The organism is Nitratireductor arenosus, from assembly GCF_009742725.1.
Taxonomy (GTDB): Bacteria; Pseudomonadota; Alphaproteobacteria; order Rhizobiales; family Rhizobiaceae; genus Mangrovimarina; species Mangrovimarina arenosa.
The window spans coordinates 847828-902845 of the sequence record NZ_WPHG01000003.1; the positions used below are offsets into that span (position 1 = coordinate 847828).

General features: G+C 64.8%; 60 protein-coding genes and 1 pseudogene (2 of these 61 running past the window's edge). 43 read left to right on the top strand and 18 right to left on the bottom strand.

The features are described 5' to 3' along the window. Both GN330_RS16015 and GN330_RS16020 read right to left on the bottom strand, forming a co-directional pair. Nucleotides 1-228 carry the 5' portion of a hypothetical protein gene (locus GN330_RS16015; protein ID WP_156713653.1) on the bottom strand. The gene continues 78 nt to the left of window position 1, outside the view, so only the first 228 of its 306 coding nucleotides appear in the window; the start codon lies at nt 226-228; its stop codon lies off the left edge, out of view. Nucleotides 229-474: 246 nt separating this feature from the next. Next, the gene (locus GN330_RS16020) at nt 475-789 is read right to left on the bottom strand and encodes a hypothetical protein (RefSeq protein WP_156713654.1); all 315 of its coding nucleotides are present in this window, start codon (nt 787-789) and stop codon (nt 475-477) included. 204 nt (nt 790-993) lie between these two features. On the opposite strand from GN330_RS16020, the gene GN330_RS16025 reads away from it, so the two are divergent. Then, nucleotides 994-1908, top strand: a complete 915-nt coding sequence (locus GN330_RS16025) for a glycine--tRNA ligase subunit alpha (protein ID WP_156713801.1) — start codon at nt 994-996, stop codon at nt 1906-1908. A 104-nt stretch (nt 1909-2012) separates the two neighbouring features. Continuing rightward, nucleotides 2013-2285: a hypothetical protein gene (locus GN330_RS16030; RefSeq protein ID WP_156713655.1), complete on the top strand. Its 273-nt coding sequence runs from the start codon at nt 2013-2015 to the stop codon at nt 2283-2285. 40 nt (nt 2286-2325) lie between these two features. Here the strand turns inward: GN330_RS16030 and GN330_RS16035 are convergent, their stop codons facing one another. After that, nucleotides 2326-2508, bottom strand: a complete 183-nt coding sequence (locus GN330_RS16035; protein ID WP_156713656.1) for a hypothetical protein — start codon at nt 2506-2508, stop codon at nt 2326-2328. A gap of 220 nt (nt 2509-2728) precedes the next feature. Here GN330_RS16035 and glyS point away from each other — a divergent pair, with 220 nt between their 5' ends. Beyond that, nucleotides 2729-5035 (top strand): glycine--tRNA ligase subunit beta, encoded by a 2307-nt coding sequence (glyS, locus tag GN330_RS16040; protein WP_156713657.1) that lies wholly within the window; start codon nt 2729-2731, stop codon nt 5033-5035. Between the two features lie 27 nt (nt 5036-5062). On the opposite strand, the gene GN330_RS16045 is transcribed toward glyS, so the two are convergent. Continuing rightward, complete coding sequence (locus GN330_RS16045; RefSeq protein WP_156713658.1) at nt 5063-5701, bottom strand: hypothetical protein; 639 nt, start codon at nt 5699-5701, stop codon at nt 5063-5065. A 184-nt stretch (nt 5702-5885) separates the two neighbouring features. Here GN330_RS16045 and GN330_RS16050 point away from each other — a divergent pair, with 184 nt between their 5' ends. The 7 genes from GN330_RS16050 to GN330_RS16075 all read left to right on the top strand — a co-directional run bounded on the left by GN330_RS16050 (nt 5886) and on the right by GN330_RS16075 (nt 12540). After that, nucleotides 5886-6839, top strand: a complete 954-nt coding sequence (locus tag GN330_RS16050) for an L-threonylcarbamoyladenylate synthase (protein ID WP_156713659.1) — start codon at nt 5886-5888, stop codon at nt 6837-6839. 94 nt (nt 6840-6933) lie between these two features. Then, a complete protein-coding gene (locus GN330_RS16055) occupies nt 6934-8364 on the top strand; it encodes an FAD-binding oxidoreductase (protein WP_156713660.1) in 1431 nt (476 codons plus the stop codon). A 462-nt stretch (nt 8365-8826) separates the two neighbouring features. Next, nucleotides 8827-9582, top strand: coding sequence for a helix-turn-helix domain-containing protein (locus GN330_RS16060; RefSeq protein WP_156713661.1), 756 nt, complete (start codon nt 8827-8829; stop codon nt 9580-9582). Nucleotides 9583-9836: 254 nt separating this feature from the next. Further along, complete coding sequence (locus tag GN330_RS23595) at nt 9837-10064, top strand: hypothetical protein (RefSeq protein WP_210252325.1); 228 nt, start codon at nt 9837-9839, stop codon at nt 10062-10064. A gap of 50 nt (nt 10065-10114) precedes the next feature. Continuing rightward, complete coding sequence (locus GN330_RS16065; protein WP_343040754.1) at nt 10115-11086, top strand: SagB/ThcOx family dehydrogenase; 972 nt, start codon at nt 10115-10117, stop codon at nt 11084-11086. 156 nt (nt 11087-11242) lie between these two features. Next, entirely contained in the window at nt 11243-11470 is a 228-nt protein-coding gene (locus tag GN330_RS16070) for a hypothetical protein (RefSeq protein ID WP_156713663.1), read from the top strand. A gap of 506 nt (nt 11471-11976) precedes the next feature. Next, nucleotides 11977-12540, top strand: a complete 564-nt coding sequence (locus tag GN330_RS16075; protein WP_156713664.1) for a DUF6101 family protein — start codon at nt 11977-11979, stop codon at nt 12538-12540. 12 nt (nt 12541-12552) lie between these two features. Here GN330_RS16075 and ubiA read toward each other — a convergent pair whose 3' ends face one another. Further along, entirely contained in the window at nt 12553-13536 is a 984-nt protein-coding gene (gene ubiA, locus GN330_RS16080) for a 4-hydroxybenzoate octaprenyltransferase (protein WP_156713665.1), read from the bottom strand. A gap of 32 nt (nt 13537-13568) precedes the next feature. Further along, nucleotides 13569-13910, bottom strand: coding sequence for a winged helix-turn-helix transcriptional regulator (locus GN330_RS16085; protein WP_156713666.1), 342 nt, complete (start codon nt 13908-13910; stop codon nt 13569-13571). A gap of 59 nt (nt 13911-13969) precedes the next feature. Between GN330_RS16085 and GN330_RS16090 the strand changes: the two genes are divergently transcribed. Both GN330_RS16090 and purD read left to right on the top strand, forming a co-directional pair. Then, complete coding sequence (locus tag GN330_RS16090; protein WP_156713667.1) at nt 13970-14524, top strand: carboxymuconolactone decarboxylase family protein; 555 nt, start codon at nt 13970-13972, stop codon at nt 14522-14524. A gap of 83 nt (nt 14525-14607) precedes the next feature. Next, nucleotides 14608-15891 (top strand): phosphoribosylamine--glycine ligase, encoded by a 1284-nt coding sequence (gene purD / locus GN330_RS16095; protein ID WP_156713668.1) that lies wholly within the window; start codon nt 14608-14610, stop codon nt 15889-15891. 28 nt (nt 15892-15919) lie between these two features. Here purD and GN330_RS16100 read toward each other — a convergent pair whose 3' ends face one another. Then, a complete protein-coding gene (locus tag GN330_RS16100; protein ID WP_156713669.1) occupies nt 15920-16147 on the bottom strand; it encodes a hypothetical protein in 228 nt (75 codons plus the stop codon). Nucleotides 16148-16289: 142 nt separating this feature from the next. Here GN330_RS16100 and GN330_RS16105 point away from each other — a divergent pair, with 142 nt between their 5' ends. Both GN330_RS16105 and GN330_RS16110 read left to right on the top strand, forming a co-directional pair. Next, entirely contained in the window at nt 16290-18062 is a 1773-nt protein-coding gene (locus GN330_RS16105; RefSeq protein WP_156713670.1) for an acyl-CoA dehydrogenase family protein, read from the top strand. A 10-nt stretch (nt 18063-18072) separates the two neighbouring features. Next, entirely contained in the window at nt 18073-18828 is a 756-nt protein-coding gene (locus GN330_RS16110) for a crotonase/enoyl-CoA hydratase family protein (protein WP_156713671.1), read from the top strand. 22 nt (nt 18829-18850) lie between these two features. On the opposite strand, the gene pdxH is transcribed toward GN330_RS16110, so the two are convergent. Then, nucleotides 18851-19468 carry a pyridoxamine 5'-phosphate oxidase gene (pdxH, locus tag GN330_RS16115; protein ID WP_156713672.1) on the bottom strand — a complete coding sequence of 206 codons (618 nt, stop codon included), beginning with the start codon at nt 19466-19468 and terminating at the stop codon, nt 18851-18853. 84 nt (nt 19469-19552) lie between these two features. Here pdxH and GN330_RS16120 point away from each other — a divergent pair, with 84 nt between their 5' ends. From GN330_RS16120 to GN330_RS16135, 4 genes are all read left to right on the top strand, one after another. Next, nucleotides 19553-19987, top strand: coding sequence for an RT0821/Lpp0805 family surface protein (locus GN330_RS16120; protein ID WP_197435200.1), 435 nt, complete (start codon nt 19553-19555; stop codon nt 19985-19987). A 122-nt stretch (nt 19988-20109) separates the two neighbouring features. Beyond that, entirely contained in the window at nt 20110-21027 is a 918-nt protein-coding gene (locus GN330_RS16125; RefSeq protein WP_156713674.1) for a DnaJ C-terminal domain-containing protein, read from the top strand. A gap of 102 nt (nt 21028-21129) precedes the next feature. Beyond that, nucleotides 21130-21942 carry an enoyl-ACP reductase FabI gene (fabI, locus tag GN330_RS16130; RefSeq protein WP_156713675.1) on the top strand — a complete coding sequence of 271 codons (813 nt, stop codon included), beginning with the start codon at nt 21130-21132 and terminating at the stop codon, nt 21940-21942. A gap of 46 nt (nt 21943-21988) precedes the next feature. After that, nucleotides 21989-22576: a histidine phosphatase family protein gene (locus GN330_RS16135; RefSeq protein WP_156713676.1), complete on the top strand. Its 588-nt coding sequence runs from the start codon at nt 21989-21991 to the stop codon at nt 22574-22576. Between the two features lie 6 nt (nt 22577-22582). On the opposite strand, the gene GN330_RS16140 is transcribed toward GN330_RS16135, so the two are convergent. After that, nucleotides 22583-22840 carry a DUF1344 domain-containing protein gene (locus GN330_RS16140; protein WP_343040758.1) on the bottom strand — a complete coding sequence of 86 codons (258 nt, stop codon included), beginning with the start codon at nt 22838-22840 and terminating at the stop codon, nt 22583-22585. Nucleotides 22841-23015: 175 nt separating this feature from the next. Here GN330_RS16140 and aroC point away from each other — a divergent pair, with 175 nt between their 5' ends. The 10 genes from aroC (at nt 23016) to GN330_RS16190 (ending at nt 33037) form a co-directional block, all read left to right on the top strand. Beyond that, the gene (gene aroC / locus GN330_RS16145; protein WP_156713677.1) at nt 23016-24113 is read left to right on the top strand and encodes a chorismate synthase; all 1098 of its coding nucleotides are present in this window, start codon (nt 23016-23018) and stop codon (nt 24111-24113) included. A gap of 23 nt (nt 24114-24136) precedes the next feature. Further along, a complete protein-coding gene (gene ribB, locus GN330_RS16150; RefSeq protein WP_156713678.1) occupies nt 24137-25240 on the top strand; it encodes a 3,4-dihydroxy-2-butanone-4-phosphate synthase in 1104 nt (367 codons plus the stop codon). A 95-nt stretch (nt 25241-25335) separates the two neighbouring features. Beyond that, the gene (locus GN330_RS16155; RefSeq protein ID WP_156713679.1) at nt 25336-26316 is read left to right on the top strand and encodes a hypothetical protein; all 981 of its coding nucleotides are present in this window, start codon (nt 25336-25338) and stop codon (nt 26314-26316) included. A gap of 76 nt (nt 26317-26392) precedes the next feature. After that, complete coding sequence (locus GN330_RS16160; protein ID WP_156713680.1) at nt 26393-27319, top strand: histone deacetylase family protein; 927 nt, start codon at nt 26393-26395, stop codon at nt 27317-27319. Between the two features lie 2 nt (nt 27320-27321). After that, complete coding sequence (locus GN330_RS16165) at nt 27322-27573, top strand: exodeoxyribonuclease VII small subunit (RefSeq protein WP_156713803.1); 252 nt, start codon at nt 27322-27324, stop codon at nt 27571-27573. 92 nt (nt 27574-27665) lie between these two features. Further along, nucleotides 27666-28586 carry a pirin family protein gene (locus tag GN330_RS16170; protein ID WP_156713681.1) on the top strand — a complete coding sequence of 307 codons (921 nt, stop codon included), beginning with the start codon at nt 27666-27668 and terminating at the stop codon, nt 28584-28586. A 78-nt stretch (nt 28587-28664) separates the two neighbouring features. After that, a complete protein-coding gene (dxs, locus tag GN330_RS16175) occupies nt 28665-30584 on the top strand; it encodes a 1-deoxy-D-xylulose-5-phosphate synthase (RefSeq protein WP_156713682.1) in 1920 nt (639 codons plus the stop codon). Nucleotides 30585-30696: 112 nt separating this feature from the next. Next, complete coding sequence (locus GN330_RS16180; RefSeq protein WP_156713683.1) at nt 30697-30966, top strand: hypothetical protein; 270 nt, start codon at nt 30697-30699, stop codon at nt 30964-30966. Nucleotides 30967-31025: 59 nt separating this feature from the next. Beyond that, nucleotides 31026-31790: a TlyA family RNA methyltransferase gene (locus GN330_RS16185; RefSeq protein ID WP_156713684.1), complete on the top strand. Its 765-nt coding sequence runs from the start codon at nt 31026-31028 to the stop codon at nt 31788-31790. Further along, complete coding sequence (locus tag GN330_RS16190; protein ID WP_156713685.1) at nt 31787-33037, top strand: class I SAM-dependent RNA methyltransferase; 1251 nt, start codon at nt 31787-31789, stop codon at nt 33035-33037. Before GN330_RS16185 ends, GN330_RS16190 begins: the two co-directional genes overlap by 4 nt. Nucleotides 33038-33056: 19 nt before the next feature. Here GN330_RS16190 and GN330_RS16195 read toward each other — a convergent pair whose 3' ends face one another. Further along, entirely contained in the window at nt 33057-33776 is a 720-nt protein-coding gene (locus GN330_RS16195) for an NAD-dependent deacylase (protein ID WP_343040762.1), read from the bottom strand. A 167-nt stretch (nt 33777-33943) separates the two neighbouring features. Between GN330_RS16195 and GN330_RS16200 the strand changes: the two genes are divergently transcribed. Continuing rightward, a complete protein-coding gene (locus GN330_RS16200) occupies nt 33944-35083 on the top strand; it encodes a Fic family protein (RefSeq protein WP_156713686.1) in 1140 nt (379 codons plus the stop codon). Between the two features lie 25 nt (nt 35084-35108). Here GN330_RS16200 and tldD read toward each other — a convergent pair whose 3' ends face one another. Next, a complete protein-coding gene (gene tldD / locus GN330_RS16205; protein ID WP_156713804.1) occupies nt 35109-36512 on the bottom strand; it encodes a metalloprotease TldD in 1404 nt (467 codons plus the stop codon). A 109-nt stretch (nt 36513-36621) separates the two neighbouring features. Between tldD and GN330_RS16210 the strand changes: the two genes are divergently transcribed. Next, the gene (locus GN330_RS16210; protein WP_156713687.1) at nt 36622-36783 is read left to right on the top strand and encodes a hypothetical protein; all 162 of its coding nucleotides are present in this window, start codon (nt 36622-36624) and stop codon (nt 36781-36783) included. A 72-nt stretch (nt 36784-36855) separates the two neighbouring features. On the opposite strand, the gene GN330_RS16215 is transcribed toward GN330_RS16210, so the two are convergent. Then, complete coding sequence (locus GN330_RS16215; RefSeq protein WP_425487175.1) at nt 36856-37329, bottom strand: invasion associated locus B family protein; 474 nt, start codon at nt 37327-37329, stop codon at nt 36856-36858. A 419-nt stretch (nt 37330-37748) separates the two neighbouring features. Between GN330_RS16215 and coxB the strand changes: the two genes are divergently transcribed. The 12 genes and pseudogenes from coxB to rnhA all read left to right on the top strand — a co-directional run bounded on the left by coxB (nt 37749) and on the right by rnhA (nt 46965). Further along, nucleotides 37749-38618 (top strand): cytochrome c oxidase subunit II, encoded by an 870-nt coding sequence (gene coxB, locus GN330_RS16220; RefSeq protein WP_425487176.1) that lies wholly within the window; start codon nt 37749-37751, stop codon nt 38616-38618. A 38-nt stretch (nt 38619-38656) separates the two neighbouring features. After that, a complete protein-coding gene (ctaD, locus tag GN330_RS16225) occupies nt 38657-40309 on the top strand; it encodes a cytochrome c oxidase subunit I (protein WP_156713690.1) in 1653 nt (550 codons plus the stop codon). 72 nt (nt 40310-40381) lie between these two features. Further along, a complete protein-coding gene (locus GN330_RS16230) occupies nt 40382-41326 on the top strand; it encodes a heme o synthase (RefSeq protein WP_156713691.1) in 945 nt (314 codons plus the stop codon). A 1-nt stretch (nt 41327) separates the two neighbouring features. Continuing rightward, nucleotides 41328-41486 carry a hypothetical protein gene (locus GN330_RS23515; RefSeq protein WP_197435201.1) on the top strand — a complete coding sequence of 53 codons (159 nt, stop codon included), beginning with the start codon at nt 41328-41330 and terminating at the stop codon, nt 41484-41486. A gap of 5 nt (nt 41487-41491) precedes the next feature. Next, a complete protein-coding gene (locus GN330_RS16235) occupies nt 41492-42121 on the top strand; it encodes a cytochrome c oxidase assembly protein (RefSeq protein ID WP_156713692.1) in 630 nt (209 codons plus the stop codon). 1 nt (nt 42122) lies between these two features. After that, nucleotides 42123-43010 carry a cytochrome c oxidase subunit 3 gene (locus GN330_RS16240; protein WP_156713693.1) on the top strand — a complete coding sequence of 296 codons (888 nt, stop codon included), beginning with the start codon at nt 42123-42125 and terminating at the stop codon, nt 43008-43010. 137 nt (nt 43011-43147) lie between these two features. Continuing rightward, a pseudogene (locus tag GN330_RS23840) lies at nt 43148-43321 on the top strand (L,D-transpeptidase family protein); the annotation flags it as partial. Beyond that, nucleotides 43318-43707: a DUF983 domain-containing protein gene (locus tag GN330_RS16250; RefSeq protein WP_156713694.1), complete on the top strand. Its 390-nt coding sequence runs from the start codon at nt 43318-43320 to the stop codon at nt 43705-43707. The pseudogene GN330_RS23840 and the gene GN330_RS16250, both read left to right, overlap by 4 nt. After that, nucleotides 43700-44464 (top strand): SURF1 family protein, encoded by a 765-nt coding sequence (locus tag GN330_RS16255; protein WP_156713805.1) that lies wholly within the window; start codon nt 43700-43702, stop codon nt 44462-44464. Before GN330_RS16250 ends, GN330_RS16255 begins: the two co-directional genes overlap by 8 nt. Nucleotides 44465-44514: 50 nt before the next feature. Further along, nucleotides 44515-45516 carry a 4-hydroxy-3-methylbut-2-enyl diphosphate reductase gene (gene ispH / locus GN330_RS16260; RefSeq protein WP_156713695.1) on the top strand — a complete coding sequence of 334 codons (1002 nt, stop codon included), beginning with the start codon at nt 44515-44517 and terminating at the stop codon, nt 45514-45516. A gap of 10 nt (nt 45517-45526) precedes the next feature. After that, nucleotides 45527-46495, top strand: a complete 969-nt coding sequence (locus tag GN330_RS16265; protein WP_156713696.1) for a homoserine kinase — start codon at nt 45527-45529, stop codon at nt 46493-46495. Beyond that, nucleotides 46492-46965 carry a ribonuclease HI gene (rnhA, locus tag GN330_RS16270; RefSeq protein ID WP_156713697.1) on the top strand — a complete coding sequence of 158 codons (474 nt, stop codon included), beginning with the start codon at nt 46492-46494 and terminating at the stop codon, nt 46963-46965. Before GN330_RS16265 ends, rnhA begins: the two co-directional genes overlap by 4 nt. A 34-nt stretch (nt 46966-46999) precedes the next feature. Here rnhA and GN330_RS16275 read toward each other — a convergent pair whose 3' ends face one another. Together GN330_RS16275 and GN330_RS16280 are read right to left on the bottom strand one after the other, a co-directional pair. Beyond that, nucleotides 47000-47485 (bottom strand): peroxiredoxin, encoded by a 486-nt coding sequence (locus GN330_RS16275; RefSeq protein ID WP_156713698.1) that lies wholly within the window; start codon nt 47483-47485, stop codon nt 47000-47002. An 83-nt stretch (nt 47486-47568) separates the two neighbouring features. Continuing rightward, nucleotides 47569-48378: a protein-disulfide reductase DsbD domain-containing protein gene (locus tag GN330_RS16280; protein ID WP_156713699.1), complete on the bottom strand. Its 810-nt coding sequence runs from the start codon at nt 48376-48378 to the stop codon at nt 47569-47571. A gap of 154 nt (nt 48379-48532) precedes the next feature. Here GN330_RS16280 and GN330_RS16285 point away from each other — a divergent pair, with 154 nt between their 5' ends. Beyond that, nucleotides 48533-49168 (top strand): YqgE/AlgH family protein, encoded by a 636-nt coding sequence (locus GN330_RS16285; RefSeq protein WP_156713700.1) that lies wholly within the window; start codon nt 48533-48535, stop codon nt 49166-49168. On the opposite strand, the gene GN330_RS16290 is transcribed toward GN330_RS16285, so the two are convergent. The 4 genes in view from GN330_RS16290 to thrC are tightly spaced (at most 28 nt apart) and all read right to left on the bottom strand, a layout consistent with a single transcriptional unit that may run on beyond the window. Next, nucleotides 49159-52023 carry an EAL domain-containing protein gene (locus tag GN330_RS16290; protein WP_156713806.1) on the bottom strand — a complete coding sequence of 955 codons (2865 nt, stop codon included), beginning with the start codon at nt 52021-52023 and terminating at the stop codon, nt 49159-49161. The two genes, GN330_RS16285 and GN330_RS16290, sit on opposite strands and share 10 nt — an antisense overlap. A gap of 28 nt (nt 52024-52051) precedes the next feature. After that, complete coding sequence (locus GN330_RS16295; RefSeq protein ID WP_156713701.1) at nt 52052-52663, bottom strand: GNAT family N-acetyltransferase; 612 nt, start codon at nt 52661-52663, stop codon at nt 52052-52054. Nucleotides 52664-52669: 6 nt separating this feature from the next. Then, nucleotides 52670-53962: a M16 family metallopeptidase gene (locus tag GN330_RS16300; RefSeq protein ID WP_156713702.1), complete on the bottom strand. Its 1293-nt coding sequence runs from the start codon at nt 53960-53962 to the stop codon at nt 52670-52672. A gap of 24 nt (nt 53963-53986) precedes the next feature. Continuing rightward, nucleotides 53987-55018, bottom strand: the 3' portion of a protein-coding gene (gene thrC, locus GN330_RS16305) for a threonine synthase (RefSeq protein ID WP_156713703.1). The gene runs 366 nt beyond the window's last position; 1032 of the gene's 1398 nt are visible here — the last part of the coding sequence; its start codon lies beyond the right edge, outside the window — the gene reads right to left on this strand; the stop codon is at nt 53987-53989.

Genomic DNA, 55018 nt, shown 5'->3' on the forward strand with positions numbered 1-55018 from the left:
CGACAACGATTTTTCCGTCGGGTTGAGCTTCTGGCACATGCAATCGGTGCGCGGCATGCGGATTGTGTCGCAAAACGGCGTCACGCAATGCCAGCCGGTAACGGGATCGTTGACATCGCCGACAAAGCTCGACTGGGCCCAGACGGGCGTGGCGTTGAACATCACCGCGGCGAAGGCGGCTGCGGCGGTGCCGACGGCAATGCGCGAAAGCTGATGGAAGGCAGGCATGGTCGTCTCCCTAAGGCATGTACTTCGAAACCGGGAATCGGTTTCGGGATCAAGACATGCGCGAAAACAAGACTTGAAGCACATCGGGCGAAGCTGAAGCTCGCAGAGCACGGCGGCGGCCGCCGCGCGCATGAACGGCACCGCCCGCACAGTCTACGCACGCAGGAGCCGCAGGGATCCATATGAAGCGATCACAACGTCGCGAGCGCGCGACGCGGGCAGGAGTCGGCCTCTGACCGACCGGCCTCAATTGCCGAAAGGCGGGCTCGCCGGACAGGCTTTCCAGCGTCCGCCTTCCGAGATCGAGCAGGTCAGGCGCAGCTTTTGCAGCGTGCGCTCCGCCGGATTTTCCTTCTGGCACAGGCATTTCGTCTGCGGCAGCCGCACGACGCTGCAGTCGGGCGTCACGCACAGATAGCCCGTCACGTCGTCGCGCGTGTTGCTGTTGCGGTCGGGCCAGGCGCCATTGGCGCCGGCGGTCGCGGCGGTGGCCAAAAGGGCGGCAAGCGCCAGGCTGGCGATGGTCGGCAGGCGCGTGGGCCGTCGGTCGGGTCGAAACATCGGTGGTTCCTCGTTCTCACCTTACAGATATCGCATTTGGCGGCGAATCCAAGTCGCCGCATCTTGGTCCCGGCGGTTTGCCGGTCCCCGGGACCGTCGCTTCGTCATCGCCGTCGGCTGCTTGACCTTGCCAGGACGCGTCAATAGGAGGTGAAGCGCTTTTCCTGCCGACAGAGGTTCTCCGTGACCGCCAGCCAGCCGCCTATGCATCCCACGCGCTCCTTCCAGGGGCTGATCCTCGCCCTGCACGCGTTCTGGGCCGACAAGGGTTGCGTGGTCCTGCAGCCCTACGACATGGAAGTCGGCGCGGGAACCTTCCACCCGGCCACGACCCTGCGTTCGCTCGGCCCGAAGCCGTGGAACGCGGCCTATGTCCAGCCCTCGCGGCGACCCAAGGACGGCCGCTACGGCGAAAACCCAAACCGGCTGCAGCATTATTACCAATATCAGGTCATTCTGAAGCCCAATCCGCCAAATCTGCAGGAGCTCTATCTCGCTTCGCTGGAAGCGATCGGCATCGATCCGCTGCTGCACGATATCCGGTTTGTCGAAGACGATTGGGAAAGCCCGACGCTCGGTGCCTGGGGGCTGGGCTGGGAGTGTTGGTGCGACGGCATGGAGGTCTCGCAGTTCACCTATTTCCAGCAGGTCTGCGGCATCGAATGCGCACCGGTTTCGGGCGAACTGACCTACGGGCTGGAGCGGTTGGCGATGTATGTCCAGGGCGTCGACAATGTCTACAACCTCAATTTCAATGGCCGCGAGGGTGCCGAAAAGGTCACCTATGGCGATGTCTTCCTGCAGGCCGAGCAGGAATATTCGCGCTACAATTTCGAATATGCCGATACCGCCATGCTGTTGCGCCATTTCGACGACGCGGAGAAGGAATGCGTGGCGCTGCTGGCCGCCGGCGCGCCGCGGGGCGGGAGTGGTCTTCATAAATGCGTGCTGCCGGCCTATGACCAGTGCATCAAGGCCTCGCACGTCTTCAACCTTCTCGACGCGCGTGGCGTGATTTCCGTCACCGAGCGTCAGAGCTACATTTTGCGGGTGCGCGACCTGGCCAAGGCCTGCGGCGAGGCTTTCCTGCTCACCGAAGCCGGCGGCGCGGCGGCCTGAGTCGCGCTTCGCACCCCGCCTGCCTTGGACGAATGCTGCCCCTCATTTTCGCCTGCTTCCGCGCCGAGGATGCGGGCCGATCCGCGAACGGCCATGGGGTGATTATGCGACGTCTTCTGCTTGCCGGTCTTGTTCTGCTTGCTGGAGCCGCCAGTTCGGCTGCCACGCAGGACGCGACGCCGGTGACGAGCGATCACTGCAAGGCCCTGCTGGCGCAAATATCGGCAAAGCCGCAATTCAAGGCCTTCGCGGTGACGGAAAACGGGCGCGAGTGTCATGCGGTTTGGGGCAGCGCCAACCAGCTCCAGGCCAATCGCGATGCGCGCGCCGGATGCGAGGTCGACGGTCGGCACTGTCTTTTGATCGCCGTTCGCTAAACTCTTTCCCGAAGGCGGAAACCGGGTTTCGGCCGCGGCGTCAGCCCTGGTCGGCATCGGCTAGCATGTCTCCCGATGAGGCGGCCGGCATCTCGACGCTCGCCGCGATCGTCTGGATGGCGCGGCGCACCCCCGCCATCTTGAATTCTCCGCCGATCTGCATATTGGCCGCGAAACAGGCGCTCAGCGCGAGGACCTGGATGATCGAGGAGGCGGCTTTCATTGGTTTGTCCCTTCGCGCTCGCGGTGTGTCTTGCCTTTCGTCGCCGCGGCGCAGCCAAAGGTTCATCTGTCAGGGCGAATTTTTCACAATTGGACTGAACCTTGCGTGGCCGGCGCGTTCAGGCGCGGTTCATGGCCACGGCCGGTGACGGCCGCAGGTGACAGGACCCGGCGGAGTTGCTATGCGGCACGCCTCAAGACCTCACCCGCGAGCCGCACCCATGCCCGACCTGCTTCTTGAACTTCGTTGCGAGGAAATCCCGGCGCGCATGCAGCGCAAGGCGGCCGGCGATCTGAAGAAGCTGGTCACCGACGGTCTGGTCGAGGCCGGTCTGACCTATGAGGCGGCGCGCGAATACTGGACGCCGCGCCGCCTGGCGCTCGACGTGCGCGGGGTCACGGCGCGGTCCAAGGATGTGCGCGAGGAACGCAAGGGCCCGCGCACCGACGCGCCCGAAAAGGCGATCGAGGGATTTTTGCGCGCCGCCGGCCTGGCCTCGGTCGACGAGGCCGAAACCAGGACCGATCCTAAAAAAGGCGCCTTTTACGTCGCCGTGATCGAAAAGCCCGGCCGTGCCGCCGACGAGATCGTGGCGGAGCTGATGCCCGGCCTGATCCGCAATTTTCCCTGGCCGAAATCGATGCGTTGGGGCGCGGCCTCGGCCAGGCCCGGCGCGCTGCGCTGGGTCCGGCCGCTGCAGTCGATCCTGTGCACGTTCGGCCCGGAGACCGAGGAACCGGTGGTGGTCGACTTCGAGGTCGATGGGCTGCACGCCTCAAACGTCACCTACGGCCACCGGTTCCACGCGCCGGACCCCATCACCGTGCGCCGTTTCGACGATTATGTCGCGGCTCTGGAGGTAGCCCGGGTCGTGCTCGATGCCGAGCGGCGCAAGAAGATCATCGAAGCCGACGCTGCCAACCTCGCCTTCGCCGCCGGGCTGGATATCGTCGCCGACGAGGGGCTGCTCGACGAGGTTTCGGGCCTTGTCGAATGGCCGGTCGTGCTTATGGGTGCGTTCGAGCAGGACTTTCTCGACATCCCGCCGGAAATCGTGCGGCTGACGATCCGCGCCAACCAGAAATGTTTCGTCACCCGCCCGCAGGGCGAGGCCGAAAACCTCTCCAACCGCTTCGTGCTGGTCGCCAATATCGAGGCCAGGGACGGCGGCGCGGAGATCGCGCACGGCAATGCCAAGGTGGTGCGCGCGCGCCTGTCCGACGCGGTGCATTTCTGGAAGACCGACCAGGCCGACCTGCCCGATCTCGCCGGACTGGAAGCCTCGGCGCAAAAATTCGGCCTCGACCTTAAGAAACCGCTCGACCAGCGCATGGCGCGCCTCGACCGTCTGGGTGTCACCTTTCACGCCAAGCTCGGCACGCAAGGGCAGCGCGTCGCGCGTGTCGCCAGGCTGGCCGAGGAACTGGCGCCGGCGGTCGGCGCCGATGCCGGGCTCGCCCGGCGCGCCGCCGTACTCGCCAAGGCCGATCTGCAGACCGAGGTGGTCGGCGAATTTCCCGAACTGCAGGGCGCCATGGGCTGCAAATATGCCGAGTTCCAGGGTGAGGACCCGGCGGTCGCCGCCGCCATCGAGGCGCATTACCGCCCGCTCGGCCCCTCCGACGTGGTGCCGGCCGAGCCGGTCTCGATCGCGGTCGCGCTGGCCGACAAGCTCGACATGCTGACCGGCTTCTGGGCGATCGACGAAAAGCCGACCGGCTCCAAGGATCCCTACGCGCTGCGCCGCGCCGCGCTCGGCGTGATCCGTATCGTGGTGGAAAACGGGGTACGCTTGTCGCTCCTTGACGCCTGGCACCACAACTGGCTGGAACATGCTCGGCAGACCTTCGACGCTTCAATTCACGACCTATTCGACACCGTTCAGCGGCTCCGTACGACGCTGCGTCCGGCCAATCTGGCTGCCGTGTTCGAGGAAGTCGGCGAGAGCATGGATACGGATATCCACAACCGCGCGCCGGAGATCGCGGAAACGCTGTCGCAGCGCGAGACCGACCTGCTGACCTTTTTCCACGACCGGCTGAAAGTCTATCTGCGCGACCAGGGTGCGCGGCACGATCTGATCGACGCGGTCATCACGCCTGAGACTGACGACCTGTTTTTGATCGTCCGCCGGGTCGAGGCGCTGGGCGCGCTGCTTGACAACGAGGACGGGCAGAACCTGCTCGCCGGCACTAGGCGCGCGGCCAATATTCTCGCCGCCGAGGAAAAGAAGGGCACGGCGGTCGCCGGCAGCGTCGATGCCGCGCTGTTTGCCGAGAGCGAGGAACGGGCGCTGTTCGACGCGGTGGCGGCGGCCGAAGCCGAGGCCGCGACCGCGCTTACCGACCAGGATTATCAGGCCGCCATGCGCGCGCTTGCCGGCCTGCGCGGCCCGGTCGACGCGTTTTTCGACAAGGTGCTGGTCAATGCCGAGGACGAGGCCGTGCGCGCCAACCGGCTCGCCCTTCTGGCCCGTATCCGCGCCGCGACCGGCCAGGTCGCCGATTTCTCGCGCATTGCCGGCTAGGACGCGTCTTTCCGGCCGTCCCGCGCCCTATTCCAGTTGGCGCGACGGCGGCGGTGGCGAAGGCGGCGCGGGCGGTAAGGCCGGCGGCTCGGGTGATTGCTTGCGGTCGGGGCCGGGCGGCGCCGGCCTGTCGCTGGAAACGGTGCGGCGTTCGGTGGCGATCGGGGTGTCGGGGCTGGGAGGCGGCTCGACGACGATCTCCGCGGGAACCGGCGCGCTGGTGGCGGCGGCCGGAAACGGCTTGCCGACGAGCCCGCCGCGAATCACCATTGGCATTGTCGGCTGGTGGCCGGCAAGCGACGCCGCCCGTTCGCCCGCGGTCGCCGTCGGCGCCGGTTCGCCAAGCAGGACCATCGACCGGCTGAGGCGCGGCACGAGCATGGCAACACGATCGGCCTCGTCGTCGCTGCCGGGCTGGTGGCCGAACAGCGCTGTTGCGGCTTCGGCCGGGGAGCCGGAGAGATTTTCGGACAGGGCGGCTGTCTTGATGGTCGCGTCCGGGGCGGCAAGGACGATCGGCGGGTCGCCGAGGGCCGGCTCGCCCAAAACGATGATCGAGCGGGAAGGCCCGACCGGCACGGCGTCAAGCGTGACGAAGGACGAGGCGTAGGCCTCACCGGTCGTCGCGACTGCCAATGCCATCGCTGCCGTTGCCAGAAACTTCATCATTCTCCCGCCAGCTACGCGGCGTGAACCCGTTACGACGCAACAAACACCCTACGGCACGCGCCCAATGGTCCCGTTGGCGAAGACCCTACCATTCGACCGATTAACGAAATGATGACGCAGGGTTACTTGCCGCGCGCCAATGGGCAGGATAGGCAGCTTCGCGTGACAGACTGGACACGTGATGGCCGATATCGTCAATGAGGAGACCGCACTCGAGCGCGCAATCGCCCTGGTCCATGCCGGCCAGCCGGTGGCGCTGCCGACCGAGACCGTCTACGGCTTGGCTGCCGATGCCACCAATGGCGAGGCGGTGGCGCTGATCTTCGAGGCCAAGGGCCGTCCCCGCTTCAATCCGTTGATCGTGCATGTCGCCGACCGTGCGATGGCCGAGCGGATCGGCCGCTTCGACGCCCTGTCGCGAAAGCTGGCGGCCGCCTTCTGGCCGGGGCCGCTCACCCTCGTCGTGCCTCTTGCCCCCGAAGCCGAAATCCATCCGCTGGTCACGGCCGGACTTACGAGCGTCGGCCTGCGCATGCCGCGCGGCTTCGCCGCAAGGCTGATCGCGGCCGGCGGCCGACCGCTCGCCGCACCCAGCGCCAATTCCTCCGGCCGCATCAGCGCCACCACCGCCGCCGCCGTCGAGGCCGATCTCGGAGACAGGATCGCGCTGGTCGTCGATGGCGGGCCGACCCCTGTCGGGGTCGAATCGACCATCGTCAAGGTCGAGGACGGCCGTGTGCGCCTGCTGCGTCCGGGCGGCATCGCCGCCGAGGAGATCGAGGCCGTTCTGGGCGCGCCGCTGCTGCGCGGCGAGGCCGGTGGCATCGAGGCGCCGGGCATGATGCGGTCGCATTACGCGCCGCGGGCCGGCCTGCGGCTTGCGGCAGATGCGGTCGCGCCCGGCGAGGCGTTGCTCGCCTTCGGGCCAAAACGCATCGCGGGCGCCGACAGGGCCGTCATGGTGCTGAACCTGTCGCCGGTCGGCGATCTGCGCGAGGCGGCGGCCAGTCTTTTTTTACATTTGCAGGCGCTCGATCGCTCGGGCGCGCCGGTTATCGCGGCCGAATCCGTTCCGCAAACCGGTCTTGGCGAGGCGATCAACGACAGGCTGCGGCGCGCGGCCGCCCCCCGGTGACAAGGCCGCCCGTGCCCGATAGCGTCCCGTAAAGGTGCCGCTACGACCGCGCCGCTCCGCCAGACCCCGCCGCCCGACCGGACAGGACCGATAGATGAGCGACGATGAACCCCTGCTTTCCCCGAGCCTGATCGAGCGTTTCGCCGGGATCGTCGGCGAACGCCATGCGCTGCGCGGAGCCGAGGAGGTGGCGCCCTATCTCACCGAGCCGCGTGGCCTGTTCGCGGGCCACAGCCGGCTTGTGTTGCGTCCCGGCTCGGTCCGGGAGGTCTCGCAGGTGCTCGCGCTCGCCAGCCAGACCGGCACGCCGATCGTGCCCCAGGGCGGCAATACCGGACTGGTCGGCGGCCAGATGCCGGACGCGACCGGACGCCAGGTGGTGCTGTCGCTCTCGCGGCTCAACCGGATCCGCGAAATAGACGTCGCCTCCAACACCATGACCGCCGAGGCGGGGGTTGTGCTGCAGGCCGCGCAACAGGCTGCGGACGGCGCCGACCGGCTGTTCCCGCTGTCGCTTGCCTCCCAGGGCTCGTGCCAGATCGGCGGCAATCTGTCGTCCAACGCGGGCGGCACCGGGGTGCTTGCCTACGGCAATGCGCGCGAATTGTGCCTGGGCGTGGAGGTCGTGTTGCCCACCGGTGAGGTGCTCGACGATCTGCGCAAGCTCAGGAAGGACAATACCGGGTACGATCTGAAAAACCTGTTCGTCGGCGCCGAAGGCACGCTCGGCGTCATCACCGCCGCCGTCTTGAAGCTTTTTCCCAAGCCCAAAGGGCGCGAGGTCGCGTGGGTCGGCCTCTCTTCGCCGCGCCAGGCGCTGGCGCTGTTTGCCGATGCGCTCGAACGGGCCGGCAGCGGGCTTACCGGCTTCGAACTCTGCGCGCGCATCGCCGTCGATTTCGCCCTGCGCCATGTGCCGGGCACTGTGCGGCCTCTGCAGAGCGAGCACGACTGGTACGTGCTCGTCGAGATATCGTCGGGACGCTCGCCGGAGGACGCGCGCGCGCTGATCGAGGACATTCTGTCGGCCGGTATCGAGAAAGGCCTCGCCACCGATGCGGTGATCGCCGAAAGCCTGGCCCAGGCCGCCGCATTCTGGCGCCTTCGCGAGGCGATGTCGGAAGCCCAGCGCGCGGAGGGCGTGTCGATCAAGCACGATATCTCGGTGCCGGTGGCGGCGATCCCCGATTTCATCGACGAGGCCGGTCGCGCCGTGCGCGCCATCGAACCGGGCGCCCGGTTCGTCACCTTCGGCCACATGGGCGACGGCAATCTGCACTATAACATCTCGCAGCCCAAAGGCGCCCCGGGCGAGGCCTTCAAGGCGCGCTACCGCGAGGTCAACGACCGTGTGCACGACGTCGTGCGTGCCTTCGCTGGGTCGATCTCCGCCGAACATGGCATCGGCCAGATGAAGCGCGACGAATTGGTGGCCACCGCGCCGCCTGTGGCGACCGACCTGATGCGCCGCGTGCGCAAGGCGTTTGATCCGGCCGGCATCATGAATCCCGGCAAACTGATCTGACTTTCGTCGTTGAACACCCCGGATAGCGAAAAAAAAGAATGCGCGGTGTGGCGTTGGCCCGCCATGTTTGAGCGGTTTGCTCCGCATGAAAGTAATTTCCTGCCATGGGCGCGCGCCTTTTGAGGCCTTTTGGCAGGGTATCTTGACGATATCGCCTTTCTGGGCCGCTCCGGAATCCCGGTCGATGGGTGCGGCACGGGAAAGTGCAAGAGTTTGCATGGATGTCGTCCAACAGGTGGACATCCTGAATAATGGTGATCACGGGCGGCAGTGATTCGTGGTACAAATCGCACCGGGTTTGAACGCGCCAAGTGCAGTGGGGCATATCTGCCGGCGCGTGAATTGGGCATTTCGGTTAGCCGAAAAGGGGTGTGTACGATGCAGTCCGGATTGAAGTTTTTTGCTGTTGCAATCGTGCCGTGTCGTGGAAGTCGTTAGAAAGCAGCCCTAGATAAGCCAGCCATGTGGCTACATTCGGCTTTTGCGGAACGGCTTAGGAAGCTCTGTCGGCAGGCGGGTTCGGTAGCGAAAGTGTGTCGGGAAACCGGCATCAGCCGCGCTCAACTTGACCGGTATCTGGATGGTAAAGCGCTGCCGGGGGCGGAGAATACCCGCAAGCTGTGTGTCTATTTCGACATCTCAGAACGGCAACTCTTCACACCGCCGAGCGCGCAGCCGGACGAGGCAAGCGCCACGGTGGCCGGCGTGCCGACGGCCATGCTTGATCTCCTCGCGCATCGTCCGCTGCCGCCCCTGCCCGAGGGAATCTATTTCACTTATTTCAACGTACCCTCGCGCCCCAATCTCGTCATGCGCTCGGCGACGTTCATCTTCAAGCGCGATCGCGTGATGGCGTTTCGCCGGGTGACGGGCGGGCGCGGCGGGCCGGGCGGCGCCTGGTCGCGCTCGCAGGGCAACCATTACGGCATCGTGACGTCCAGCTTGAACTGGATCTACTTCACCGCCTTCAACCGGCGTCATGTCGGTGAACCGAGCCTGATCGCGGCCGGTTGGGCGGGGTATGCCGAGCCGACATTGATCGGAACCACGATGGTGTTGACCGAAAGCGGGCCGGAGACCGGCACCGCGATCATCCGGCCGGCCTCGATCAGCTATCGTGCGCGTGACGCCATCGCTGCTGTCGGCGTCTACAAGATCACTGACCCCTCCCTCGACCCCGTCGTGGTCGACCTGCTCGGCGGTCTGCGCGCAGCCTGATCCCTTTTTCCCGAAAAGAAGCAGCCGCCACCGTAAAGGCTCCCGGTGACGGCTTTTTGGCCTTTCGGCTTTTTTTGAATATTTGATACAAATCCGATTAAATTTACTCGTAATAAGAGTACTTTTAGTCGGAAAGGGCGAAATATAAATTAATTTCTGATGTATGCTTTGGTCCAAATGAATTGATTTCGTGAAATACACTAAACATTAAGAATTGGATCGCTAGCGTTCTGCTGTTCCCGCAAGATTGCGGGTTGAAAAGAGAAGGGAATGACCATGAAAGCTTCGAAGAAGAATCTTATGGTTTCGGCGACATCAACCAAGGTTTTTGTCGGCCCGGGCTGGCATTTCTCGCGCTGAACAACAGCAACGGCGCCGCCAGTCCATCCGGATTGGCGGCGCCGGCCAAACTATGGAACGGGATAAAATGCTGGTTCGGCCGTCTCGCACGCTTGTTTTTACACATGACGATCAAACGCTGATCGGCTGCAATTTCCTTTCGCGGAAGACATTCGCTTGCAGCCCCGACCTGGTGGCCGTGCTCAACGCCTGGACGAAATGGCAGCCGCCATATGCGCTCGCCGCATTGGCGGAAGGGCTGACCGAAGAGGAAGCCGACGACCTGTCGCGTCAGCTCATCGAGCTGTCGGCGCTGGTTGTCGAGGGATCGGAGCTGGCGGCGCGCGAAGCGAGTTTCGAGCGGGACTGGTCATGGGGCATCCCGACCGCGCTCATGCATTTTTGCGTACAGAATCCCGACTACATCACCGCCGAAGAGGCCGCGCAGCGCCAGGTCGACAAGGCTGCAGACTCGACGTCGCCGACGCTGTGGCTGCGCAATGCGCCCGATCAGGCGATACGTCTTCCCGAGGCGTTGGATGGCAACGAGCTGTTTCGGCTGATGGCCCGCCGCCGTACCGTTCGCAAGGCCGGCGCCCAGACCATCACCTTGAAACAGTTGAGCGATTGCCTGTTTGCCGGGCTCGGTATCACCGGGGAAACCCATGGCGTGACCGGATCGCTGCCCTTGTCCATGACGCCGTCCGGCGGCGCGCGCAATCCCTACGAGGCCTACATCTTCGCACGGTCCGTCGACGGTCTGGCGCCCGGTATCTACCATTATTCGGCGCTCGACCACGACCTGGGTAGGATCGAGGCCTCCTGCTTGCCGAAATTGTCCGAACTGACGGGTACCCAGGAATGGGCGGACGAGATGGCCTGCCTGATCGTGCTGGCGGCGGATCTGCGGCGAACGATGTGGAAATACGAGGATCCGAACGCGTATCGAGTCGTATTGATCGAAGCTGGGCATATCGGTCAGAATATTATGCTGGCGGCGACGCATCACGACCTTACGGCCTGTCCCACGGCGGCGCTGTCCCATGCCCGCATCTCGCAATTGCTCAAATTCGATTCGGTCGCCGTCGCGCCGATCTATGCATTGACATTGGCTAGGCCGGATCGCGCGGAATTCGAGCGAACCAGCAAGGCGATGGCGCATTGAGTTTTTCGTCGCGCGGATAGTCTGCGCGGCGTCGTTTGTAACCACGGGGAGCAGGTGGCCACTTCGTGTGAAGGTGGTGCCGCTCGAGGAAGACCGGTAGTCGTGCGTCAGGGTATCCCATGAGTTCAAGACCATCCAGAATAGCAGGACAGGATCATGGAAAGTCGCACCAAGGGATCGGTGACACGTCGGGAGCAGATTGCCTATCTGAATGGGCAGTTGCGTGAAATGCGTGAAATCGCTGCGTCGGCGGGACTGCCCCTGACGGCCTATTTCGTCGAAATGGCCTATCTTGAGCTCAGCGACACCATTCGCGAGGAACGGATTTTCGCCGAACCCGACAAGCGAGCCGCCGATCTGCCACATCCGGTTGCCGCGGAATAGCGGCATTCGACCGCTACGGCCTACCCGCCGGATTTCGGGCCCGACCGTTCACCGGCTGGCACGGCGACGTGGGGCGGGCAAGATCGTCCGCCCCGGTTCTTCGCCCGGCAAACGTTCGCTGGAGGTTTCGCCGGGACAAATCCGACAAGCCAGCCTCACCGTGCAAGTTCTCGCCCGATAATCCTGTCGCGTCGCGGATTGCTTCCTGCCGGGACGGAAATTGGCTTCCCCAAATTGCTTCCGTCTCGACATCAATGGCCCCAGGCGCAACGATGTCGTCGACTGCTCGCCGCGACCTGTCGGATCGTTAATGCCCCGTCCATCTAGGTTGCGTTCCGGTTTATCGGTTGGAATCCGATAACCATTTGCCAGATCAGCAAAATTTAACCCAACTTCTTAAGCGCGCCGGTAAGGTCGCCGCGCTAACCTGCAATCACAAAGAGGCCGGACAACCGGCCCGCGAGGACCGCAAAGCGGCTCTCAGGCGTTGCAGGAAGGCGTAATTGATGAACACGGTCTCGAACCCAGTCTGGGCGGGGCGCTATATGCGACTCGACCCGTTCCGGCTCCCCCAGATCGCGAGCTACGCGGCCCGCGACGACTATGGCGAGGTAACGATCAAGATCGACAAGCGCGGTGCGGTCATGCACCGTACCTTGGCGCATAGCCGGCTTCCGGTGACGGTCGCGCTGCCGGCCAACGCGTTCAAGGGCGTAGCCGCCCGCGCGATCGAGGACGAGGACGGCAACGTCACCGTCACGCTCGAACTGCTGCACGGCGATCCCATGCTGTGCGTGCCGCTGCTCGTTGCCCATGATCTCGACGACATCGCCGCCGACTGGCGCAACTGGGCCGAGGCCTACCGGCTGCCGATGCTGCTGATCGAATCGGACGGCATCGCGCGCTCGCTGGAGGAATCGCTGAGTTCGGCACAGGCGACGGCCCCTAAGGAACGCCGCAAGCGCCGCGGGTCCGCCCCGCGCCGGCCCCGCTTTCTCGCCCGCCGCAAGACCGGCGATCTCGGCGTGCGGCTGGTGGTCGGGGGGGACGAGATCATCGCGCGGGCATAGACCCGTTCTTCCTTACACCATCGGTTTGAGCGCGGCCCACAGGCCGGAGCCGACGAAGCCGGCGAAAATCAGCCAGCCGACGACGGCGTTCGAATGGAAAAGCCGCAGACATTGCGCGCCATCGTTTATGTCGAGCACGCGGATCTGTCGCGTCATGTGAACCGCCGCCGCCACCAGGCCGGCCAATGCCGGCAACGGTGCCTCGGCCGAGGCGCAGGCGGCCGCCATCAACAGCAGCGCGCCGCCGTAAAGGCCCGATAGCCAGGTCTTGGTGTGGTCGCCGAAGAGCCGCGCGGTGGACCGCACGCCGACGATGGCGTCATCCTCCTTGTCCTGATGGGCATAGATAGTGTCGTAGCCGATCACCCACAGGATCGAGCCCGCGTAAAGCAGTAGCGCCGGCGTGTCGAGGCTGCCGAACATCGCCGACCAGCCCATCAGCGCGCCCCAGGAAAAGGCGAGACCGAGCACGAATTGCGGCCAGTCGGTGACGCGTTTCATGAACGGGTAGGCGGCGATGATCGCAAGCGAGGCGATGCCAAGCAGGATGGTGAACGGGTTGAACTGCAAAAGCACCACCAGTCCGACCAGCGCCTGCCCGACGACAAAGACCCAGGCCTGGCGTCGCGACACCTGGCCGGCCGGCAACGGCCGCGAGCGCGTGCGCTCGACCATTGCGTCGATGTTTTCGTCGACCAGGTCGTTATAGGTGCAGCCCGCGCCGCGCATGGCGATCGCACCGATCAGGAAGAGGGCGAGGTGCCAGGGGTTCGGCAACAGGCTCAGGATGGGGTCGCCGGGCCGCGCGTAGGCCGCCGCCGCAAGCGCCGCCGACCACCAGCAGGGCCACATCAGCAATTTCCACCCGATCGGCCGGTCCCAGCGTGCGAGTTGGGCGTAGGGCCATATGGCGCGCGGCAGCGCCCGGTAGGCCCAATGGCCGGACGGCGCGTCGGCGACGCGCCCCTGTTGCTTGACAGACTGGATCTTATCCATGCTGGCTGAAGTGGCAGGGGCAGCCGGTCAGGTCAAGATGACGAATCGTCCGGGGCCAGTGACTTTGCCCAGTCCCGCGACCAGTGCATCAACGGTAGCAGATGCGCGGCAAGGCTCCGACCCTGGTCCGTCAGCCGGTAGCCATCGGCGCTCCGCTCGACCAGCCGCGCCTCGCGCAGCTCCGCCAGTCGGCCATTAAGGACGCCGGGGCTGGTCTCGGCTGCGTCCTGCAGAGGGCGGAATTTGAGCGGGCCATTGGAAAGTTCCCAAAGCACGCGCAATTGCGTGCGCCGGCCGAGAAGGTCGAGCAGCGCCATGATCGGACGGCCGGAAGTCGAACCGCGAACCGGACCGCCGGGCAGGGGTGTCTTCATGCTATTGAATCCGTAGCAATTACCTCGTATGCTACCGTTTTTATAGCAGGAGAGCATGAATGTCAGCACGCATAGACCCGGCGGTCGCGCCGTTTTCGCAAACCATCCAGATACGGCTTGATCAGTTGATGCCGCCCGACGTGCCGCCGCTTCGCCTGTTCACCATGCTCGCCCGCGACGAGCGGCTCTTCGTGCGCTTCATGGATGGCGGACTTCTCGACACGGGCAATCTCTCGCTGCGCCACCGCGAAATCGTCATCGACCGCGTCACCGCCAACTGCCGCTGCGAATATGAATGGGGCGTACACGTCGTTCTTTTCGCCGCGCGTGCCGGGCTCACGCAGCCCCAGCTTTGCTCGCTGGCTTGTGGCAACGCCGACGATCCATGCTGGCAAGAGGCGTCCGAACGCGTTTTGATAAGGGTTTGCGATGCGCTGCACGCCCAGGCGAATGTCGACGACGATTTGTGGGTGGAATTGTCGTCGCTGTACAGCGAAGAGGCCTGCCTTGAGGTTCTGATGCTCGCCGGCTTCTACCGCACGGTCTCCTACCTCGCCAACGCCACCCGCCTGCCGCTCGAGCCTTACGCAGCCCGATTCCCCACCCGGGCTTGATGGCTCGGCCAACCCGCCTGCCTCTTGACCTTCGCTGCCCCTGCCAATAGCGGAACGGCATCGGACAAGCGACGAGGCGGGTAATGAACGTATTTTTGATCGGATCGGGCGGCCGCGAGCACGCGCTGGCATGGAAGCTCGCCGCCTCGCCGCTGCTTGAAAGGTTCTACGCCGCGCCCGGCAATCCCGGCATCGCCGCCTATGCCGAGACGGTCGACCTCGACGTTGCCGACCATGACGCCGTCGCCACCTTCTGCCGGCAAAAGCGGATCGATCTGGTCGTGGTCGGTCCGGAAGCACCTTTGGTGGCCGGGCTCGGCGACGCGCTGCGCGCGGCCGACATCGCCGTCTTCGGCCCCTCCGCCGCGGCGGCGCAGCTTGAGGGCTCCAAGGGCTTCACCAAGGACCTGTGCGACCGATACGCCATTCCGACCGCCGCCTATCGCCGGTTCAACAACGCGCCGAAGGCCAAATCCTATCTGCGTGAAAAGGGTGCTCCGATCGTCATCAAGGCCGATGGGCTCGCCGCCGGCAAGGGGGTGACGGTCGCCATGACGCTGGCCGACGCGCTCGATGCGGTTGACGCCTGTTTCGAAGGCGCCTTCGGCGCGGCGGGCGCTGAAGTGGTGATCGAGGATTTTCTACAGGGCGAGGAGGCAAGCTTCTTTTGCCTGTGCGATGGCACCACGGCGCTGCCTTTCGGCACCGCCCAGGACCACAAACGGGTCGGCGAGGGCGATACCGGCCCGAACACCGGCGGCATGGGGGCCTATTCGCCGGCCGCCGTGATGACGCCGGACCTGGTCGAGACCACCATGCGCACGATCGTCGAGCCGACGATGCGCGGGCTGGCCGAGGCGGGCACGCCGTTTGCCGGCGTGCTTTACGCCGGACTGATGCTGACATCCGACGGCCCCAAGCTGATCGAATACAATGTGCGTTTCGGCGACCCCGAATGCCAGGTGCTGATGATGCGGCTCAAGGACGACCTGCTCGTGCTGTTAAAGGCGGCCGCCGACGGCCAGCTCGGCCACATGTCGGCGCGCTGGCACGACGAGGCCGCGCTCACCGTCGTGATGGCCGCGCGCGGTTATCCCGGCACGCCCGAAAAGGGTTCGCCGATCGCCGGCCTGGAAGCGGCGGCATCGGACGAAGGCGTCGAGATATTTCACGCCGGCACCGCCATCGGTGATGGCGGGCTCGTCGCTGATGGCGGACGGGTACTCAACGTCACCGCGCGCGGCGCGTCCGTGGCCGAAGCGCGCGACCGCGCTTACGCCGCCGTCGACCGGATCGACTGGCCGGGCGGCTTTTGTCGCCGCGACATCGGCTGGCGGGCAATCACGCGCGAAACGTCGGGCGGATGAACTGCGGCGCGCTGGGCGTTGCCGGATATCAGTGCGAGAAATCGTCGAACGGGTCCGGCGCCGGCTTGTCGGGCAGCGTGCCCTCGGCCGCGCGGCGTCGGTGATGCGCCAGCGAACAGGCCGGCGAGCACAAAACGCCCCGGTCGCACCAATAGGCCGGTCCGTCCTCGATTACGCCGTGATGGTGATGAAACCCCGTCGCCCCGAAGGACAGGCCGCATTCCACGCATCTCAATTTTTCGGGTCGGGCAAGCATTCCGCCCGATTAGACCGGTCGCGACCAAATCGCAACGCATGTCGTCCGATCAATTGACGTTTACGTCAAAAAAAACTAGCCCTGAGATGCGCAGGAGCAGGCGCGCGGTTTCCGCCGCGCTTACAATCGGGGAGAATGAACGATGTACCGAGCACCCGTCGACGATATCGCCTTTGCCCTCAACGAGGTGGCGGGCCTGCGCGGCGCAATCGAGGACGGGCTTTTTCCCGACCTTTCGGCTGATCTGGTCGAGGCGATCCTCGGCGAGGCCGGACGTTTCGCCGGCGAGGAGGTCGCACCGCTCGCCAGGATCGGCGACGAGGACGGCGCGGTGCTGAAGGACGCGGCCGTGACGATGCCCGAGGGCTGGAAGGATCTTTATCGTCGTTGGGTCGACGGTGGCTGGAACGGCCTGTCGCTGCCGCAAGAGCATGGCGGCCAGGGGCTGCCCGGCATGCTTGGCGTTGCGGCGCTGGAAATGTGGAATTCCGCCTCGATGGCCTTCGGCATCGGCCCGATCCTGACGATGGGTGCCGTCGACGCGCTGGAAAAACACGCCAGCGACGCGTTGAAGGCGGTCTATCTGCCCAAGTTGGTCTCCGGCGAATGGATGGGCACGATGAACCTGACCGAGCCGCAGGCCGGGTCCGACCTGGCCGCGCTGCGCGCGCGCGCCGAACGCGCCGATGACGGCACCTACCGCATCTTCGGCCAAAAAATCTTCATCACTTATGGCGAGCACGATTTCACCGACAATATCGTGCATCTGGTTCTGGCGCGCCTGCCCGACGCGCCGGCCGGCACGCGCGGCATCTCGCTGTTTCTGGTGCCGAAATTCCTGCCGGACGACAATGGCGTGCCGGGCGCGCGCAACGACGTCTTTTGTGCCTCGATCGAACACAAGCTCGGCATTCACGCCTCGCCCACCTGCACGATGATCTATGGCGATGGCTTCGCCAAGGATCGTGAGCCCGGCGCCGTCGGCTGGCTGATCGGCGAGGAAAACCGCGGGCTGGCCTGCATGTTCACGATGATGAACAATGCGCGCTTGGCCGTCGGCATGCAGGGCGTGGCCGTCGCCGAGGCCGCCTATCAAAAGGCGCTCGCCTATGCCCAGGAGCGCCGTCAGGGCAAGGCCGCCGGCCATGACGGCGACGGCATGGCGCCGATCGTCCTGCATCCCGACGTGCAGCGCAACCTGCTGACGATGGGGGCGTTGACCCAGGCCGCACGGGCGATCGCCTATTGCTGCGCCCACGCCACCGACATGGCCGAGGCCAAATCGGGCGATGCGGCGCGCCACTGGCAGGAACGTGCCAATCTTCTGACCCCGGTCGCCAAGGCGTTTGCCACCGATGTCGGCGTCGACGTCGCCTCGCTCGGCGTCCAGGTGCATGGCGGCATGGGGTATGTCGAGGAGACCGGCGCCGCTGCGCTCTACCGCGACGCCCGCATCGCGCCGATCTACGAGGGCACCAACGGCATCCAGGCGATCGATCTGGTGATGCGCAAGCTGCCGCAGTCGGGCGGCGAGCACGTGATCGGCTACATCGCCGAACTGCGCGAAGACGTCGAGGCCGTGCGCGCCTCCAACCTGCCCGAATTCGGCCGTAGTGCCGAAAAGATCGCCGCCGCGCTCGACGATCTCGAGGCGGCGACCCGCTTCATGCAGGCCGCGCTCGCCGACGGCAGGGCCGACGAGGCGCTGGCGGGCGCGACGCCCTATCTGCGGCTGTTTGCCCTGGCCGCCGGCGCAGCCTGCCTCGGCCGTGGCGCGGTGGCAGCGAAATCGGCCGAGCGCATCGCGCTGTGCCGCTTCTTTTGCGAGAACCTTGCCGGCGAGACCGGCGCCCTGCGCGAACGCGCCTGCGAAGGTGCCGAAAGTCTGGCCCAGGCGGCCGCGGCGCTCAAGTGAGGACAGATCGATGAGCGAACATATCGAGATTGAACGTCGCGGCCCCGTCCAGGCGATCCGGATGAACCGCCCGGACAAGAAAAACGCCATCACCCGGTCTATGTATGCCGCCATGGCTAGGGCGCTGACCGAGGGCGACGCCGATCCGGCCGTCCGCGTCCACGTTCTCCTCGGCGTGCCGGGGGCGTTTTCCTCCGGCAATGATCTGCAGGACTTCATGGCTGTCGCCATGGGCGGCAACGGCGGCATGGAGGTCTACGACTTCCTCATCGCGCTCGCCCAGTCGCAAAAGCCGCTGGTCTCGGCCGTCGACGGCGTGGCCGTCGGCATCGGCACGACGATCAATCTGCATTGCGACCTGACCTTCGCCACGCCACGCACCGAATTCCGCACGCCCTTCGTCGACCTGGGGCTGGTGCCGGAGGCCGGCTCCAGCCTGCTCGCGCCGGCCGTGCTCGGCCGCCAGCAGGCCTTCGCCCTGCTTGGGCTCGGCGAGGGGTTTTCGGCCGAACGCGCCAGGGCGGCGGGGCTGATCTACGCCGTTGTCGGCGAAGACGAGGTGGAAGCGGCCGCCTTCGCCGCCGCTGACGCGATCGCCGCCAAGCCGCCCGAGGCGCTGAAGATCGCCCGCGACCTGATGCGCGGTTCGCGCGAACAGGTCGTCGCCCGCATCAAGGAGGAAGGGACCCATTTCCGCGCCCGGCTGAAATCCGACGAGGCGCGCGCGGCGTTCGTCGCCTTCATGAACCGCAAGAAGGCCGGCTGAGGGCGGGAACCGCCCGTTCTCTTCAGGGATAAAGCCGCGTCTTTTCCCAACTGCCCTTGCCGTCGGGCTTAAACACCACGCGATCGTGCAGCCGGAACGGACGGTCGTGCCAGAACTCGATCGATTGCGGTTTCAGGCGAAAGCCGGACCAGTAGGGCGGTCTCGGAATCGCACCCACCGCGTGGCGGGCGGTATATTCGGCGACCGCCTTTTCCAGCGCGAAGCGGCTTTCCAGCGGGCGCGACTGTTTCGACGCCCAGGCGCCGATGCGGCTGCCGCGCGGGCGACTGGCGAAATAGGCGTCGGCCTCGGCGTCGGGCACGATCTCCACCGGCCCGCGCAGGCGCACCTGGCGGCGCAGCGACTTCCAGTGAAAGCACATCGCCGCCTTCATCGAGCCGAGCAGTTCCAAGCCCTTGGCGCTTTCGAAATTGGTGTAGAAGACGAAGCCGTCCTGGTCGAACCCCTTCAAAAGCACCATGCGCACGTCGGGCAGGCCGTCCCGGTCGACGGTGGCGAGCGCCACGGCACTGGGATCGTTGGGCTCGCTCTTTTCGGCGTCCGCCAGCCAGTCGCCGAACAGCCGGACCGGCTCGTCGCGAATGGTGAAGTCATCCTTCGTTAACTGTGTTTCGCCCATAGTCGATCATTCGCGGGAGGTAAGATTACGGCCTCGTGAGGAGATGGCGGATTGTCGCGCCGGGTGCAAGCGTCCAGGAGAATTTTGCGGCAAAGAATCGGTTGCGCCAGCGGCGTGAAGCTGGTTCTGCTGCCGCTGGTCGTCGCGCTGGGCGGCTGCGTATCGAGTGGTTTCGGGCTGGGCGACGACGGGCCTGACAGAACAATTGTCACCAGCGCGGTCGCGCCTTCGCCGGCCGCGGCCGTAGACACCGAAACCCGCTCCGACGAAGCCACGATCCGCAACGCGGTCACCTCGGCCAATCTCGAAACGCTGGCCGGTGGGGCGCTGTCCTGGGCCAATGCGGAGACCGGCTCGCGCGGAGAGGTCGCCACCATCGTCGAATTCGAACGCGACGGCGTGCGCTGCCGCCGCTTCCGGGTTTCTCGCGAGAGCTTTCAAGGCGTCGCGCTGTTTACCGGTGAAACTTGCCTGACGCCGGGCGCGGGCTGGTGGACGCGCGCTTTCGAGCCGGTTTGACATGGCCGCGACTCGCGGCATTGTGCGTTTTACCCGCGAAAAACGGCGCCCGGACTGGAATTTCTTCCTAAAAGTTCGCATATAGCTCTTCGAGCAACTGACTTCCTCGACAGGCAATGACGATGCGCGATCCGTACGAAGTATTGGGCGTGGCCAAGACCGCGAGCGCCAAGGACATCAAGTCGGCGTTCCGCAAGCTCGCCAAGAAATATCACCCGGACCAGAATCCGGACGACCCGAAGGCCAAGGAGCGTTTCGCCGCGGCCAACCAGGCCTATGAAATTGTCGGCGACGCCGAAAAGCGCGCCGCCTTCGACCGCGGCGAGATCGACGCCGAGGGCAAGCCGCGCTTTCACGGGTTCGAAGGCGGCGCGCATGGCGATCCGTTTGCGGGTTTCCGCCGCGCCGGCGGCGCGGGACCCGGCGGTGCGCGTTTCGAGTTCCGTTCGGGCGGCCCCGACGGGCCCGGCGGCGCGGGCGGCTTCGGCGACGCCGAGGACATCATCAGCGAATTGTTCGGCCAGGCTTTCCGTCGCGGGGCCGGCGGGGCTTCGGGCCGCGGCCAGCCTCAGGCTGCCGATCTGCGTGCCACGCTCGACATCACGCTGGAGGAGGTGGCCGGCGGCGCGCAGGTGAGCGCCCAGATGCCCGGTGGCCGTAAGCTCGCCATCAAGCTGCCGCGCTATGTCGAGGACGGTCAGACGATCCGGCTCAAGGGTCAGGGCGAACATGGCGGCGACGCGCTCGTCACGTTGCGCTTCAAGCCGCATCCGCGTTATCGAACCGACGGTCGTAATCTGCATGTCGATCTTTATGTCGACCTCGCCGATGCCGTGCTCGGCGCCAAGGTTCCGGTCGAGACCGTCAAGGGCAAGATCGCAGTGACGGTTCCGCCCTGGTCGGGCTCCGACAAGGTGCTGCGCCTGAAGGGGCGCGGCCTGCCGCACAAATCCGGCGGCGAGGGCGACCTTTTCGTCCACGTGCGCATCCTCCTGCCCGAAGACAAGCGCGCCGCGCTCGAGGCGTTTTTCCGCGAGTAAGGTGGGATTGATCGCGCTCTTGACAGCCGATGCGGCTTGTCGACCGATACCGCCTGTGCGATAGGCTTGCGGGAGCTTGATCGGTGCAGGAAAGGTAGGGCGATGGCGGGTGGAAACGGGCTTATGGCGGGAAAGCGCGGTCTCATCATGGGCGTCGCCAACAACCGTTCCATCGCCTGGGGCATCGCAAAATCATGCGCCAAACACGGGGCTGAACTGGCGTTGACCTATCAGGGCGAGGCGCTGAAGAAACGGGTCGATCCGCTGGCGGCAGAACTCGGCGCGCACGTTGCCGGGCATTGCGACGTGACCGAGGAGGACACCATCGCCGCTGTGTTCGAGGGGCTCAGGCAGAAATGGGGCCGGCTCGACTTTCTGGTGCATGCGATCGCTTTCTCCGACAAGGAGGAGCTCGACGGTCGCTATATCGACACCTCGCGCGAGAATTTTCGCCGTACGATGGATATTTCCGCCTACTCGCTGACCACGATCGCCAGACATGCCGAGCCGCTGATGAGCACCGGCGGATCGATCCTGACGCTGACCTATTACGGCGCGGAAAAGGTGATGCCGCACTACAATGTGATGGGCGTCGCCAAGGCGGCCCTGGAAGCCAGCGTGCGCTACCTGGCCGTCGACATGGGCGCCAACGGTATCCGCGTCAACGCGTTGTCGGCCGGCCCGATCAAGACGCTTGCCGCGTCCGGCATCGGCGATTTCCGCTACATCCTTAAATGGAACGAATACAACGCCCCTCTGAAGCGCACCGTCACCATCGACGAGGTCGGCGACGCCGGCCTGTATTTTCTGTCCGACCTGTCGCGGGGGGTGACCGGAGAGGTTCACCATGTCGATTCGGGTTATCATGTCGTGGGCATGAAGGCGGTCGACGCGCCGGACATCTCCACCGTCTGAGCGGTTTGCCGCCCTGCCGAAAAATGATCGCGAAAGCGTGCCTGCAATGTTTCCGCTCGTCCATTTCGTGCGCCATGGCCAGACCGACTGGAACGCCGAATTGCGCTTCCAGGGGCAGGTCGAAATCGACATCAACGACACCGGGCGCATGCAGGCGCGCCGCAACGGCAGAGCACTCGCACACCTGATCGACGATCCGTCCGGCTTCGAGTTCGTCGCCAGCCCGCTGCGGCGTACCCGCGAAACGATGGAACTGGTCCGTGCCGAAATGGGGCTGCCGGCGGCGGACTACCGGACCGATTCACGCTTGGTCGAGGTTCATTTCGGCGACTGGCAGGGATTTACGATCGAGGAAATCGAACAGGCCAGGCCCGGCGCGGGGGCGCGGCGCGATCGCGACAAATGGGGGTTCCTGCCGCCGGGGCGGGACGCGGAGAGTTATGCAGATCTCGCCGCTCGCGTGCGCGGCTGGATGGACGAGATCGAAAACCCGACCGTGTGCGTGACCCATGGCGGCGTGATACGCGCCGTTTTCCTCATTGCCGGCCGGCTCGACCGGCACGCCGCGGCCGCCATGACGGTGCCGCAGGACCGGGTCCTGCGCCTGACAGACGGCAAGCTCGAATGGCTGTAGCCGGATTTATTCGTAGATTTCCATGTCGGTGATCAGGTTGGTGCCGTTGACCACGTCATAGGCGATGACGATGTCGATGCCTTCCTTGATCGCCGACATGTCGATCTCGCCGGGCAGCTTGTAGGTGTTGCCGTCGTCGAGCACGATGGTGAGGGTGTCCGGATCCACGGACTGGATCGTGCCTTCGGCGCTCGCGGCCAGGCCGGGGGTCGCCGATAGAAGCGACAGGGCGACCAGCGCCGGTGCAAGGATGCGCATGCTCATGACCTCTTGCCAGTTTCCCGCTTGCGGTGCGGGTCTTGTGATTGGGTGGGCGAGACAAGAGCAGAAACACCGCGATTGTGTCAAAACTAAATCGCGGCCCGGGACCGTTTGACCCATCCCGGAAAGGCAAATAGAAGGCAGCGACGGTCGCACAGGCGGCCGATGGGCTTGGTGAATGTCGCACAACACCTTTGGACATCTTTTCCGTGTCACCACGTGGGGCGAAAGCCATGGCCCGGCACTCGGCTGCGTGATCGACGGCTGCCCTCCGGGCATCGCCTTCACACTCGCCGACATCCAGCACGAGCTCGACCGCCGGCGGCCGGGAAAGTCGCGTTTCGTCACCCAGAGGCGCGAGCCCGACCGGGTCAAGGTGCTGTCCGGCTTCGTGCCGGCCGACGATGGCGAGACGCTGACCACCACCGGCACGCCGATTTCGCTGATGATCGAAAACGTCGATCAGCGTTCGAAGGATTATGGCGAGATCGCGCGCCAGTTCCGCCCCGGCCATGCCGATTACAGCTATTTCGCCAAATACGGGTTGCGCGACCATCGCGGCGGCGGGCGTTCCTCCGCGCGCGAGACGGCGGCGCGCGTGGCCGCCGGTGCCATCGCCCGTAAGGTCGTTCCGGGGCTCACCGTGCGCGGCGCGCTGGTGGCGATGGGCGAAAAGGAGATCGAACGGGCGAATTGGGACTGGGACTTCATCGACGATCAGGACAATCCCTTCTTCACCCCCGACCCGGCTTCGGTGTCGGTGTTCAGCGACTATCTCGACGCGATCCGCAAGGCGGGCTCGTCGGTCGGTGCCGTAGTCGAAATCGTCGCCGAGGGCGTGCCGGCCGGGCTCGGCGCGCCGATCTACGCCAAGCTCGACCAGGACATCGCCTCGGCGATGATGTCGATCAACGCCGTCAAGGGGGTGGAGATCGGCAATGGCTTCGAGGCCGCCCGCCTGACCGGCGAAGAAAACGCCGACGAGATGCGCATGGGCAATGACGGCCGGCCGCAGTTTTTGAGCAATCACGCTGGCGGCGTGCTGGGCGGCATTTCCACCGGCGAGCCGGTGGTGGCGCGCTTCGCCGTCAAGCCGACATCGTCCATTCTGACGCCGCGCCGTTCGGTGGACATCGACGGCCGCGACGTCGACGTGATCACCAAGGGGCGTCATGATCCCTGCGTCGGCATCCGCGCCGTGCCGATCGGCGAGGCGATGCTGGCCTGCGTGATCGCCGATCATTATCTTCGTCACCGCGGCCAGATTGGCGGCTGAGCATTTCGGAAGCCGGAGCCCCCATGCCCTACGACCAGAAAAAAACCGTCGAGGCCCTGCGCGCGTTCGAGCGCGGCGAGATCGTCGTCGTCATGGACGATGATGGGCGCGAGAACGAAGGCGACCTGATCGTCGCCGCCACCCATTGCACGCCCGAAAAGATGGCCTTCATCGTACGTCACACCTCCGGTATCGTCTGCGCGCCGATGACCCGCGACGAGGCGAGGCGGCTGAACCTGGCGCCGATGGTGGCCGACAACGATGCTCCCCACAGCACCGCCTTCACCGTCTCCGTCGACTACAAGCACGGCACCACAACCGGCATTTCGGCCGACGACCGCACGGTCACGGTGCGCAACCTGGCCAATCCCAATTCCGGCGCGGTCGATTTCGTTCGCCCCGGCCACATCTTCCCGCTGGTCGCACGCGAGGGCGGGGTGCTGATGCGCTCGGGGCATACCGAGGCGGCGGTCGATCTGTGCAAGCTCGCCGGTCTGCCACAGGTCGGTGTCATCTGCGAGCTGGTCAACGACGACGGTTCGGTGATGCGTGGTCCGCAAGTCGCGGCGTTCGCCGACCGGAACGGGCTGAAACAGGTTTCGGTTGCCGATCTGATCGCCTATCGCCAGAGGCAGGAAACGCTGGTCCAGCGCATCGACTGTTTCGAGATCGAGACGCCGGCAGGCCAGGCGACGGCGCACGTCTATGCGCTGCCGTGGGAGCCGATGCACCATCTGGCAATCGTCTTTGGCGATATTCGTGACGGCGACGAGGTGCCCGTGCGGCTCCACTCCGAAGACGTGGTTGCCGACGTGTTCGGAACCGGCGACAGTCTGGTGCGCGCCATGGCGGTGATGAGCGAGAAGGAGCGTGGCGTCGTCGTTTATCTACGCGAGGGTTCGGTCGGCGTCGCTCACCAGGCCCGCATGCGTCCCGGCGAGGGGAGCGAGGACCATGCCGAGGCGCGCTTGCGCGAAAGCGAGTGGCGCGAGATCGGCCTCGGCGCCCAGATCCTGCGCGATCTCGGCATTTCCTCGATCGAATTGCTGGCCTCGCGCGAGCGCCACTATGTCGGACTCGAAGGTTTCGGCATTCGCATCGCGCGCACCAGCATATTGGAACGCTAAGCCCCCGGTCGGCGGCGCGTCCTCCGTATCGCGATGGTTTCGTAAGCGCGCGCGAATGTGTAGCGTCGCGCGGATCGAACGAATCGGAGCGGGAAATGTGGGACTTTGACATCGGGCGCACGCTCGCGATCCTCGCCAGAACCTGGCCTTTCATCGTCGTGCGCCTGCTGGTCTATTTCGGCATCACGGTCGCTTATGTGGCGGCGACCGGCACGGGCGCCGGTGTCGGCTTCGGTGTCGGACATGTTTTCGGCGGCCAGGAAGGGCCTGCCGCCTTCGCCTTCTGGGGTGGCGCGGTGGGCTTCGCGCTGGTCTCGGTCGTACTCTACTGGCTGCGCGAATATATTCTCTACATCGTCAAGGCCGGGCATATCGCGGTGATGGTGCGCCTCATCGACGGTCAGGCCGTGCCGGACGGCAAGGGCCAGGTCGCCTATGCCCGCGAGATCGTCGCCGACCGCTTCGTCGAGGCCAACGCGCTTTTCGTACTCGACCAGCTCGTCAAAGGAGCGATCCGCGTCGTCACCGGCCTGATCGGCGGCATCGCGGCCTTTCTTCCGATCCCGGGCCTGCAGGGACTGGCCCGGTTCGTCAACACGGTGATCCGCTTGTCGCTGACCTATGTCGACGAGATCATTCTCGGCTACAATATCCGCATCGACAGCCGCAATCCGTATGACAGCGCCCGGCACGGCGTCGTGCTTTACGCCCAGAACGCCACCACCATGATCAAGAACGCCGTCTGGCTGGCGGTGTTCATGTGGCTGCTGACCTTCGTCGTCTTCCTCGTCATGCTGGCGCCAGCCGCCGCCATTCTTTACGCCATGCCCGGCCAGCTTGCCGGCTGGTCGTTCGTGCTCGCCGTCGTGTTCGCGCTTGCGCTCAAGGCGGCGCTGATCGAGCCTTTCGCGATTGCGGCGCTGATGGCGGTTTTTTTCCGCACCATCGAAGGACAGGCACCAAACCCGGAATGGGACGAGCGCTTGGCGGGCGCCTCGCGCCATTTCCGCGACCTCGTCGACAAGGCCAGGGGTGCTTTCGGCGGCGCGCCGGCCGCCGATGCCAGGCAGACTTGAAATGGCTTGTGCGCGGCCAGCCGGAAAACCGCGCTTGGCAGTGGCCGATCGCGGCGTTGTGATTTAGGCTCAAATCATGACACTGCGGTTTTACTCTCACCCGATCTATCTCGAACATCTGACGCCGCCGGGCCATCCCGAGCGCCCGGACCGGCTGCGCGCCATCGACAAGGCGCTCGAACATGAGGTCTTCGCCGGGCTTGAGCGGGTCGAGGCGCCCGAGGGCGACCCCGACACGATCTTTTATGCCCATCCGCGGGCTCATCGCGACATGATCCGCACCGCGATCCCCGATGAGGGGATCGTACGCGTGGACGCCGACACCGCCGTCAGCCCCAAGAGCTGGCAGGCCGCGCTGACCGCGCTCGGCGCGGCCAATGCGGCCGTCGACGACGTCTTCGAACGCCGCGCCGAAAACGTCTTCGTCGCCGCCCGTCCCCCTGGCCATCACGCCGAGAAGGACCGCGCGATGGGGTTCTGCCTGTTCAACAACGCCGCGATCGCCGCCCGTCACGCCCAGCGCAGACACGGCGCCGAGCGTGTCGCGGTGATCGACTGGGACGTCCATCACGGCAATGGCACCCAGGACATTTTCTGGGACGACGCGTCGGTGCTTTATTGCTCGACCCACCAGATGCCGCTTTACCCCGGCACGGGCGCCAAGCACGAGACCGGCGCGGGAAATATCGTCAACGCGCCGCTTTCGCCGGGCGACGGCAGTGGCGCCTTTCGCGAGGCGTTCCGCACGCGGGTCCTGAAGTCGGTCGACGATTTTTCGCCCGACCTGATCATCGTCTCGGCCGGGTTCGACGCCCATCACCGCGATCCGTTGGCCGAGATCAACCTCACCGAGGACGATTTCGACTGGGCGACCGGCGAACTCATGGATCGGGCCGGCCGCTTCTGCGACGATCGGCTTGTCAGTCTCCTGGAAGGCGGTTACGACCTTGAGGGGCTGGCCGTGTCGGTCGCGACCCATATCCGGCGCATGATGAAGGGATGACGATGGCGGACAAGCCGAACGAGGATATCAAGGCGATGAGCTTTGAGGACGCGCTGGCTGCCCTCGAACGGATTGTCGACGACCTCGAAAAGGGCGACGTTCCGCTGGAACAGTCGATTGCGATCTACGAGCGCGGCGAGGCGCTGAAGCGCCATTGCGACCAGCTCCTGAAGGCCGCGGAGGCCAAGGTGGAAAAGATCCGCCTGTCGCGCGAGGGCAAGCCGGAAGGCACCGAGCCGCTCGACCCGGACTGAACGGCACCGGGCTTCGGCCGGCAGGTCTCGCCGGTCTTTTCGCCCGGGGAACGCGGGTCTATGATTGCTTTTTCAGAGCCGCGCGAGGCCCCATGAGCTTCTTTCCCGGAAACGATCCCAAACCGGGCGATGCGTTCGCCTGCGACGCGATCGAACTGATGGTCGTGCCCAACGCCCGCGACATTGGCGGTTTCGAAGTGCGCCGCGCCCTGCCGACCGCGCGCCGGCGGCTAGTCGGCCCGTTCATCTTCTTCGACCGCATGGGCCCGGCGATCCTGCGCGCCGGCCAGGCGCTCGATGTCAGGCCGCATCCTCATATCGGGCTGGCGACGGTGACTTATCTGTTCGACGGCTCCATCCGCCACCGCGATTCGCTCGGCACCGAAATGGTGATCGAGCCCGGCGACGTCAATCTGATGACGGCCGGCCGCGGCATCGTCCATTCCGAGCGCACGCCGCAGGAAACGCGCGGCCGCGACAACGCCATATCGGGCCTGCAGACCTGGCTTGCCCTGCCCGAGGATCGTGAGGAGATCGCGCCTTTGTTTGAAAACACGCCGAAGGCCGACCTGCCGGTCATCGATGCCGATGGCATAACCGGCCGCGTCATCATCGGCGGCTTCGACGGCCTGTCCTCGCCGGTGCGCACGGCCTCCGACACGCTTTACGCCGATCTGCGGCTTTCCGCCGGCGCGCGGATGCGCATTCCCGCCGAGGCCGAGGAACGGGCGATCTACGTGCTCGACGGTGAGGTCGTCATCGCCGGCGATGTCTTTGCCTCCGACCGGCTGCTGGTGCTGCGGCCTGGCGACGAGATCGTTGTGTCGTCGGAGCGGGGCGCGCATTTCATGGTGTTCGGCGGTGCCTCGCTCGGTTCGCCGCGCCATATCTGGTGGAATTTCGTCTCCTCCTCCAAGGAGCGCATCGAACAGGCCAAGCAGGAGTGGCGCACCGGCCGTTTCGACATCGTACCGGGCGACGAGGAAGAGTTCGTTCCGCTGCCGGGCACGTGAACCCGCGCTGTTTCAGCGCGTTTACTTTCATGGCCCGAGCGCCTATGTCCGTTAAAGCCTTTAAAAGAAAACAAAGCCATGGCCGCGAACCCGCCTCCGCAAACGCCCCTTCTGGATCAGGCCCGTACGCCCGCCGATCTGAAAAAACTGCCCGAAAGCAAGCTGCCGCAGCTCGCCGAGGAGTTGCGTAGCGAACTTGTCGATGCCGTGTCGCACACTGGCGGCCATCTTGGCGCGGGGCTGGGTGTGGTCGAATTGACGGTCGCCATCCACTACGTCTTCGACACCCCGAAGGATCGTGTGATCTGGGATGTCGGACACCAGGCTTATCCGCACAAGATCCTGACCGGCCGGCGCGACCGTATCCGTACGTTGCGCCAGGAAGGCGGGCTCTCCGGTTTCACCAAGCGCGTCGAGAGCGAATACGATCCGTTCGGCGCAGCGCATTCCTCGACCTCGATCTCGGCCGGGCTCGGCATGGCGGTGGCGCGTGATCTTTCGGGCGGCGACAACAACGTCATCGCTGTGATCGGTGATGGTGCCATGTCGGCCGGCATGGCTTACGAGGCGCTCAACAATGCCGGCGCGCTCGACGCGCGGCTGATCGTCATCCTGAACGACAACGACATGTCGATCGCCCCGCCTTCCGGCGCGATGAGCGCCTATCTGGCGCGGCTTGCCTCGGGCCGCACCTATCAGGGCATCCGCGATATCGGCAAGAAGCTGACCTCCTATCTGGGCAAGACCGCCGACAAGGCGATCACCCGCGCGGTCGAGCACGCGCGCGGCTACGTCACCGGCGGCACGCTGTTCGAGGAGCTCGGCTTTTTTCATATCGGGCCGATCGACGGTCACAATCTCGAACATCTGATCCCGGTGCTAAGGAATGTTCGCGACCACGGCGACGGCCCGGTCCTGATCCATGTCGTGACCCAGAAGGGCAAGGGTTACGCCCCGGCCGAGGCGGCGAGCGACAAATATCACGGCGTCGGCAAATTCGACGTCATCACCGGCGCTCAGGCCAAGCCGGCGGCCAACGCACCGTCCTACACCAAGGTGTTCGCCCAGAGCCTGATCCAGGAAGCGCGCGAGGACGAGCGGATCGTCGGCATCACCGCCGCGATGCCGAGCGGCACCGGGCTTGATCTGTTCGGCGAGGCGTTTCCCGAGCGAATGTTCGACGTCGGCATCGCCGAGCAGCACGCCGTCACCTTCGCCGGCGGGCTTGCCAGCGAAGGCTACAAGCCGTTCGCCGCGATCTATTCGACCTTTTTGCAGCGCGCCTACGATCAGGTTGTGCACGACATTGCCATTCAGGGCCTGCCGGTCCGTTTTCCGATCGACCGGGCAGGTTATGTCGGCGCCGATGGCGCCACCCATTGCGGCGCGTTCGACGTCGCCTATCTCGCCACTTTGCCTGGCTTCGTGGTTATGGCGGCGGCCGATGAGGCCGAGTTGCGCCACATGGTGCGCACCGCCGTCGATTACGACCAGGGCCCGATTGCCTTCCGCTATCCGCGCGGCAACGGTGTTGGCGTCGACATGCCCGAACGCGGCGCGGTGCTGGCGATCGGCAGGGGACGGGTCCTGCGTGAAGGCACCAAGGTGGCGCTATTATCCCTCGGCACCCGGTTGCAGGACTGTCTTGCCGCGGCCGACGAACTCGACGCCGCCGGCCTGTCGACGACGGTCGCCGATGCCCGCTTCGCCAAGCCGCTCGATCGCGACCTGATTACCCGCCTGGCCCGCGAGCATGAGGTTCTGGTCACGGTCGAGGAAGGCGCGGTCGGCGGTTTCGGCAGCCATGTGCTGCATTTCCTCGCCCATGAGGGTCTGCTGGAAAACGGCCTCAAGGTACGCCCGCTGGTCTTGCCCGATGTATTCACCGACCAGGCCAAGCCCGAGCGCATGTATGAGTGGGCCGGGCTCGACCGGGCCGGGATCGTCACAACGGTGTTTGCCGCGCTCGGAGCGCAGGCCCGCGCCGCGCGCGCCTGACGCCAATCGTAACGTCCTGTTTACGCTGGTTTTTCGTAACCCGCTTACCCTGTCCCTTGGCCAAATCTTAGGCCCCGCCTGATAGTCACGCTCCTGGACAGGGAGCATAACAATGACAAGATTCACGATCGCGCTGGCGGGGCTGGTACTGGCCGCGCCCGCCATGGCGGACCAGAAATTCGACCGCAGCATCGACGCGGCGGCGGCGCGGATCGTGGCCGAAAGGATCGGCGAGATTCGTGGCGGCTTCGCACCGGGAGACACGCCGGACTTTGTCGGCGAGGTCAAAACGGTCGCCTCGGTGGCGCCTTCCGACGGCTCTTGGAGTGACGGGCTGGCGCGGGCGCACGACGTGGCGCCGCCATCCGGCGATACCAACTGACGCATGGCCGGCCGCTCGGGCCGGCTTGCGCGGGCCGCCCGCCTTCGTCAAATAGGATCATGACGGAAAACCAGGCCGGTTCGCACAAGACGCGCCTCGACGATCTTCTCGTGACACGCGGCTTTTTCGCGACCCGTTCGCGGGCGCGCGATGCCGTGTTGCGCGGAACGGTGCTGGTTGACGGCCGGTCGCAGACGAAACCGGGCAGCCGGGTCGCCCGCGACGCTGCCCTTGCGGTCGACGATCCGGCGCGCGCCTATGTGTCGCGCGCCGCGCTCAAGCTCGTCGCAGCCTTCGATCGGTTCGAGCTCGATCCCGCCGGCGCGGTCGCGCTCGACATCGGTGCCTCGACCGGGGGCTTCACCCAGGTCCTGCTTGAGCGCGGCGCGGGCCACGTCTACGCCGTCGATGTCGGGCATGGCCAGCTCGACATGGGTCTGGCCGGCGACCCGCGCGTCACCAATCTCGAAGGCCTCAACGCGCGCGATCTCGCGCCGTCGCACCTGGATGGGCGATCGGTGCGTTTTATCGTATCCGACGTCTCCTTCATCTCGCTGAAACTGGCACTGCCGGCCGCACTCGACCTGGCCGGGAAGGGCGCCGGCACCGTGCTCCTGGTCAAGCCGCAATTCGAGGCCGGTCGCGCGGCGATCGGCAAGGGCGGCATTCTGCGCGATCCGGCCCTGGGCGAACGTATCGCCCACGAGATGGCGGCATGGCTCGAAAGCCGGCCCGGCTGGCGCGGGCTTGGAACAATGCCCTCGCCGATCGCGGGCGGGGATGGCAACCGGGAATATTTGCTGGCGGGGATCAAGGACCGATGACGACCAGGCTGCGTATCGACAGGCTCGGCGCCCGGGGCGACGGCGTTGCGGACACCGAAGCCGGGCCGGTTTACGTGCCGTTTGCGCTGCCGGGCGAATTGGCGACCGTCGCCGTCGAGGGAGACCGCGGCACGCTGATCGCGGTCGTGGAGACTTCGGCGGGGCGCGTGGAGCCGGCATGTCGGCATTTCGGCGAATGCGGTGGTTGTGCGCTGCAACATCTCGACACGCCGGCCTATCTCGCCTGGAAGCGCGACAAGCTGGTCGCAGCACTCGCCAGCAGGGGGCTCGACGCCGAGGTCGGCGAGACGGTTGCCTGTGAACCCGCCGCACGCCGGCGGGCAGTATTCTCGGTACGCAGGACCGCGCAGGAACAGCTCTTCGGCTACAACCGCGCTGCCACGCACCATCTCGTTTCCGTCGAGGAATGCCCGATCCTCGTGCCGCGTATTCCCGCCTCGCTCGCCGTTCTGCGCGAGCTGGCGGCGCTGGTCTGCGCCACGGACAAGGCGTTTCGCGTGGCCGTCGGCGACACCGAAAGCGGGCTCGACGTCGCGGTTTCCGGTGCCGGCAAGACCGGCGAAAAGGCGCGCAGGGCCGCCGCCGACTTCGCCATCCGCCAGGGCATTGCCAGGCTCTCTCTCGACGGCGAGGTGTTGATCGCGCCGCGCCCGCCGCAAATCACCGTCGGCGGCGCCGTGGTCAGCCCGCCCGTTGGCGGTTTTCTGCAGGCCGTCCCCGCAATCGAGGCAGCGATCGCGGCCAGGGTCGTGTCCCATCTCGGAAAGGGCAAGGTGAAGCGTGTCGCCGACCTTTTCTGCGGCGTCGGCACTTTCGCGCTCAGGCTGGCCGAGCGGGCCGAAATCCTGGCCGTGGAGAACGACGCCGCCGCGCTCACCGCGCTCGACCGGGGCTTTCGTCACGCCGGCGGCCTCAAGCGGATCACCACGGAAAAGCGCGACCTGTTTCGCCGGCCGTTGACGACCAAGGAACTCAACGGCTTCGACGCTGTGGTGTTCGATCCGCCGCGGGCGGGCGCGGAGGCGCAGGCGCGCCAGCTCGCGATGAGCGACGTGCCGCGTATTGCCGCCGTGTCGTGCAATCCGGCCACGCTGGTGCGCGATCTACGCATTCTGGTCGATGGCGGCTACCGCGTGGTCGAGGCAACGCCGTTCGACCAGTTCCTGTGGTCGCCCCATGTTGAGGCGGTGGCGCTCTTGGAAAAGCCCGTCAAGAAACGGCGCTGATCCCGCCGCTGGCGGCGTTTCAGCGACCGGTAAGCAGCCCGCGCACATAGTCGGGCACGATTTCGCTCGCCCTGCCATGCCGTCTTTCGGCAAACAGTGTCACGCCCTGCGACGGTTCGAGATTGAGTTCCACCGTATGCGCGCCGGCCGCGCGGGCGATGTCGACGAAACCGGCCGCCGGATAGACATTGCCGCTGGTGCCGATCGACACGAACAGGTCGCAGCGCGCCAGCGCTGCCTCGATCCGCTCCATCCAGTAGGGCATCTCGCCGAACCACACCACGTCCGGCCGCAGATAGCCGGCCGTGGCGCAGGACGGGCAGGGCGTTGTCCGCGACAGGTCCCCGCGCCATCGATGGCGCTGGCCGCAATTGGTGCACAGCGCGCTGCCCAGTTCGCCGTGCATATGAGCGAGCGCGCGCGAGCCGGCCCGTTCGTGCAGATCGTCGATATTCTGGGTTACCAGCAGGAAGTCGTCGAAAGGCCCCCGTTCGAGTTCGGCCAGCGCGAAATGGGCGGCATTCGGCTCGACCCCGGCCAGGCCGCGCCGGCGCTGATTGTAGAAATCCTGCACCAGCTCGGCATTGCGCGCGAAACCCTGCGGCGTGGCGACGTCGCGATAGTTGACCTTCGACCAGATCCCGCCCTCGTCGCGAAACGTGTCGATACCCGATTCGGCCGAAATTCCGGCCCCGGTGAGGATGACGATGGCTGCGGACGGCGCGATTTTGTCTATCACTTTGGGTTTCCATTGAGAGAAAAGCCGGCTTGTGTCTCAAGGATGAGGCACAACCGCATTTGTCGATCAAAATTATCCATTCTGGATAGACAAAATGCCTTATGGGCTGTACGTGAGAGACAAGCTGTTTTGTGTATCATAACGCTCTCAATTTGAGAGACAGAAAAATGACATCCTTCCGGGAAGCACTCAACCTCTCCGACGCCGTTGACTACCACTACGGTCAGTTTCCGCCAAAGCTCCCCGAAATCGGGTCCTTGATAAAGCCCCTGACGGCCACGTCGGCGGCGTTAGCCCGTTACGACCAAACGCTGCGGACAATGCACAACGGCGAAATCCTACTGGCGCCGCTGAGAAATCAGGAGGCAGTCGTTTCCTCACGCATGGAAGGAACGATCAGTACCCTCGACGAAATCCTGCGCTTCGAAGCGGAAGCCGAGAACGACGAAGACCAGGCCGCGGCCCACTTCAGAAGCGAAGTGATCGAGGTTGCCCTCTATAGCCGCGCCATGCGCATCGCCCAACAGACGATGAAAGAGGGGCAACCGCTTTCTCCGTTCCTGCTGCGTTCGGCTCACAAGGTGCTGCTGGGGTTCGGACGTGGGGCGTCGAAAAGACCCGGGGAGTTCAAGATCGAGCAGAACTACCTCGCGGATCGGGGGAAAAGAAAGGTACTGTTTGTCCCCATAAAACCGGAATTCCTCGATGATGGGATAAAGTTGCTTTTCGACTACATCAATGGCGATGAACACGAGCCCATTACACGGTCTGCAATAGCCCATGTCGAGTTCGAGGCCCTACACCCATTCAATGACGGTAACGGGCGGATCGGTCGCATGCTGATTCCGCTCATCTTGTGGCAGGGCGGGATTTTGAGCCAGCCGTATTTTTACGTGAGTTCTTATCTTGAAGAGAACAGGGACGAATATATCGAACGAATGCGCGCTGTGTCATCACATCAAGACTGGATGGGCTGGATTTCCTTCATGCTCGAAGCTTTGGAGACTCAGGCGAATCGGAACCTCGAGAAGGCCGAGACGGTCCGCGAACTTTATCAGGAGATGAAAGAACGCTTTCGCCAAACCTTGCAATCGCAGTGGAGTACGGTCGTGGCGGACTTCGTCTTCACGCGGCCGGTATTCAAGGGCAGTTTTTTTACCGGAAAGTCCGGAATTCCCTCCGCGACCGCCTATCGCTTTTTGCGGACCCTGCAGGAACAGGACTTGCTCAAGGTCATAGAACCGGCTTCCGGCCGGCGCCCGGCGCTCTATTCGTTCGAACCTCTCCTCGAATTGGTGCGGGACTGAACGCGCCTGGCATGCGCCCGGCCGTTTACGTCTGCGTGCCGCCGACCGTCATCTGGTTCATTCTCAAATGCGGCTGGCCGACGCCGACCGGCACGCCCTGGCCGGCCTTGCCGCACATGCCGATGCCGGTGTCGAGCTTCATGTCGTTGCCGACCATCGTCACCCGGTGCATGGCGTCCGGTCCGTTGCCGATCAGCATCGCGCCCTTGATCGGGTGGGTGACCTTGCCATTTTCGATCCGGTAGGCCTCGGTGCAGCCGAAGACGAACTTGCCGGAGGTGATGTCGACCTGGCCGCCGCCGAAAGACACCGCGTAGACGCCGTCCTTGACGGAGGCGATGATCTCGGCCGGTTCGGTGTCGCCGCCGAGCATGAACGTGTTGGTCATGCGCGGCATCGGCTCGTGCGCGTAGGATTCGCGCCGGCCGTTGCCGGTTGCCGCAACCCCCATCAGCCGGGCGTTCTGCCGGTCTTGCATGTAGCCGATCAGCTTGCCGTCCTCGATCAGCACGTTGCGGCCGGTCGGCGTGCCCTCGTCGTCGATGGTCAGCGAGCCGCGTCGTTCCGCAATCGTGCCGTCGTCGACGACGGTGACGCCCCGGGCGGCCACCTGCTGGCCCATCAGACCGGCAAAGGCGGAGGTCTTCTTGCGATTGAAGTCGCCTTCCAGCCCGTGGCCGACCGCCTCGTGCAGCATGACGCCCGGCCAGCCCGCGCCCAGCACGATGTCGAACGTGCCGGCCGGCGCCGGTTTCGCCTCGAGATTGACCAGCGCCTGGCGCAGCGCCTCGTCGGCGGCGTGTTGCCACGAGGCCTCGGCTACGAACTCGCCGAAACCCTTGCGCCCGCCCATGCCGTGCGAGCCGCTTTCCTGGCGGTCGCCGTCGCCCACCACCACAGCCACGTTCAACCGCACCAACGGGCGGACGTCGCGCACGAAATGCCCGTCCGCGCGCAGGATCTCCACGGTCTGCCACGATGCCGCCAGCGATGCGGTGACCTGGCGCACGCGCGGGTCCTTGGCGCGCAGCCACGCGTCGATCTCCTGCAACAGCCTTGCCTTTTCGCCGAAGCCGGGCGCGGCGATCGGGTTCTCGTCGCCATAAAGCCGTCTATTGGTGCCCGTCGGCGGTGTGGCGAGTCGGCCCGAATAGCCGGCCTTGACCGCCGAAACCGCATCGGCGGCGCGCGCAAGCGCGTTTTCGGAAAAGTCGCTCGAATGGGCGTAGCCCGTCGCCTCTCCGGCCACCGCGCGCAGGCCGAAGCCCTGGTCCTGGTTGAAATTGGCCGTTTTCAGCCGGCCGTTGTCGAAGACCAGCGCCTCGCTTTCGGAATATTCCACAAACAGTTCGCCGTCGTCGGCGCCCTGGATGGCGCTTGCCACCAGCCGCTTGACGGCCGTTTCGGAGAGATCGAATTTTTCCAGCAATCGGACAGGCACGCGCAGGCTCCCTTGGATGGGTTTATTTCAGCTTCCTCGCTTATATAGAGGGCGCGGGCAAGGCTTTCACCCACGAGTTGCGAGGGGAATGGCGAGCATGTTGAAGGGCGCGAACGTAAAAGATCTGTTCTTCTGGGTCGCCGCCGGAGCCGCGGCGGGGCTGGCAGCGGGGTTGCCGTTCGGAAGCGACTATATGCTGGCCGGCGTGGGGCTCGGCATGGCCGGCGGTCTCGGCATTCATTTCGGCTTGCGCCGCTAAGCCTGGTATCGCCGCGCCGTTCCGGCTCAACCGCGCCCGGATACCCGAGCCCTTATCTCGAACAGCGGCGGTTCAGGGCAGGGCGTCGAAACCTTCCGAAAAGCCGGACAGGTCGACCGGAATGCCGATGCCTTCTTCCGGCGTCTGGAAGACGATGAAAGTGGCGGCAGTGCCGGCTTTGAAGGTGTCGAGCAGTTGATCCTCCAGAATGACCTCGGCGTAACAGCCGTCCTGGAAGCAGCGCACGAAATAGGCCCGGCCGATATCCTTGCCGTCGACATTGAGGCCGAGGCCGTTCGGCAGCAGCACGCCGAGCGGCGCGAGCACGCGTAGGATTTCGGCCTTGTTGTCGGCCGTTTTCAGCACCACCACCGAAAGCCCTACTTCCGGCCGGTCCTCGGCGACGACATTTTGCATCAGCACGCATTGCTCGCCGGTCGCCCCGGCCGGCACGTCGCAGATGATCGACCACGCGCCATGGGTCGAGCGCACGGCGCCGCCCTGCTGGGCATGCCCTTCCGGCAGGAAGGTCATGCTGGCGGCCATGACGGCGGCAATGGCGAAAAGGCGTGCGGGCAAGGTTAGCATGAGAGCTCCATGGCGAATCACCTGAATCTATCGTGCGGCCGGTGCCATTCAAAGCAGGGCTTTTCGACAGCGAAGCGATGATTCGGATGGTCACTTGCCTTCAAAATCCGCCGGAAATGCGACGCGGGTCCGTCCGGGCGTCCGCGTTCTGGCCGGTATTCTGGGCCGTGCTCTGGAAGGCGGCGGCGGCGCGTGACGCTCCAGCGGCGCCAATTTGCCGCTCGCGCAAAAATGCCGCATGGATCGCAGGGCAGGCTTCCTTGCAGATGTCCGGAGAGTATGGTTTTAACGGCCGACATCATGGCTGGGTCCCTGACCTGGCAGACTTGCGCGCACCGGAGCATAGGCTGCGCATTCCGATCGAGGAGAAGATGAGCGTGATAAGAAAGCCCCTGGCGATCCTGTCCGGCTTGGCGGCCTGTATGGCAGCCGCCCCCGCTCTTGCCGCGCAGCCGACCCCCTGGCAGACGCGTTTTCAGCCGGCGGCCACCTCCATCATGGAGCAGACCACCTGGTTCGAAATCTACACGCTGTGGTTCATTTTGCCGATCACCGTCCTGGTCATGCTGCTTCTCGGCTGGGTGATCGTGAAATATCGCGCAAGCGCCAATCCGACCCCGTCGCGCACCAGCCACAACACGCTGATCGAGGTCATCTGGACGGTCGGTCCGGTCGTTGTGCTGCTTTTTCTGGCGGTGCCGTCCTTCCAACTCCTGTCGGCGCAATATTCGCCGCCGGAGGATCCCGCCATCACCATCAAGGCCACCGGCGTGCAATGGTATTGGGATTACGAATACCAGACGGAGGAGCCGCTTTCCTTCTCCTCGCTTATTCTGGCCGACGATGACCGTGCCGGTCTCGGCAAGGAAGACAGGGCGGCCTATCCGCGGCTGCTGGCCGTCGACAATGAGGTGGTGGTGCCCGTCGACACCACGGTCCGCGTCCTGGTGACGGCCAGCGACGTGATTCATGCCTTCGCCATGCCGGCTTTCGGCGTCAAGACCGACGCGGTTCCTGGCCGGATCAACGAGATCTGGTTCAAGGCCAAGAAGGAAGGCATCTATTATGGCCAGTGCTCCGAGCTTTGCGGCAAGGACCACGCCTTCATGCCGATCGCGGTCCGGGTGGTCTCGGCCGATCAGTACGACACCTGGCTCGCCGCCGCGCGCTCGGACCTCGCCGGCGCCAACAAGGCGCTGATGGCGGCGACGGATGCGCAGACCAAGGTTGCGGCCGCCGGCGAATAACGCCGCGAACGGTCAGAATAAGGGAAACGGAGCGTAACATGGCAGGCGCTGCAGCTCACGATGCGGACCACGACCACAAGCCCTATGGCTGGACGCGGTGGGTCTATTCCACCAATCACAAGGACATCGGTACGCTCTACCTGATCTTCGCGATCTGTGCCGGCATCATCGGCGGCTTTCTGTCGGTGATGATGCGTTGGGAGCTTGCCGAGCCGGGTATCCAGATCTTCCACGGGCTTGCCGCCATGGTCTATGGCGTCGAAGGCGACGCCGCGCTTGATGCCGGCAAGCACATGTACAATGTGTTCACGACCGGCCACGGCCTGATCATGATCTTCTTCATGGTCATGCCGGCGCTGATCGGCGGTTTTGCCAACTGGATGGTGCCGATCATGATCGGCGCGCCGGACATGGCCTTCCCGCGCATGAACAACATCTCGTTCTGGCTGCTGCCGCCGGCCTTCATCCTTTTGCTTTTGTCGATGTTCGTGCCCGGTCCCGCCGGCGCTGCCGGTGCTGGTGGTGGGTGGACGGTCTATCCGCCGCTGTCGACCTCGGGTCAGCCCGGTCCGGCAATGGATCTCGTCATCCTGTCGCTGCACATTGCCGGCGCCTCGTCGATCCTCGGCGCGATCAACTTCATCACCACCATCTTCAACATGCGCGCGCCCGGCATGACGTTGCACAAGATGCCGCTTTTCGCCTGGTCGGTACTGATCACGGCGTTCCTGCTGCTGTTGTCGCTTCCGGTGCTCGCCGGCGGCATCACCATGCTGTTGACCGACCGCAATTTCGGCACGGCCTTCTTCGCGCCCGAAGGCGGCGGCGACCCGATCCTGTTCCAGCATCTGTTCTGGTTCTTCGGTCACCCCGAGGTCTACATCCTGATCCTGCCGGGCTTCGGCATCGTCAGCCACATTGTGTCGACCTTCTCCAGGAAGCCGATCTTCGGTTACCTCGGCATGGCCTACGCCATGGTCGCGATCGGCGTGGTCGGCTTCATCGTGTGGGCGCACCACATGTACACGACCGGCCTGTCGCTCGACACGCAGCGCTATTTCGTCTTCGCCACCATGGTGATCGCGGTGCCGACGGGCGTGAAGATTTTCTCCTGGATCGCCACCATGTGGGGCGGCTCGATCTCCATGCGCACCCCGATGCTATGGGCGATCGGCTTCATCTTCCTGTTCACGGTCGGCGGCGTCACGGGCGTTCAGCTCGCCAATGCCGGTCTCGACCGCTCCTTCCACGACACCTACTACGTCGTCGCGCACTTTCATTACGTGCTGTCGCTGGGAGCCGTGTTCGCGATCTTCGCGGCCTGGTACTACTGGTTCCCCAAGATGACGGGTTACATGTATTCGCCGCTGATCGCGCGCACCCATTTCTGGGTCACCTTCATCGGCGTGAACCTGATCTTCTTCCCGCAGCACTTCCTCGGCCTTGCCGGCATGCCGCGCCGTTATATCGACTATCCCGACGCCTTCGCGGGCTGGAACCTGGTCTCTTCCTACGGTTCGTACATGTCCGCGATCGGCGTGGTGATCTTCCTCTACGGCGTGTTCGAAGCCTTTCGCAAGAAGCGCGTCGCCGGCGCCAATCCGTGGGGCGAGGGCGCGACCACGCTGGAATGGCAGTTGCCGTCGCCGCCGCCCTTCCACCAGTGGGAAGAGCTGCCGAGGATCAAGTAGTCGCAAACAAACAACCAAGCCGCCGGTTCGCCGGCGGCTTCGCTCAAAGGGATAAAGCGGTACTGCGTTTTCATGGCCATCGTCGACAACCATATTTCCGCGACGGAAGCCGGAGTGCGCCTCTCTGAGGCCACGCCCGGCGACTATTTCGCGCTTCTGAAGCCGCGGGTGATGTCGCTGGTCGTATTTACGGCGATGGTTGGTCTGGTCGCCGCGCCGGGCTCGCTGAACCCGTTCATCGCCCTGGTTGCGATACTGGCGATCGCGGTCGGCGCCGGTGCCTCGGGCGCGCTCAACATGTGGTATGATGCCGACATCGACATGGTGATGTCGCGCACGGCCGACCGGCCGGTGCCGGCTGGGCGCATCGCCGCCGGCGAGGCTCTGGTATTCGGGCTTGTCCTGTCCGCTTTTTCGGTGATGACGCTCGGCGTGATCGTCAATTGGTTCGCCGCCGGTCTGCTCGCCTTCACCATCTTCTTCTACGCCGTCATCTACACGATGTGGCTGAAGCGCTCGACCCCGCAAAACATCGTCATCGGCGGCGCCGCCGGTGCATTCCCGCCGATGATCGGCTGGGCCGCTGCGACGGGCGCGGTCAGCCTCGAAAGCGTCATTCTGTTCCTGATTATCTTCTTGTGGACACCGCCGCATTTCTGGGCGCTCGCCCTCTTCAAGTCCGGTGATTACGAGCGCGCCGGCATTCCCATGCTGCCCAATGTCGCCGGTGCCGCCGCCACCCGCCGCCAGATCCTGGCCTATTCGCTGCTGATCGCGCCGGTCGGCGTCGCGCCGTGGGCGTTCGGCTTCGCCAGCGCTGTCTATGGCGTACTCGCCCTTGCGCTCGGTGTCGGCTTTGTCTGGCATGCATGGCGGGTGTTTGCGATGGCCGAAGATGATCGCGCCATGAAGCCGGCCAAGGCGCTGTTTGCCTATTCGATCGTTTATCTGTTCGCGATTTTCGCCGCATTCCTCATCGACACCGTCGCCGGCCGGATTGCCGGGTTCGGAGGCTGACATGAGCGACAAAAAAGGCCTCGTCCTCAGCCCGGCCCAGGCCAAGGCGCGCCGGGCGCGCTCCATCGCCATCGGCTTGGCGCTCGCGGCGATGGTCGTGATTTTCTATTTCGCCACGATCGCCAAGTTCGGCCCGGCGATTTTCGAGCGGGCGCTGTGAAGGCGATGAGCGCGAAAAATCTCTCCAGCGAAAAGACAGAGCGGTCCAACCGCGTTATCGCCGCGGCCTGCCTGGCGTTTTTCGTCGGCATGATCGGCATGGCCTATGCGGCCGTGCCGCTTTATCAGCTTTTCTGCCAGGTCACCGGCTATGGCGGCACGACGCAGCGCGTCGAGCAATATTCCGACACCATCCTCGATCGCAAGATCACGATCCGTTTCGACGCCAACGTGGCCAGCGATCTGCCCTGGGACTTCAAGCCGGTTCAGCGCGACGTGAAGATCCGGATCGGGGAGACGGCGCAGATTTCCTATACCGCCACGAACATGTTCAAGGCACCGACGCGCGGGCGTGCATCCTTCAACGTCTCGCCGCCGACGGCCGGCGCCTATTTCAACAAGGTCGAGTGTTTCTGCTTCACCGACACCGAGTTGAAGCCCGGCGAAACCATGGATATGCCCGTCGTCTTCTTCATCGATCCGGAAATCGTCAACGTTCCGGAACTGAAGACGACGGAGACCATCACACTCTCCTACACTTTCTTCTCCATCGACGGGGACGAACCCGTCGCCGCCTCGCCCAAGGGCGAGGCGACAGATGCAACGACGAACGAGACGACCAAGCTCGGGGGCTGACATGGCTGACGCACACGCCAAACCGCAACACGACTACCACATTATCGACCCGAGCCCCTGGCCGTTCATCGGCTCGGTGGGCGCGCTGATCATGGCGATTGGCGGCGTCGCCTGGATGCAGAGCATGAGGAGCGGCTCGCTGCCTCTGTTCGGCATCGACTTTGCCGGCGCGAAATACTGGATCTTCGCGATCGGGCTCGCTCTGGTCATCTACACGATGATCGCCTGGTGGTCCGACACGATCAAGGAGGCGCATGAGGGCCACCACACGCGTGTGGTGTCGCTGCATCTGCGCTACGGCATGATCATGTTCATCGCCTCGGAGGTGATGTTCTTCGTGGCCTGGTTCTGGGCGTTCTTTGATGCCAGCCTGTTTCCCAACGAGGCCGCTCAGGTCGCGCGCGCCGAATATACCGGTGGCGTGTGGCCACCGCACGGCATCGAGGTGCTCGATCCCTTCCATCTGCCGCTTTACAACACCATCATCCTGCTTCTGTCGGGCACCACGGTCACCTGGGCGCACCACGCGCTGCTGCACGACGACCGCAAGGGGCTCGTCTGGGGCCTGGCCCTGACCGTCGTGTTGGGCGTGCTGTTTTCGTTCGTGCAGGTCTACGAATATGTCCACGCCCCGTTCGCCTTCAGCGATTCGATCTATGGCGCGACCTTCTTTATGGCAACCGGCTTTCATGGCTTCCACGTCTTCGTCGGTACGATCTTCCTTCTGGTGTGCCTGCTGCGCGCCATGCGGGGTGATTTTACGCCGAAGCAGCATTTCGGCTTCGAGGCGGCCGCCTGGTATTGGCATTTCGTTGACGTGGTATGGCTGTTCCTGTTCGCCTGCATCTACGTGTGGGCGTCTTCCGGAGCCACGATCGCGGTGCACTGACGCGGCGCGTTATTTTGATTTGCAGCGGCCGCCCACGGGGCGGCCGTTTTTTTGTCGCTTGTGCCGCGCGCGCTCTGGGCGCTGAAGCGCTCTGCAATATCCCGGCACGGTTCCGGCGGGTTGCGACAAAGGCGGGCGTCGACCCTGGCGGCATGATCGTGATACATGGCCAGCCAAATGGGTTTGGATGGTGGTCCTGACTCCTGCAGCGGTTTGACTGGACCGACGACTGTATCGCCGTCGCCGATGCGGAGATGGACGAAATCTGGGCCATGGTGAAGAACGGTACCCCGATCGAGATCAGGCCATGAACCAGGACAAGGCGCATTATCCGCCCGTCGAGCCGATCGGCGCCGGCCTCAAGGGGCGCTGTCCGCGCTGCGGCAAGGGGCGGCTTTTTTCGGGCTATCTGAACGTGAACGAAAGCTGCGCCGATTGCGGTCTGTCGTTTGATTTCGCCGACGCCGGCGACGGACCGGCGGTTTTCGTCATGCTGTTCATCGGGTTTTTGGTGGTCGGCCTCGCCCTGTGGGTGGAAGTGTCGTTCGGACCGCCGCTATGGCTGCATTTTCTGTTGTGGATCCCGCTCGCCATTGTCGGCTCGCTGGTGCCGCTGCGCCTGTTCAAGGGCGTGCTGATCAATCTGCAACACGCCAACAAGGCCGCGGAGGGGCGGCTCGATCATGGCGATGAATGAGGCGCCTACATCTGCGCGCACGGCGCCCGCGGCATGGAAAGTCGTGCTGGCCGCGCTCGTTCTGTTCGCGTTCCTGTGCGCGCTCGGCGTCTGGCAGGTCCAGCGCCTGGCCTGGAAGGAGGGCCTGCTCGCCACCATCGAGGAGCGCATCCATCGGCCGCCGGTTCCCTTCCGTGACATTCTGGCTGCGCACGACGACGGCCAGGATATCGAATATCTGCCGGTGAGTGTAAGCGGGACCTTCCTGCATTCCGGCGAGCGCCATTTCTTCGCCACCTGGAAAGGCGCCTCGGGCTATTTCGTCTATACGCCGCTGCTGCGCGCCGACGGTTCGGCCGTCTTCGTCAACCGCGGCTTCGTTCCCTTCGACCGCAAGCCGGCCGCCACGCGCGGCGAGGGGCAGCTAGCCGGCAAAGTCACCGTCACCGGGCTCGCACGCGACCGGCTGGCGCAAAAACCCTCTTCCATCCTGCCCGACAACGAGCCCGCCAAGAACATCTTCTACTGGAAGGATATCGAGGCGATGGCGGCCACTGCCGGTCTGCCGGACGGCACCGGGATCGTGCCGTTTTTCGTCGACGCCGACGACAGTCCCAATCCGGGTGGCCTGCCGGCGGGTGGCGTGACGCTGATCAGCATGCCCAACAATCACCTGCAATATGCCGTGACCTGGTTCGGCCTGGCGGCGGCGCTCGCAGGCGTCGTCGGCGTCTGGCTGCTGCGCATAAGGCGCGAGGATCGGCCCCGCCGCCCTTGACAGGCACCGGTGCGGCACATCATGTCCGCCGGCAGGAAAGTGATTGAACCATGCCCGAATCCGACAAGCGTCCGCTGACCATCCGGCTGTGCCAGCCGCGCGGCTTTTGCGCCGGCGTCGACCGCGCCATCCAGATCGTCGTTCTGGCGCTGAAGAAATACGGCGCGCCGGTCTATGTCCGCCACGAGATCGTCCATAATCGCTACGTAGTAGAGGGGTTGCAGAATCTGGGCGCGGTGTTCGTCGAGGAGATCGACGAGATTCCGGCGGACCATCGCCATTGCCCGGTGGTGTTTTCTGCTCATGGCGTGCCGAAATCCGTGCCGCGGGATGCCGCCGAGCGGGCGCTGTTTTATCTCGACGCCACCTGTCCGCTGGTTTCCAAGGTCCACAAACAGGCGATCCGCCACCACCGGCTCGGCCGGCATGTCGTGCTTGTCGGCCATGCCGGCCACCCCGAAGTCATCGGCACGATGGGACAGTTGCCCGACGGCGCCGTCAGCCTGATCGAAACCGAGGAGGACGTGGCGCGTTTCGCGCCGGCCGACCCGGCAGCACTCGGTTTCGTCACCCAGACAACGCTGTCGGTCGACGACACGGCCGGTATTATCGGGGCGCTGAAGCAGCGCTTTCCCGCCATGCAGGCGCCGGCCGCCGAATCGATCTGCTACGCCACCACCAACCGGCAGGACGCGGTCAAGGAAACCGCGCCCGGCGCCGACCTCTTCCTGATCGTCGGTGCGCCGAATTCGTCCAATTCGCGCCGCCTCGTCGAGGTCGCCGAGCGCTCGGGCGCCAGACGCGCGCTGCTGGTACAACGTGCCGCCGACATTGACTGGGACGAGATCGGCGCAATCCGCACGCTCGGCCTGTCGGCGGGGGCCTCGGCGCCTGAGATCATCGTCAACGAGATCATCGAAGCCTTTCGCGAACGCTTCGACGTCACGGTCGATCTGGCAATCACGGCCACCGAGACGGAGGATTTCCCGGTCATGCGTGCCTTGCGCGATGTCGAACTGACCCGGGCCGATATGGCCTTCGTCAACGGCTGAGCCGCACGCGATGGCCGTTTACACCGACATCAACGAGGTCGAACTCGCCGCCTTTCTGCAGGAATATAGGCTCGGCGAGATGATGTCCTACAAGGGTATCGCCGAAGGATCCGAGAACTCCAATTTTTTCCTGCATACAACGGTCGGGACCTATATTCTGACGCTCTACGAACGGCGGGTCGAGGTCGCCGATCTGCCGTTTTTCCTCGGCCTGATGCAGCACCTGGCGCAAAACGGCATTTCCTGCCCGCTGCCCGTCGAACGCAGGGACGGCCGACTGATCGGCGAACTTGCCGGGCGTCCGGCCGCGATCATCACCTTTCTGGAAGGCGTCTGGGTACGCCGACCGACGCCCGCCCATTGCCGCGCCGTCGGCGCCGCGCTCGCCGCCCTGCATCTCGCCGGCGCCGATTTTCCACTCGGCCGCAACAATGCGCTCTCGGTCGACGGCTGGAAACGGCTTTGGCTGCAGGCACGGCCGCGCGCCGACACGTTCCAGGCCGGCCTGGTGGAGGAGATAGACGCCGAGTTCGCGGCCTTCGAGCGGGACTGGCCGTCTGACTTGCCGTCGGGCATCATTCACGCCGATCTTTTCCCCGACAACGTGTTTTTCCTCGGCGACCGGCTTTCCGGCCTGATCGATTTCTATTTCGCCTGCAACGACATCTTTGCCTACGACGTCGCGACCTGTCTCAATGCGTGGTGCTTCGAAAAGGACGACGCCTTCAACGTGACCAAGGGGCAGGCTTTCCTTGCCGGGTATCAGAGTGTCCGTCGGCTCGAGGCTGCAGAGCGCGAGGCGCTGCCGCTGCTGGCGCGTGGCGCGGCGCTGCGCTTCATGCTCACGCGCCTCTACGATTGGCTGACGATCCCCGACGGCGCGCTGGTGCAAAAACGCGATCCGAGCGAGTTCATTCGCCGCCTGCGTTTCCACCGCCACGTCCGCGCAATATCCGAATACGGACTTGGAGCCTCATGAAAAAGGTCGAGATATTCACCGACGGCGCCTGTTCGGGCAATCCCGGGCCGGGCGGCTGGGGTGCGATCCTGCGCTTCAACGGCACTGAAAAAGAGGTGTCCGGCGGCGAGGCCCACACCACCAACAACCGGATGGAGCTGATGGCCGCGATCGAGGCGCTGAACGCCCTCAAACAACCCTGCCAAGTCGTTGTCACCACGGACAGCGTCTATGTGCGCGACGGCATTTCCGGCTGGATCGAGGGCTGGAAGCGCAATGGCTGGAAGACGGCGGCCAAGAAGCCGGTCAAGAATGCCGAGCTATGGCAGGCGCTGGACGAGGCGCGCCGCCGCCACACGGTCGAATGGCGCTGGGTCAAGGGCCATGCCGGCCATGCCGAAAACGAGCGCGCCGACGAACTCGCCCGCGCCGCGCTCGCGAAATTCAAGCCGGCCCGGCCTGCACGGAGTGCCTCGCCGGCGCGCGGCTGAATGGATATCGCGGCCGGCCGGCGAGAGGCCGTTTTCAGAGCTGTTCGAGAATTCTGGCCGCGCCCGACTCCACGGCCTCGGCCGGGCTGGTTTCGATATTGAGAGAGCGCACCGTGCGGTCCTTGACGATCATCGAATAACGCTTGGAACGGACGCCGAGGCCGGCGATCGACAGGTCGAGATCGAGCCCGAGCGCGCGCGTGAAATCGCCGTTGCCGTCGGCGAGGTAGACCAGTTTGCCTTCGCCGCCGGAAAAGCGCGCCCACGCCGTCATCACATGCTGGTCGTTGACGGAAATGACGGCGATCGCGTCAACGCCGCGTCCCAAAATGGCGTCGTGATTTTCCAGATAGCCGGGCAGGTGATTGTTGGAGCAGGTTGGCGTGAACGCACCGGGCACGCCGAACAGCACCACCGTCTTGCCTTCGAAGAATTCCGCCACGCTGACGTCCTTCGCGCCGTCGGCGCCAACGGCCTTGAGCGTGGCGTCAGGCAGTTTGTCCCCGACCGATATCGTCATGAAAGTTTCTCCAGAAATTGTGTGAGGCAAAGTGTGCGCTTTCCACATAATGCGGATGGCGGTCATGTCCAGCACCGAGTTGGTCAGGGAAGGTCGATTTCGCCCGAAACCGCGCCGGCGTTTGTCACCAGCGTATAGGCGGCGGCAGTAGGCGCACCATCAATATCCGGGCGCTGGAGGACGGGGACGCGAAAAATCACCTGGTCTGTGTGGGACTGGTCGGCTCGGGGGAGACCGAACAAGTAACCCTCGGCGCCGGCGACGAACAGCGCAGCGCCACCGCTTCCCGCCGGCGTTGCCGTCTCGACGACCAGGACGTCTCCGTCAAGGCGGGCTGCCGCGACGCCGAAATCCTCGTTGGCGGGTGCGGGCAGGGCGGCGAAGGCTGCTGCAACGGCGGCCCTGTCGGCGGGCGCGTCGGGGGCGCTGCCCGGCTCGACGCTGAGCCTCGCCTGGACGGGAATGCAAACCGCCTGACAGACGCCGAGAAATATATCGGCCTTAATCAGCGAATAACGGTCGGGCGCGGCGACGGTGAACACCACCGGAAACCGGACCGGGGCGTCGTAGCCGGCCCAGGCGCCATAGCTGTCTTCGTGCCATTGCGGGGCGGGATAGTCGAGGCGTGCGCTTTTCACGTTGAGGCTGCCGTCGAGCGTGATCTGCGGCGGCACGCCCGACGCGCCGGGATCGCGCCAGTAGGTTTTCCAGCCCGGCTCGAGATCGACTTCGAGCGCGCCGCGCAACACGCCGTCGCGGTCGGCAAGCCCTGTCGTGATCAGGCGGATCGTGGCGCCGTCGGTCTGAAGACTCTCGCTGGACGCGGCGTGCGCGCGCCCGGCGGCCGAGGCGGTAAGCACAGCCGCGAGCGCGGCTGACCAAATTCGTTTCAAGCGGCTTCTCCCTTTATGCAAGCAGTGTCGGCAATCGGCGCGAACTTCAATCCGCCGTGCGATCATTTGCCGTCATTTCTGCGTGAAGGCGGGCCCCGTCACCGGATTTGAATCCATCTTTCAAGACGTGCGGAAACGCGATAGGCTCTCGGCTATGGATCTGATGCGCCAGAAGGGAAAATCGGGCACGCCACCCGGCAATGCCGGCGGCGACGCGACCGGTTTTCTCGACGATCATTTTCTCATCGCCATGCCGGGCATGGCGGACGACCGCTTCGCGCGGGCCGTCATCTATGTCTGCGCCCATAGCGAGGAGGGCGCTATGGGGTTGATCATCAACCAGTCGCAGTCGTTGCGGTTTGCTGACTTGCTCGTTCAACTCGGCATCGTTGACGAAAAGCAGGCGATCCGGCTCGCCCCTTCCGCGCGCGATCTGCCGGTGCGCAATGGCGGGCCGGTCGACCGCAGCCGCGGCTTCGTACTCCACTCCGACGACTATGTGGTCGAATCCTCCCTGCCGGTTTCCGACGACATCTGCCTGACCGCCACCGTCGACATCCTGCGCGCCATCTCCGAGGGCGAAGGTCCGCGCCACGCCATCATGGCGCTCGGCTATGCGGGTTGGGGCGCCGGTCAGCTCGAACAGGAGATCGTTGAAAATGGCTGGCTGACCTGCCCGGTCGATGCCGAACTGCTGTTTGATGGCGACATCGAGCGCAAGTATGACCGCGTGCTGGCCTTGCTCGGCATCGACGTGGCGCATTTGAGCAATTTTTCCGGTCACGCCTGAGTGAGCGGGAACTGTTCCTTCAGCAATTTCAGCGCCGCGTCCGCCGGCAAGGGCGCTCCGAACAGAAAACTCTGGACGAATTCGCAGCCCATCTGCCTGAGTTGAAGCGCGTCGGCCTCGCTGGAAACGCCTTCGGCGACGACCGAAAGGCCGAGATCGTGCGCCATGTCGACCATGGAACTCAACAGAACCGCTTTTTTCGGGCTGGTGTCGTCGACGAAGCTCTTGTCGATCTTGATGGTGTCGAAGGGCAGGCGGGTCAGATAGGACAGAGAGGAATAACCGGTCCCGAAATCGTCCAGTGACAGGCCAATCCCGAGCTTGCGCAGCTTGTCGAGCACATGCGTGCACTGCTCGGGATTGTCCATGATCAGCGATTCGGTGAGTTCGAGACGGAAATAGATCGGTTTGAGATTGGCTCTGGCCAGCACGGAGCGCACGTCGGTGACGAGATCCTGGCGGATGAGCTGGCGGCTCGACAGATTGACCGACACCGACAGCGGCGAATTGCCGATCTGCTTTTGCCAGGAGGCGAAATCCTCGGCCGCCCGCTGCATGGCGAACAGGCCGAGCTGCACGATCAAATTGCAATTTTCCGCCACCGGGATGAATTCGCCCGGCAGGATCATGCCCCGGCGCGGATGATCCCAGCGCATCAGCGCCTCGAAACCGGCGACCGAATTGTCTACCAGCCGCACGATCGGCTGGTAGACGAGGCTCAACTCGCCGCGATCCAGCGCGCGGCGCAGATCCGATTCGATCTGCAGGCGGTCGGCACCGTAGGAACGGAACGCCGGGCGGAAGGGTTCGATCCGGTCGCCGCCGAATCGTTTGGCCTGCTGCATGGCGAGTTCGGCGTCCTTGACCATGTCTTCGGCCGTCGCGGAGGGAGACGTCCATGAAATCAAGCCGACCGACCCGGTCAGCACGATCTCGCGCTTGGCGAAGCTGATCGGCGCCCGGATCGCCTGGCGCAACGCATCGGCGAACGCCGCGATCCGGGCGGGGTCCTGTTCCGAAAGCAGCATCAGCGCGAATTGGTCGCCGGTGAAGCGCGATAGCGTGTCCTGCGGCTTGAGCAACCGGTGCAGCCGACGCGCCAAGGTCAGAAGCATCGTGTCGCCGGCCGACATGCCCAGCCCGTCATTGACATGCTTGAACCGGTCGATATCGATGACGAAAACCGTCGGACGGACCTTTTCCTCGGCGCGCGCGATATTGACGACCGCATCGAGCCGGTTGAGGAACAGTTCGCGGTTGGGCAGACCGGTCAGATTGTCGTGCACGGCGTCGTGCAGAAGCCGCTCCTCGGCCTTTTTCTGTTCGGTGACGTCGATCAGCGTGCCCACGCAGCGAATGACCTCGCCGTCCGAGCCAACCACCGGGCGCGCCCGCATCGAAAACCAGTGATAATGGCCATCGGCCGCGCGCAGCCGAAAGCTCTGGCCGATGCGGCCGCGCCGGTGTTCCAGCACCATGTCCAGCGTCGTGCGGAAATGGTCGCGGTCGTCGGGATGCAGCACGGGCAGCCAGTTGCGGGCCGGGCCGTGCAAGCTGCCGCTGCTCAGGCCGAGCTGCTCGCTGATGTCGGGCCGGGTCACGACGCGGTCGCGCAGCACGTCCCAGTCCACAACCGTATCGCCGGAGCCGGTGATGGCGAGCGCCTGGCGCTCCATGTCGCTGAACAGCCCTTGCTGCAGCGCGCCGCCGGAAAAAGCGTGCTGCATCACGGTGAAGCCGATCAAAAGCACGATCAGGATCAGGCCGCCGCCCAGCGCCGGCTGGACGATGTCGTTGTCGAGCAGACCGGTGATGGCCAGCCACGAGCCGGCCATCCACACCAGCACCATCAGCCAGCTCGGCACCAGCATGATCGCCCGGTCGTAGCCGCGCAGGCCCAGATAGACGACCAGAAGCAGGCCGATGACGGCGGTTGCCGCGAACGAGAGCCGCGCGATGCCCGCGGCCACGGCCGGGTCGAAGAACACCGCGATGCCGGCGATCAGGCCGAGGCCGGATATCCAGGCGAGCGCGACGTAGCTGAAATGGCCGTGCCAGCGGTTCAAGTTGAGATAGGCGAACAAAAATACGATCGAGCTGCCCGCCAGCGCGATCTCGGTCACCGAGCGCCAGAGTTGTTCGCTGCCGGGCGATATTTCGATGACCTTGCTGAGGAAGCCGAAATCCACGCAGATATAGGCGAGTGCCGCCCAGGCGAGGGCGGCCGTCGCCGGAAACATCGTCGTGCCCTTGACCACGAACAGGATGGTCAAAAACAGTGCCAGCAATCCCGCGATGCCGATCACGATGCCGCGAAACAGCGTATAGGAATTGACCGTGTCCTTGTAGGCTTCCGGGTCCCAGAGATAGACCTGAGGTACGTCGGGCGAGGCCAGTTCGGCGATGAAGGTGATCACCGAGCCCGGATTGAGGGTCACAAGGAAGACGTCGGCGTCCGGGCTTGCCTGGCGGTCGAGCGCGAAGCCCTCGCTAGGTGTGATCGCGCCGATCCGGCTCGCGCCGAGATCGGGCCAGAACAGGCCGGAACCGACCAGACGGAAATGCGGTGCCACGATCAGCCGGTCGAGCTGCTGGTCGGTCGTGTTGGCGAGCGCGAACACCGCCCAGTCGCCGGACGAATTGCTTTCCTTCGCCTCGACTTCGATACGCCGGACGATCCCGTCTATGCCGGGCGCGGTGGAAACCTGGAAACTGGCGCCCTTGTTGCGGTGGAATTCCAGCGCGCCGGACAGGTCGAGCGCGATGTCGTCGCGCGATATCCTGATCGGCTCGATCGCGCCGGCCGGCACCGGCGCCCACAGCGCCAACAACACCACCGCGACGAGCCCCAGCAGGAAATAGCGTATGTGGCGGTCGGTCGAATCAGATGCCACCGGTCTTGCCCCGTATTTGCTGTGCCCGATAGTCGTCCACGATCAGGGCGTAAAGATAGTGGTCCTGCCACGTTCCGTTGATCTTTAGATAGGACCGCAACAGTCCTTCCCGCGTGAATCCGGCTTTTTCAAGTACACGCATGGACCGTGTGTTGCCGGGAATGCAAGCCGCCTCGATCCGGTGCAGGCCGAGCGTTTCGAACCCGTAACGACTGGCCAGCCGCAGCGCGTCGAGCATGATGCCGCGTCCGGCGTGGCTTTCGCCCATCCAGTAGCCGACCTGCGCCGACTGGGCCACGCCGCGTCTTATATTGCCGATAGAGATGCCCCCGGCCATTTTGCCGGTATCGTTCAGATAGATCAGGAAGGCGGTGCCGGCGCCGCGGCCATGTTCTTCACGGTAGCGTCTGATCCGCGCGCGCCAGGCCGGTTGCCCGAGTTCGTCGCTTGCCCATGCCGGTTCCCACTGTTCTAGGAAATGGCGGCTGGTGCCGCGCAGTTCCGCCCACTCGGCGTATTCCTGTCCGGTGGGGAACTTGAGCGTGACCCTTTCGCCTTTGGCCGTCGGATAGGCCCGGCTGAAGAACCGCAAGCCAGGCATTGCCGGCTAGCCGGCGACGACACGCATGGCCGATTGCCGGTCGGGCAGAAGGCCGACAATGTCCTCGAAAGCGGCCAGCGTTCCGACGGGACCGACCGCGGCCACGGTCGGACGGGTGGAAAACAGCCGCGCAGACAGGTCCGACAATCGGTCCACGGTGATCAGCGAAAGCCGTTCCATCAACTCGTCCATGGAGACCGGACGGCCGAAAAGCAGCATCTGGCGCGCGATCTGCGAGGCACGGCTTGCCGCGCTTTCGCTCGACATCTTCAACCCGGCCCGGTATTGCGCCCGCGCCCGGTCAAGCTCTTCCTGCTTGATATGTTCGCCGGCCTTGCTCAACTCGCCCAGAAGCACGGGAACCAGCGTGGCGATGTCCTCCTTGCCGGTGGCGGCGTGGACGCCGAAGACGCCGGTATCCGAAAAGCCCCAATGGAAGGCGTAGATGGAATAGCAAAGCCCGCGCCGCTCGCGCACTTCCTGGAACAGGCGCGACGACATACCGCCGCCCAGGATCATGGAAAGCAGCTGGGAGGCGTAGAAATCCCGCACATGATAGGCGCGGCCCTCGAAACCGAGTACGATCTGGGCATCCATCAGGTCGCGGTGCTCGCGAAAGTCGCCGCCGACATAATGCGCCGTCTGCGGCGTGCCGGCCGGCGCTTTGTTCTGCAGCAGACCGAGCCGCTTTTCGACCTCGCGGGCGAACTCGTCGTGACGCACCGCGCCGGTGGCCACCACCACCATGCGGTCGGCGCCATATTGGCGGGCCATGAAGTCGTGGATCTGCTTGGGCGTGAACGACTGAACCGTTTCGGGCGTGCCGAGGATGGTGCGCCCGAGGGTCTGGTGTCGGAAGGCGGTTTCGGCGAAATGGTCGAAAACCACGTCGTCGGGCGTGTCGTGGGCGGCCCCGATTTCCTGCAGGATGACATGCTGCTCGCGGCGCAGCTCTTCGGGGTCGAACCGGGAATCGGTCAGGATGTCGGCCAGAAGGTCGATCGCGAGCGGCAGGTCGTCACGCAGGACGCGCGCGAAGAACGATGTCGTCTCCACACTCGTGGCCGCGTTGATCTCGCCGCCCACATCCTCGATCTGGGAGGCGATGTCCCATGCCGAACGCGACCCGGTGCCCTTGAACGCCATATGTTCGAGCAGGTGGGCGATGCCGTGTTCGCTCTCAAGCTCGTCGCGCGACCCGGATCGGACCCATACGCCGAGCGCGACACTGTCGATATGGGGATGGGTTTCGGTCACGACCGTTAAACCGTTCGACAGACGGCTTACCTCAACTGCCATAAATGGCCTACTCCTTGTACTCCCTCAGCCGACAGCGCGCGTGTGCCTGCCGACATAATCCTCGACCGCTTCGGTTTCCGACGGCAGGATTTCGTATTTTTCCTCATGATCCATAAGGCTCGCAAGGCCCGATGGCAAGGTCGGCCGTACCGCGGTCGCTTCCTTGACCGCGTCGGGAAATTTCGCAGGGTGGGCGGTAGCGAGCACGATCATCGGGCTCTGTCCGTCGTCGAGCTGGCGCGCCACCCGTACCGCCGTGGCCGAGTGAGGGTCGAGCAGATACCCGCATTCGTCAAGCACCGTACGCATGGTGTCGGCGGTTTCGGCCATCGTCGAACGTCCCGCTGCAAAATCGGCCCGCAATCTCTCCAGGGCGGCCGGCGCGATGGTGAAGGCGCCCGATTGCCCAAGCCCGTCCATCGCGGTGGCTGTTGCTGACGCGTCGCGCCCCCAGGCTTCGAAAAGGGCGCGTTCGAAATTGGAGGAGACCTGGATGTCCATCGACGGCGAGGTGGTCGCGACCACGCCCTGCGTCTCGTAGCGTCCCGAGCGCAGCGCGCGCGCTAGGATGTCGTTGTCGTTGGTGGCGATCGCCAGCCTTTCGATCGGCAGGCCCATCCTCTTGGCGGCGTAGCCGGCGAAGATGTCGCCGAAATTGCCGGTCGGCACCGTAAACGACACTGCCCGCTCGGGCGCGCCGAGCGCGACGGCGGACGTGAAATAATACACGATCTGGGCCATGATCCGGCCCCAATTTATCGAATTGACGCCGGAAAGCCGCACTTTTTCGCGAAAACCATGATGGTTGAACATCGCTTTGACGATTGCCTGGCAGTCGTCGAAATTGCCCTCGATCGCCAGGGCGTGAACGTTGGCCGCCTGCGAGGTGGTCATCTGGCGCTGCTGCACCGGCGAGACCTTGTTGTGCGGAAACAGGATGAAGATGTCGGTTCGGTCGCGGCCGGCGAAGGCCTCGATCGCCGCGCCGCCGGTATCGCCCGAGGTCGCGCCGACAATGGTGGCGCGCTCGCCCCGTTCGGCCAGTACATGATCCAT

Bases quoted from the DNA above. Each gene is read 5' to 3' on its own strand.
- GN330_RS16020 (WP_156713654.1), bottom strand. From the start codon at position 789: ATGTTTCGACCCGACCGACGGCCCACGCGCCTGCCGACCATCGCCAGC.
- GN330_RS16025 (WP_156713801.1), top strand. From the start codon at position 994: ATGCATCCCACGCGCTCCTTCCAGGGGCTGATCCTCGCCCTGCACGCG.
- GN330_RS16030 (WP_156713655.1), top strand. From the start codon at position 2,013: ATGCGACGTCTTCTGCTTGCCGGTCTTGTTCTGCTTGCTGGAGCCGCC.
- GN330_RS16035 (WP_156713656.1), bottom strand. From the start codon at position 2,508: ATGAAAGCCGCCTCCTCGATCATCCAGGTCCTCGCGCTGAGCGCCTGT.
- glyS (WP_156713657.1), top strand. From the start codon at position 2,729: ATGCCCGACCTGCTTCTTGAACTTCGTTGCGAGGAAATCCCGGCGCGC.
- GN330_RS16045 (WP_156713658.1), bottom strand. From the start codon at position 5,701: ATGAAGTTTCTGGCAACGGCAGCGATGGCATTGGCAGTCGCGACGACC.
- GN330_RS16050 (WP_156713659.1), top strand. From the start codon at position 5,886: ATGGCCGATATCGTCAATGAGGAGACCGCACTCGAGCGCGCAATCGCC.
- GN330_RS16055 (WP_156713660.1), top strand. From the start codon at position 6,934: ATGAGCGACGATGAACCCCTGCTTTCCCCGAGCCTGATCGAGCGTTTC.
- GN330_RS16060 (WP_156713661.1), top strand. From the start codon at position 8,827: ATGTGGCTACATTCGGCTTTTGCGGAACGGCTTAGGAAGCTCTGTCGG.
- GN330_RS16070 (WP_156713663.1), top strand. From the start codon at position 11,243: ATGGAAAGTCGCACCAAGGGATCGGTGACACGTCGGGAGCAGATTGCC.
- GN330_RS16075 (WP_156713664.1), top strand. From the start codon at position 11,977: ATGAACACGGTCTCGAACCCAGTCTGGGCGGGGCGCTATATGCGACTC.
- ubiA (WP_156713665.1), bottom strand. From the start codon at position 13,536: ATGGATAAGATCCAGTCTGTCAAGCAACAGGGGCGCGTCGCCGACGCG.
- GN330_RS16085 (WP_156713666.1), bottom strand. From the start codon at position 13,910: ATGAAGACACCCCTGCCCGGCGGTCCGGTTCGCGGTTCGACTTCCGGC.
- GN330_RS16090 (WP_156713667.1), top strand. From the start codon at position 13,970: ATGTCAGCACGCATAGACCCGGCGGTCGCGCCGTTTTCGCAAACCATC.
- purD (WP_156713668.1), top strand. From the start codon at position 14,608: ATGAACGTATTTTTGATCGGATCGGGCGGCCGCGAGCACGCGCTGGCA.
- GN330_RS16100 (WP_156713669.1), bottom strand. From the start codon at position 16,147: ATGCTTGCCCGACCCGAAAAATTGAGATGCGTGGAATGCGGCCTGTCC.
- GN330_RS16105 (WP_156713670.1), top strand. From the start codon at position 16,290: ATGTACCGAGCACCCGTCGACGATATCGCCTTTGCCCTCAACGAGGTG.
- GN330_RS16110 (WP_156713671.1), top strand. From the start codon at position 18,073: ATGAGCGAACATATCGAGATTGAACGTCGCGGCCCCGTCCAGGCGATC.
- pdxH (WP_156713672.1), bottom strand. From the start codon at position 19,468: ATGGGCGAAACACAGTTAACGAAGGATGACTTCACCATTCGCGACGAG.
- GN330_RS16125 (WP_156713674.1), top strand. From the start codon at position 20,110: ATGCGCGATCCGTACGAAGTATTGGGCGTGGCCAAGACCGCGAGCGCC.
- fabI (WP_156713675.1), top strand. From the start codon at position 21,130: ATGGCGGGTGGAAACGGGCTTATGGCGGGAAAGCGCGGTCTCATCATG.
- GN330_RS16135 (WP_156713676.1), top strand. From the start codon at position 21,989: ATGTTTCCGCTCGTCCATTTCGTGCGCCATGGCCAGACCGACTGGAAC.
- GN330_RS16140 (WP_343040758.1), bottom strand. From the start codon at position 22,840: ATGAGCATGCGCATCCTTGCACCGGCGCTGGTCGCCCTGTCGCTTCTA.
- aroC (WP_156713677.1), top strand. From the start codon at position 23,016: ATGTCGCACAACACCTTTGGACATCTTTTCCGTGTCACCACGTGGGGC.
- ribB (WP_156713678.1), top strand. From the start codon at position 24,137: ATGCCCTACGACCAGAAAAAAACCGTCGAGGCCCTGCGCGCGTTCGAG.
- GN330_RS16155 (WP_156713679.1), top strand. From the start codon at position 25,336: ATGTGGGACTTTGACATCGGGCGCACGCTCGCGATCCTCGCCAGAACC.
- GN330_RS16160 (WP_156713680.1), top strand. From the start codon at position 26,393: ATGACACTGCGGTTTTACTCTCACCCGATCTATCTCGAACATCTGACG.
- GN330_RS16165 (WP_156713803.1), top strand. From the start codon at position 27,322: ATGGCGGACAAGCCGAACGAGGATATCAAGGCGATGAGCTTTGAGGAC.
- GN330_RS16170 (WP_156713681.1), top strand. From the start codon at position 27,666: ATGAGCTTCTTTCCCGGAAACGATCCCAAACCGGGCGATGCGTTCGCC.
- dxs (WP_156713682.1), top strand. From the start codon at position 28,665: ATGGCCGCGAACCCGCCTCCGCAAACGCCCCTTCTGGATCAGGCCCGT.
- GN330_RS16180 (WP_156713683.1), top strand. From the start codon at position 30,697: ATGACAAGATTCACGATCGCGCTGGCGGGGCTGGTACTGGCCGCGCCC.
- GN330_RS16185 (WP_156713684.1), top strand. From the start codon at position 31,026: ATGACGGAAAACCAGGCCGGTTCGCACAAGACGCGCCTCGACGATCTT.
- GN330_RS16190 (WP_156713685.1), top strand. From the start codon at position 31,787: ATGACGACCAGGCTGCGTATCGACAGGCTCGGCGCCCGGGGCGACGGC.
- GN330_RS16200 (WP_156713686.1), top strand. From the start codon at position 33,944: ATGACATCCTTCCGGGAAGCACTCAACCTCTCCGACGCCGTTGACTAC.
- GN330_RS16210 (WP_156713687.1), top strand. From the start codon at position 36,622: ATGTTGAAGGGCGCGAACGTAAAAGATCTGTTCTTCTGGGTCGCCGCC.
- GN330_RS16215 (WP_425487175.1), bottom strand. From the start codon at position 37,329: ATGGCCGCCAGCATGACCTTCCTGCCGGAAGGGCATGCCCAGCAGGGC.
- ctaD (WP_156713690.1), top strand. From the start codon at position 38,657: ATGGCAGGCGCTGCAGCTCACGATGCGGACCACGACCACAAGCCCTAT.
- GN330_RS16230 (WP_156713691.1), top strand. From the start codon at position 40,382: ATGGCCATCGTCGACAACCATATTTCCGCGACGGAAGCCGGAGTGCGC.
- GN330_RS23515 (WP_197435201.1), top strand. From the start codon at position 41,328: ATGAGCGACAAAAAAGGCCTCGTCCTCAGCCCGGCCCAGGCCAAGGCG.
- GN330_RS16235 (WP_156713692.1), top strand. From the start codon at position 41,492: ATGAGCGCGAAAAATCTCTCCAGCGAAAAGACAGAGCGGTCCAACCGC.
- GN330_RS16240 (WP_156713693.1), top strand. From the start codon at position 42,123: ATGGCTGACGCACACGCCAAACCGCAACACGACTACCACATTATCGAC.
- GN330_RS16250 (WP_156713694.1), top strand. From the start codon at position 43,318: ATGAACCAGGACAAGGCGCATTATCCGCCCGTCGAGCCGATCGGCGCC.
- GN330_RS16255 (WP_156713805.1), top strand. From the start codon at position 43,700: ATGAATGAGGCGCCTACATCTGCGCGCACGGCGCCCGCGGCATGGAAA.
- ispH (WP_156713695.1), top strand. From the start codon at position 44,515: ATGCCCGAATCCGACAAGCGTCCGCTGACCATCCGGCTGTGCCAGCCG.
- GN330_RS16265 (WP_156713696.1), top strand. From the start codon at position 45,527: ATGGCCGTTTACACCGACATCAACGAGGTCGAACTCGCCGCCTTTCTG.
- rnhA (WP_156713697.1), top strand. From the start codon at position 46,492: ATGAAAAAGGTCGAGATATTCACCGACGGCGCCTGTTCGGGCAATCCC.
- GN330_RS16275 (WP_156713698.1), bottom strand. From the start codon at position 47,485: ATGACGATATCGGTCGGGGACAAACTGCCTGACGCCACGCTCAAGGCC.
- GN330_RS16285 (WP_156713700.1), top strand. From the start codon at position 48,533: ATGGATCTGATGCGCCAGAAGGGAAAATCGGGCACGCCACCCGGCAAT.
- GN330_RS16295 (WP_156713701.1), bottom strand. From the start codon at position 52,663: ATGCCTGGCTTGCGGTTCTTCAGCCGGGCCTATCCGACGGCCAAAGGC.
- GN330_RS16300 (WP_156713702.1), bottom strand. From the start codon at position 53,962: ATGGCAGTTGAGGTAAGCCGTCTGTCGAACGGTTTAACGGTCGTGACC.